The sequence below is a fragment of the Gordonia sp. UBA5067 genome (genome assembly GCF_002414845.1).
GTDB lineage: Bacteria > Actinomycetota > Actinomycetes > Mycobacteriales > Mycobacteriaceae > Gordonia > Gordonia defluvii.
Genome location: NZ_DIAX01000027.1, coordinates 12,852 through 65,000, shown reverse-complemented (window position 1 = coordinate 65,000; position 52,149 = coordinate 12,852). Strand labels below are relative to the sequence as shown.

Sequence of the window (52,149 nt, the reverse complement as noted above, 5' to 3'; positions counted from 1 at the left end):
GAGCGCGTCTTCGCGATCATGGGCATCGATTCCGCGGAGGCCCAGGAGAAGTTCGGCTTCCTGCTCGACGCATTCGCCTTCGGCGCACCGCCGCACGGCGGGATCGCCTTCGGCTGGGACCGCATCACAGCGTTGCTCGCCGGCGAGTCGTCGATCCGCGAAGTCATCGCATTCCCGAAGTCCGGCGGCGGGGTGGATCCCCTGACGGCCGCGCCGGCGCCGATCACGGCCGCCCAGCGCAAGGAGTCGGGCATCGACGCCAAACCGAAGGCATCGGGGCCGGCGGCGACAGACAAGTGACGGGCATCGCATTGTTCGGTAGGTTGGAATGATCATGACGGCCACCGTTGAGTCTCCGATTGAGGGCGCGTTGAGCACCGCGGAAGCCGTCTTGTCGGGACGTGCGGGGACTGCGGTGTCGCTGACTGATCCAGAGGACTTGGGCGGAAGCGGGCGGACCGTCGTCGCCCGGGTGCGAGTCTCGCGCAATCTCGTCTCCACACACCGAACTCTCGTCATCAAAGCGCTTGGCGCCGACGACAACCCGGAGGCGTTCCACCGGGAGGTCGCGGCGTATCAGTACGCCACTGCGCTGCCCAGCGAGAGTCGGCCCGGTCCACAGCTCATCGCCCACGACCCCGGGAAACGAGTCATCGTCCTGTCCGACCTCGGCACCGGGCGGGCGATGACCGATCTTCTCGCCAGTCCCGACGTCGAAGAAGTCTCCCGTGCGGTGAGTGCTTGGGGACAGGCGTTGGGCCGCATGCATGCGGCGACCGTCGGCGGCGAGGGGGACTTTGATGCGCTGGTCCGCCGTTCGCGGGCGCGCATCGCTCGAAGTGCGCCCACTCGGTTGTCCCGGCGGGTGGTCGCCGAATTGCCGGCGGTGGCCGATTCTCTCGGCGTGGCGGTGCCGGACTCGGTCCTCGCCCGACTCGGCGACGCCGTCCGTCTATTCACCGACGGCGACTTCCGCGCCTTCAGTCCTGCCGACGTCGGGCCCGAGAACATCCTCATCAACTCTGATGGTGTTCGGTTCATGGACTACGAATGGGGCGGGTTCCGCGACGCCACGCTGGACGTCGCCTACGGGCTGGCCACCTTTCCCGAGCATCTCGGGGCGCGAGCCACATCGGTGCGCGCGGACCTCGAGACCGCTCTGGTCGACGCATGGCGTGCTGAGGCGCAGACGATGTGGCCGGCGTTGGCCGACGAGCGTGCGGTCGCCGACCTCATCGCGTCGGCGCGACTGCTGTGGGTGTGGCTGTCGACCGTGGTGCTCGTCGGGGTCGGCGACGGCCCGCTCGACGGAGCCGAAGAGATGTTGCTGGCCCACGACTGGGCGATCATGACGACCGATGTCGTCGTCGCGTGCAACCGGTGGCAGGCAATCGCCGATGCGGCCAACCGGGCGGCCGAGAGCACTCAAGGACTCGCCGAACTGGGTGGCTTCTGCGAATCCTTCGCCGCCGCACTGCGGCGGAACTGGTTGTCCTAGCCGCCGCACATGGACAGCCTGTTCGAGCCCGGTAGCACGCCGGATCGGCCCGCGCCCGATCATCGCGGCGGAGCCAACCGGTCGGCGCCGCTCGCAGTTCGGATGCGTCCCCAGCGGCTCGGCGACGTCGTCGGTCAGGATCACCTACTCAAACCGGGGTCACCGCTGAACCGCCTCGTCGAGGGAGCCGGGGCGGCCTCGGTGCTGCTCTACGGGCCGCCCGGTACGGGAAAAACCACGATGGCGTCGTTGATCTCGCAGGCGACGGGCGGGCGGTTCGAGGCGCTGTCGGCGCTGTCGGCCGGTGTGAAGGAGGTCCGCGCCGTCATCGACCTCGCTCGTCGTCGGCTGATCGCCGGCGAGCAGACCGTCTTGTTCATCGACGAGGTGCACCGGTTCTCCAAGAATCAGCAGGACGCGCTACTCGACGCCGTCGAGAACCGCATCGTATTGCTGGTGGCGGCAACAACGGAGAATCCGTCGTTCTCGGTCGTCGCGCCGCTGCTATCCCGGTCGCTGGTGCTGGCGCTACATCCGCTGTCCGACGCCGACATCGGCGCGGTGCTCGATCGGGCGGTCAGCGCCGAGAGCGGACTGGCCGGCACCGTCCGGCTCACCGCCGGGGCCCGTGACCACCTGATCGCCGTAGCCGGCGGTGATGCCCGCCGTGCGCTGACCGCGCTCGAGGCGGCCGCCGCGGGCGCCGACGATCGCCGGCCCGAAGTCGGACCGGCGGAACTGTCGGTCGCGGACGTCGAAGCGGCGATCGATCAGGCGGCGGTGCGGTACGACCGCAACGGCGACCAGCACTATGACGTGATCAGCGCGTACATCAAGTCAATCCGGGGGTCGGACGTCGATGCCGCGCTGCACTACCTGGCCCGGATGATCAGTGCGGGGGAGGATCCGAGGTTCATTGCGCGGCGGCTGATGGTCCACGCGAGCGAGGACATCGGGATGGCGGACCCGACCGCACTGACGACTGCGGTGAACGCCGCGCAGGTGGTGGCGCTGGTGGGCCTGCCCGAGGCGAAACTGGCCTTGGCCCAGGCGACCATCCACCTCGCGACCGCCCCCAAGTCCGACGGTGTGGTGGCGGCGATCGGCGGGGCCATGGCCGATATCGCCGCCGGCCGGATCGGCGCCGTACCAACGCATTTGCGCGATGGACACTATGCGGGGGCGGCGGCGCTGGGAAGTGCCGTCGGCTACCGCTACCCGCACGCCGATCCCGACGGCATCGTCGCGCAGCAGTATCCGCCAGACGAATTGGTCGGTGTCGACTACTACACGCCGACTGAGCGCGGCGCCGAGCGCGAGGTCGCTAGCCGGCTTCCCCGGCTGCGCGCCATCATCCGCCGTCTCCGCCGCTGACCGACGCCGGTAGAATCGGACGCCGGTGCGCCGACCGTCGCGCCCGTCACGTTTTCCCGCCGACAAAGGACAGCCACGCAGTGCAGACGCACGAGATCCGCAAGCGATTCCTGGACCACTTCATCGCCTCGGGCCACATCGAGGTCCCGAGTGCGCCGCTGATCCTCGACGACCCGAACCTGATGTTCGTCAATGCGGGGATGGTTCCGTTCAAGCCGTACTTCCTCGGTGATCAGACGCCACCGTTTCGGCGTGCGACGAGTGTGCAGAAGTGCGTGCGAACCCTCGACATCGAGGAAGTCGGCATCACGACCCGGCACAACACGTTCTTCCAGATGGCGGGGAACTTCTCCTTCGGCGACTATTTCAAGCGCGAGGCCATCACCTTCGCCTGGTCACTGCTGACCAATCCGGTCGCCGACGGCGGCTACGGCATCGACCCGAGCAGACTGTGGCCGACGGTCTATCTCGACGATGACGAGGCGGAGACGATCTGGCGCCAGGAGATCGGCGTCCCCGCCGAACGGATTCAGCGCCGCGGGATGAAGGACAACTACTGGTCGATGGGGGTGCCGGGGCCCTGTGGTCCGTGTTCGGAGATCTTCTACGACCGCGGACCCGACTACGGCGACGAGGGTGGGCCGGAGGTCGACGAGGACCGGTACATCGAGATCTGGAATCTCGTGTTCATGCAGAACGAGCGCGGCGCGGGCGGCGCCAAGTCGGACTACGAGATCCTCGGGCCACTGCCGGAGCGCAACATCGACACCGGGATGGGCATCGAACGCGTCGCCTGCATCCTGCAGGGCGTCGACAACGTCTACGAGACCGATCTGCTTAAACCGACGATCGATGAGGCGGTCTCGCTGACCGGCCGGGCCTACGGCGCCGGGGGATCGGCGGGGGCCGCCGACGACGTGAAGTTCCGGGTCATCGCCGATCACACCCGCACTGCGGCTATGCTCATCGCCGACGGTGTGGCGCCCGGAAATGAGGGCCGCGGGTACGTTTTGCGCCGGCTCCTGCGCCGCATTGTGCGGTCGGCGCGCCTGCTCGGCGCGACGGGCCCGACAATGGCCGCGCTTGTTTCGACGGCCATCGACGTGATGGCCCCGTCGTATCCGGAACTGGCCGCCGAACGGGACCGCATCCTCACCGTCGCCGTGGGTGAAGAGGGCACCTTTGCCAAGACGCTGTCGGCGGGATCGGCGTTGTTCGCCGATGCCGCGGCCGAGACGAAAGCCGCCGGCCGCGACCGGATCAGCGGTGACGCCGCCTTCGCGCTGCACGACACCTACGGGTTTCCGATCGACTTAACGCTCGAGATGGCCGCCGAGGCGGGACTGTCGGTAGATGCCGACGGTTTCGCCGCACTCATGTCCGAGCAGCGCAAGCGTGCCAAGGATGACGCGAATGCGCGCAAGAGCGGTCACGCGGACCTGAGCGTGTACCGGGAGTTCATCGACGCCCATCCGACCGAGTTCCTCGGATTCGGGGAACTCGTCAGCGAGGCCCGGGTGCTAGCCGTCGTCAGTGCTGGCCGCCGGCTGGGTGCCGCCGGGCCGGGCACCGAGGTCGACATCATCATGGACCGCACACCGCTCTACGCCGAGGGCGGCGGCCAGCTGGCCGACGTCGGTACGATCACCACGAGTTCGGGTGTTCGGGTGGTCGTCTCCGATGTCCAGAAGGTCGGGAAAGCCGTGTGGCTGCACCGAGGGGTGGTCGAGGCGGGTGAGATCGCCGAGGGCGACGATGTCATCGCCTCGGTCGACCCGGTGTGGCGCCACGGCGCCACCCAGGGGCATTCGGGCACGCATCTCGTCCACGCCGCGCTGCGCCAAGTCCTTGGTCCGACGGCGACGCAGGCCGGATCGCTGAACAAGCCCGGATATCTGCGCTTCGACTTCCACGCAAACGGCCCGCTCACCGAAGCACAGCGGGGCGAGATCGAGGAGATCTCCAACACCGCGGTTGAGGCAAACTATCCGGTGCACACTTTTGAGACCGGGTTCGACGAGGCCAAGGCGATGGGTGCGATGGCCCTGTTCGGCGAGAACTACGGTGACGTCGTCCGTGTCGTCGAGATCGGCGGGCCGTTCTCGATGGAGCTCTGCGGCGGGACACATGTCGCCGCGTCGTCGCAAATCGGTCCGATCACGGTGATTGGCGAGTCCTCGGTCGGGTCGGGCATTCGGCGCGTCGAGGCGTTCGTCGGGATGGACTCGTTCCGCCATCTGTCGACCGAGCGCGCGCTACTCGCCGGCCTGGCTTCGTCGCTGAAGGTGCCCAGCTCGGAGGTGCCCGGCCGAGTCGAGCAGTTGGTGACCCGACTCCGCGACGCCGAACGCGAGGTGGCGCGCCTGCGAGCCGATCAGGCCCGCGCTGCTGCTGCCGATCTTGTCGAATCCGCCGAACGGGTGGGTGAGGTGGACATCGTCGGCGGTCGGGTGGCCGACGGCCTCGAGCCGAAGGAGCTGCGCGAACTGGCAGCTGATCTGCGCAATCGGGCTCGCGCCGACAAGACGGTGGTCGTCTTGTTCTCGGCGACCACCATCGACGGGGCAACAAAAGTCCCGTTCGTCGTCGCCACGACAGCGGGTGCGCGGGATGCCGGAATCGCGGCCGGTGCGGTCGTCAAGGAGGTGTCGGCGCTGGTCGCCGGTCGCGGCGGCGGCAAGCCCGATCTGGCCCAAGGGGCCGGGACCGATCCAGCCGGCATTCCGGCAGCCATGGCCCGGGTCGCGCAACTAGTCGAGGGCGACTAGGTGTTGCAGCCGCGCGGCCGCCGACTCGCCGTCGATGTGGGATCGGTACGGATCGGTGTCGCGGTGTGCGATCCCGACGGGATTCTGGCGACCCCGGTGGAAACCGTCTCGAGGGCAGGCGGCGACGACGACGCGCTGGCGCGGCTGGCCGAACTGGTCGCCGAGCACGAGGCGCTGGCGGTCATCGTCGGGCTGCCGCGCGATCTTCGGGGTGACGAGTCGTTTGCCGCCCGGGCGGTGCGGGACTTCGCCGAACGCTTCGGGCAGATGATCGCGCCGATCCCGATGATCTTCGTCGACGAGCGGATGACGACGGTCACGGCGGCTCGGGCACTACGGGAGGCCGGCCGAGACTCGCGCAGCTCGCGTGGAGTGATTGATCAGGCCGCAGCGGTCGCTATTCTGCAAGGGTGGTTGGATAGCGGTCGGCGGTAGGTGGCGATTCGGCGCGCGGGGCACTGATGTCCTGTCCGTCTGGCGATTGAGTCGGGAAAGCTCGGCGAATCGGACATTTGACGAAGGGACGACGTGCGTGACTGACGACGCAGAGGCTTCGAACGGCTCCGCCGAACCCGACGGCCGTCGGGACGGCGCAACGCATCACCGGACCCGGCGCGGGCGTTCGGCCGATCTGTCCGGGGCCCCGGCCTGGATGACCGGTGAGCTGCCCCGCGTCGCCGGCGAGGTGGCGCCGGATCGATCTCGATCAGGTTCGGGACGCCGAGCGGTTGCCGCGAAACGGACTGCGCCCAGCGTCGCGCCGAACATCGTTCGCCACGTCGATGGGCCGGCATCCGGCGACGCGCCGGACGAACCGCCGGCCACCGGCACCGATGGGCAAGACGAGTCGGCGACCCCGAGGGTGCCGGCTTGGCACGACGATCTCGACGAGGAGCGCGAAGCCGCGCGGGCCGCGAACCCAGCCGGCCACCCCGACCAGATGCCGCGCCGCCGGCGCCGCTGGGCGCTCATCGCCACCGCGGTGGTGACTGTGCTGGCCCTCGCCGCGGGCGGCTACCTCGTCGCCGACCGGTTGGGTCTGTTGAACTCGGACAAGGACTATGCCGGCACGACCGGTGCCGCCGACGTGTTGGTCACGATCCCGAATGATTCGACTCTGACCGACTTCGGGGACATCCTGACCGCGGCCGGCGTGGTCGGCTCTCCGCTGGCCTTTGTCCACGCCGCTGACGGACAGCCACTCTCCGGCGGCGTCTACAAAATGCGCACCCGCATCTCGGCCGCCACCGCGGTGTCGATGATGTCAGATTCGACGCACCGCGTCGGACGCCTCTTGGTACCCGAGGGAGTCCAATTGGAGGCGAAGCGCGGCGTCGACGGAAAGACCATTCCCGGTGTCTTCGCGCTCATCGCCGAAGCGACTGAGGTGACCGTGAACGGCCGGAAGGTCGGGGTCTCGGTCGAAGATCTGGAGACGGCGGCGAAGACCGCGTCGGCCAGCGAGTTGGGCGTGCCGCCGTGGGCGCGGGACGCGGTCGGCAAACTGCCCGGCGACTACCGCCGGATCGAGGGACTCGTCGCGCCGGGCACCTGGGAGGCGATTGACCCAGAGGCCACCGCCGTCCAGATCCTCAACACCTTGATCAAGGACAGTGCGCGCCGCTACGAGTCGTGGGGACTGCTCACCGGCAACCGAAGCGGGCTGACCCCGTACGAGGTGCTGGTGGCGGCTTCGGTCGCCGAGCGCGAGGTCCGCGATGTCGACGACCTGCCCAAGGTGGCCCGGGTCATTCTCAACCGGCTGGCCAAGAATCAGCGCCTCGAGATGGACTCGACGACGAACTACACCGCCGCCGAGACGAATATCGACGTCCATGGCGACAACTACAAGGCCGATACCCGCTGGAACACCTATCGCGTCAGCGGCCTACCGCCCACGCCGATCGCCACGGTCGGCGAAAAGGCACTCAATGCCATGCTCGACCCGCCCAAGGGAGACTGGCTGTACTTCATCACGGTGGACCAGCAGGGCACGACGAAGTTCTCGGCCACCTTCGAGGAGCACCTGCGCAACCGCAAGATCGCCTGTGACAACAAGTTCCTCACCACCGGCTGCTGAGATTGGCCGCGACTCCGGTCGAAAGGCCGCCGTCCTCGGCTACCCCATCGAGCATTCGCGCTCGCCAGATCTGCATCGGGCGGCATATCGGGCGCTTGGCCTGCGCGGCTGGTCCTATGAGCGAATCGAATGCCGTGCGGGGCAGTTGGCCAACCTCGTCGCCGGACTCGATGACGCCTACGTCGGCCTTTCGGTCACGATGCCCGGGAAGGCTGAAGCGCTGGCGTATGCCGGGGAGGTGACTGAGCGGGCGCGTCTCGTCGGCTCGGCCAACACCCTGGTCCGCCGCCCGACCGGCTGGTTTGCCGACTGCACCGACATCGACGGCGTCACCGGTGCTCTTGCCGCGGTCGGGGCAGATTTCTCCGCCGGTGGTGAAGCGGTCGTCCTGGGCGCCGGCGGTACGGCGCGCCCTGCGCTGGCAGCCCTGGCCGCGGCCGGCGCGCAGGAGGTTGTCATCGTCGCGCGCGACTCGGGGCGTGCGGCGGGGGCCCTCGAACTGGCGGGGGAGTTGTCCTTGTCGTCCCGTGTGGTGACCTTCGACGCCGTCGGCGCGGTCCGCGAGGCGCTCGCCCGGGCGAACGCCGTTGTCTCAACTGTGCCCGCCGACGCCGCGGCAGGGCTGGCGGCAGCCGTGGACGGACCGATCCGGCTGGTCGACGCCATCTACGATCCCTGGCCGACACCGTTTGCGGCGCGGGTGACCGCGGCCGGCGGAACAGTCGTCGGTGGTCTCGTGATGCTACTGAACCAGGCCTACCGGCAGGTCGAACTCTTCACCGGCAGTCCGGCACCGCGGGCCGCGATGGCTGCTGCGCTGGACTGATCGCCGACGGTTGCCCGGCGGCCGCGGTCTACCGCCGGCTCGCGTGCACTGTTGTCCACAGCCGGGCGCCGTCCCCAGTCCACCCCGGGTGGTGGCCGAGCCGACGGCCCGGGCGCCGCGACGTCCGGAATCGTGGGTGAATGAGTCTGATCATCGTGTTGTGGCTGCTCACCCTCGGCGAGGGTGATCACCGCACCTGCCGGATCCCCACCGTGAAGCTTTGGCCGGGTATCGTCGCGGTCGTCACAGTCGGGGTGACGCACCCGGCGGCCATCGGCGCCGCGCTGATTGCCGCGGTGCCCTATTTGGCGGCGCATGCGCTCGGTCAGGCCGGCGGCGGCGATGTGAAACTCGCCTTCGTCCTGGGCGGATTGCTGGCCGATCCGGCGAGCGCCACCGTCGTTGTCGGGCTCGCCCAAGTCGTCGCCCTCGCCGGGTTCTGGACTGATCGCCTGGCCCGCCGACCCCATGGTCCGGCGCTGGCCGGGGTTGCGGCCGTGCTGGTCATCGGCGCGTGACTATGACCGCCGGCCCCGAGCGGTCGGCCCGATTCGGATCGATGTGGTGCGCATGGAAGAATTGGGAACCGTGTTGCGCTGGATCACTGCAGGAGAATCGCACGGACGCGCCTTAGTGGCGCTCGTGGAGGGAATGGTTGCCGGAGTCGAGGTGACCTCAGCAGAGATCGCCGAACAGCTGGCCCGCCGCCGGCTGGGCTACGGCCGCGGTGCGCGGATGAAGTTCGAGGCCGATGAGGTCACCGTTCTCGCCGGTCTGCGACACGGCGTTACCCTCGGCGGCCCGATCGCCATCGAGATCGGCAACAGCGAATGGCCCAAGTGGGAACAGGTGATGGCCCCTGACCCCGTCGACGACGCCGACTTGGAGGCCAGTGCGCGCAATGCGCCGTTGACCCGGCCGCGTCCCGGTCACGCCGATTTCGCCGGCATGCTCAAGTACGGCTTCGACGATGCCCGACCGATCCTGGAGCGCGCGAGTGCCCGCGAGACAGCGGCACGGGTCGCGGCGGGCACGGTCGCGCGCCAGTTCCTGCGGCAGGTCGCCGGGATCGAAATCGTGTCGCACGTGATCTCGATCGGGGCGAGTGAGCCCTACGAGGGTCCTCCGCCCCAGCCCGCCGACCTCGCAGCGATCGACGCGAGTCCGGTCCGGGCGTTCGGTGCGGCGGCCGAGACATCGATGATCACCGAGATTGAGGCCGCCAAGCGGGACGGTGACACTCTCGGCGGTGTGGTTGAGGTCGTCGCCAGCGGTGTGCCGATCGGTCTGGGATCCCACGTCAGCGGTGAAACCCGCCTCGACGCCCGGCTGGCCGGTGCCCTGATGGGCATCCAGGCGATCAAGGGAGTCGAAGTCGGGGACGGGTTCGAAACAGCTCGGCGCCGCGGGAGTCTGGCCCACGACGAGATGGTGCCGGGCCCGGATGGCGTCGAGCGCTCCACCAATCGCGCCGGCGGACTCGAAGGCGGGATGACCAATGGTCAGTCGGTTCGGGTGCGCGCGGCGATGAAGCCCATTTCGACGGTTCCGCGGGCGTTGGCAACCGTCGACATGGCCACCGGCGAGACGGCCAGCGCCATCCACCAGCGTTCCGACGTCTGCGCGGTCCCCGCGGCCGGCGTCGTCGCCGAAACCATGGTCGCCCTCGTCCTCGCACAGGCTCTGCTGGAGAAGTTCGGCGGCGACTCGATCGCCGAGACCGCCGCTAACCTGCAGGCCTACCTGGAGCGAATCGCGGCGCGTCCGCCCCGACCATGAGCACCGCGGTCCCGGCCGTCGTCCTAACCGGCTTCATGGGAGCGGGCAAGTCCGCGGTCGGACATGCTGTCGCGGCTCGGCTGGGGGTCGGCTTCCTCGATACCGATTCCGAGGTTGAGCGCACGACTGGACGCTCCGTCGCGGAGATCTTCGCCACCGACGGCGAGGCGGCGTTCCGTCAGCTTGAGTTCGCGACGGTAGCCCGGGTGCTGCGTGAGTTCGACGGGGTGGTCGCGCTGGGCGGCGGATCGGTCACGGTGCCCGGGATCCGGGCTGCGCTCGACGGTCATCAGGTGGTCTACCTGAGAGTTTCACCCGAGGTCGGCTTTGCCAGAGTGATGGGTTCGGCACGCCCACTGCTGGCCGGAGACGACCCGCGGGGCACCTACGTGCGCCTGCTCGCACAGCGCTGCAAGGGGTACGACTCGGCCGCCACAGCCACCGTCGATGCCGATCAACCGTTGGCCGGGGTCGTGGCGGCGGTCCTCGCCGCCGTCGATGCCGATACCCGCGCCCGAAAGGACAACCCAGCATGAGCGAACCCGTCCGGATCGGCGTCAACGCCGCGTCACCCTATCGGGTCACCATTGGCCGGGGGCTCCTCAAGGAGGTGGCAGTCGCCGCCCGGGGAGCCGACACGGTGGCGATTCTTTATCAGCCGCCGCTGCAGGCCACCGCCGAGCAGGTTCGCCAATTCCTCGCGGAGGAGGGTTTCGATGCTCATCGGGTGGAGATTCCCGACGCCGAAGCGGGTAAGGACCTGCAAGTCGCCGCATTCTGCTGGGACGTGTGCGGTCGGATCGGTCTGAAGCGCAACGACAAGATCATCAGCCTCGGCGGCGGTGCTGCAACCGATTTGGCCGGTTTCGTCGCGGCGACCTGGATGCGGGGCATCGGCGTCATTCACATCCCCACGACCTTGCTCGCGATGGTTGATGCCGCTGTGGGCGGGAAGACCGGAATCAACACCGATGCCGGCAAGAACCTGGTCGGCTCGTTCCACGAGCCCGATGCGGTTCTAATCGACATTGCCACCCTCGAGACCGTCCCGCGCAACGAGGTGGTCGCGGGGATGGCCGAGGTCATCAAGACCGGGTTCATCGCGGATCCGGCAATTCTCGACCTGATCGAGGCAGACCCCGAGGGTGCGCTGGACACGCGCGGCGAGTTGTTGCCCGAACTGATCCGGCGCTCGGTACAGGTGAAGGCCGATGTCGTGTCCGCGGATCTCAAGGAGTCTTCGCTGCGCGAGATCCTCAACTACGGACACACCCTCGGCCATGCCATCGAGCGGCGTGAGCGGTACAACTGGCGCCATGGGGCGGCGGTGTCGGTGGGACTGGTGTTCGCCGCGGAACTTGCGCGATTGGCGGGGCGACTCGATGACGAGACAGCCGATCGCCACCGCAGCATTCTTGAGTTGATCGGCCTGCCGACGACCTACGACGCGGACGCGCTCGGAGATCTCATGACGGGCATGGCCGGCGATAAGAAGAACCGGTCGGGGGTGCTCCGATTCGTCGTTCTCGACGGACTGGCCAAACCAGGGCGGCTCGAGGGTCCCGACCCGACACTCATCGCCGCTGCCTACTCGGCGGTGGCGGCGCAGTAGCGCCGACCCGCTCCGGCCGCGGGAGGTGCGGCGAATCGGATCAGGCGGTGGTGACTGCTTCCTCGTTCGCCGGGGTCTCCTCGGCGGCTTGCGCCGCCTTGCGCTCCTCGCGGCGGATCAACCAGCGGCCGATACTCACGCCGATGAAGGCCGGCACGTAGACGAGCAGGGTCAGGAACGAAATGCCCGCCGTGATCGCGACCATCAGCCCCGGCGGACGCATCTCCGGGACGAGCGTCATGCCGGCGATCCAGCCGATAACGACGGCGATCGCCGCGGACAGGAAGCCGGCTTTGAGCCACACCATGGTGAGGTCGGCGTAGTCATCGGGATCGGGGTTGGCGCGCGCGTCGCGGATGCCGTCGTACCCGCCCCAGACGATCGAGGTCAACACGATCAAGGCCAGGGCGATAATCGACCAGGCGCTGCCGACCGTTGCCGCCACACGCATCAGAATCCCAACCAGGACCCAGGCCACCGTCACCAGTGCGCCCATCGACAGACCGCGCAGTATCCACGAACTCATGAGCCCTAGATTAGCGGTCGCCGATAGTGAAGCCAATCACAGGGTGCATTAGCGTGGCGGCATGCCCTCTGTCATGGCCCGATTCGATGCCACCGCGACCCGTCGGGACCGCCTGCGCGCCGCCTTGATCGACGCGGTTCCCGGTGCTGACGCGGTTCTGGTCACCGATGCGGTGAATGTGCGGTACCTGTCCGGCTTCACCGGGTCCAACGGCGCGGTGCTCGTCTGGGCCGACCCGGACGCGGCGGGTCACGACGACGCGATCAGCACCGATGGGCGATACACCGTCCAGGTGGGGGAGCAGGCCGCGGATCTGATGCTGGTCGGCGCCCGCGAGGTGGCCAAGGCCCTGCTGGAGTCCGCGGGGCGAGCCGGCGCCCGCCGGGTGGGCTTCGAGGCAGACAGTGTGACCGTCGCCGGGCACGCGGCGCTTGCCGGCGCGGTCGCCGGGGTCGATCTGGTCGCGACGTCGGGACTCGTCGAGGGGTTGCGCGAGGTCAAGGATGCCGGTGAGATCGGAGCGATCGCCCGTGCCTGCGGCGTCGCGGACACGGCGTTGGCCCAGATCATCGATGACGGGATGATTGCCCCGGGGCGCAGCGAGCGAGCGGTGGCCCGGGCCCTGGAGTGGGCGATGTATCGCCACGGTGCGGCCGGAATCGCATTCGAGACCATCGTCGCGGCGGGGGCGAATTCGGCGGTTCCGCACCATCGGCCCACCGACGCGGTGTTGGGCGCCGGCGACTTCGTGAAGATCGACTTCGGCGCCGTCGTCGACGGCTATCACTCGGATATGACGCGCACCTACGTGTTGGTCGCCGCCCAGCCGTGGCAACGAGAGGTCTACGAACTGGTGGCGGCGGCCGCGACCGCAGGCCGGCGGGCGGCCCGCGCCGGGACTGGCGCCGGCGCGGTCGACGGCGCGGCGCGCGCGGTGATCGACGCAGCCGGTCGCGGTGCAGAATTCGTACACGGGCTCGGCCACGGCGTCGGGTTGCAGATCCACGAAGCCCCGTCGGTGGGTTCTGGGGCGACGGGTACACTGCTTGACGGCGCAGTGGTGACGGTGGAACCCGGGGTCTACCTGCCCGGACGCGGCGGTGTCCGCATCGAGGACACAGTTGTCGTGTCCGACGGGCCCTGCCAGATCCTCACTGCGACCGACCGGACTTTCACCGTCCTGGACTGATCGACATCGGACTGATGGGCAATTCGGACTGATTGACATCGGTCTGGGAGTTATCGAACTAGCGCATTACAGAAAGGCACGCCCATGGCGACGACTGCGGATTTCAAGAACGGCCTCGTGCTGAAGATGGATAACCAGCTGTGGCAGATCTTGGAGTTTCAGCACGTCAAACCGGGCAAGGGGCCGGCTTTTGTGCGTACGAAGCTGAAGAACATCCTGTCCGGCAAGATCGTGGACAAGACGTTCAACGCTGGCGTCAAGGTGGAGACGGCGACCGTCGACCGCAGGGACATGACCTTCCTCTACAACGATGGCACCGACTTCGTCTTCATGGACACCGCGGATTACGAACAGTTCGCGATTCCGCCGGCCACCGTCGGCGACGGCGCGCGTTTCCTGTTGGAGAACATGACCGTCCAGGTATCCCTCAACGAAGGGGTGCCGCTGTTCATCGAGTTGCCGGTCACCGTCGAGATGGTGGTGACCCACACCGACCCGGGTCTGCAGGGCGATCGCTCCACCGGGGGCACCAAGCCGGCGACCATGGAGAGCGGCGCGGAGATCCAGGTGCCACTGTTCATCAACACCGGTGACAAGCTGAAGGTCGACTCGCGCGACGGCGGCTACCTCGGTCGCGTCAACTCCTGACGCGAAGCACTGATTCCGACGTGAAGCATTCCGGCACCCGGCACAAGGCGCGCAACCGCGCGGTCGACCTTCTCTTCGAGGCGGAGGCCAAGGGCGTTTCCCCGATGGATTTGATCGCTGAGCGCCGCAAGATCTTCGTACTCGACGACAGTGTGGGCTCCATTCATGACTACACGGCAGTCGCCGTTGCCGGCGTGGCCGGCGACCAGGCGCAAGTCGACGCCGTCATCGCCTCGCACCTGGACAAGTGGCAACTCGATCGCCTGCCCGCCGTCGATCGGGCCATCTTGCGATTGGCCACCTGGGAGCTGTTCAACGCCGTTGACGTTGACCCCGTCGTGATTGTCGACGAGGCCGTCCAGTTGGCGAAGGAGCTGTCCACCGACAATTCGCCGGCTTTCGTCAACGGCGTGCTGGCGAAGATCGCCGAGCTCGCACCCCAGGTGCGGGCCGCGGCAGCGGCCGCGCCGCCGCCCGACAGCGGCGATCGGGCTCCGGGCGGTCACGAGTAGTCGGTCACCGTGTAATCTCGTAGCCGATAGACATCCTTTAACGATCCGTCCCGTGAGGCGGAGAAGGAGGTCGGCCGCTGTGACCAGCGCTGCCCAAAGGATCTTGCTCGATAGTGCCGATGTGAATCGGACGATCGCGCGTATCGCGCACCAGATCATCGAGAAGACCGCACTTGACGACATCGGCGACCGCCACGTGATGCTGCTGGGCATTCCCACCCGCGGACCGGTGCTGGCCAAGCGCTTCGCCGCGCGGATCGCCGAGTACTCCGGCATCGAGATCCCCACCGGCTTCCTCGACATCACACTCTATCGCGATGATTTGCGGGCGCAGCCGCACCGGCCGTTGGAGCGCACCGCGGTCCCCGCGGGCGGCATCGACAACGCGCACGTGATCCTCGTCGACGATGTGCTGTACTCCGGGCGCACGGTCCGCGCCGCCCTCGACGGTTTGCGAGATCTGGGCCGGCCCGCGATAGTGCAGCTCGCGGTGCTGGTCGACCGCGGCCACCGCGAGCTCCCGATCCGGGCCGACTACGTCGGGAAGAACCTGCCGACGGCGCGCGACGAGGACGTCGCGGTCCATTTCACCGAGACCGACGGCATCGACGAGGTGGTGCTCGGGCCCCGTGGCCCCGCCGTCGGGGGAAGTGTCTGACATGCGTCACCTGCTTTCCACCGCCGACCTGAGCCGCGACGACGCGACGGGGATCCTCGACGACGCCGACGGCTTTGCCCAGGCACTGCTCGGCCGGGAGATCCGCAAACTGCCGACACTGCGCGGACGCACGGTGATGACTGTCTTCTACGAGAACTCGACCCGGACCCGGGTGTCCTTCGAAGTGGCCGGGAAGTGGATGAGTGCCGACGTCATCAACGTCAGCGCCACCGGGTCGTCGGCGGGCAAGGGCGAGTCGTTGCGCGACACGGCCAAGACGTTGTATGCCGCCGGTGCCGACGCCCTGATCGTTCGCCACCCCAGTTCGGGGGCGGCTCAGCAGATCGCGCAGTGGACTTCGCACACCGATGCGGGCGGGAAGCCGGCCGGTCCGGCGGTCATCAACGCCGGCGACGGCACCCACGAACATCCCACCCAGGCCCTGCTCGACGCTTTAACCCTGCGCCAGCGGCTCGGGGACATCGAGGGGCGCCGTGTGGTCATCGTCGGCGACATCGTGCACTCGCGGGTCGCGCGCTCCAACGCCCACCTGCTCACCACCCTCGGCGCCGAGGTGGTGCTGGTGGCTCCGCCCACGCTTCTGCCCGCCGGCGTCGACACCTGGCCGGTGACCATCGCCCATGACCTCGATGCCGAGCTGCCCGCGGCGGACGCGGTCATGATGCTGCGGGTGCAGGCCGAGCGGATGAATGGGGGGTTCTTCCCGAGTCCCCGCGAGTACTCGGTGCGCTACGGGCTGAACGATGACCGGTTGCGGCTGCTGGGTGACGACGCGGTGGTATTGCACCCGGGCCCCATGCTGCGCGGAATGGAGATCGGCTATTCGGTTGCCGACGCACCGCAGGCGACGGTCCTCGAACAGGTCCGCAACGGCGTGCATGTGCGGATGGCCGTGCTGCTGAGGCTGCTTGTCGGCAATGATTCAGATCAACAGCGAGGAGACCACAAGGTGGAGGCGGGTTCGTGAGCGAGGCGGTGGGCGGGGTGCTGTTGCGCCGCGTCCGGCCCTATGGCGAGGCTGAGACCGACATCAGGATCGTCGGCGAGGAGATTGCCGAGATCGGCACGGATCTCCCGGTGCCCGCCGGTGCCGAGGTCATCGAGGGTGGCGGCGCAGTGGTGTTGCCCGGCTTCGTCGATCTGCACACCCACCTGCGCGAGCCCGGCCGGGAGGACACCGAGACCATTGCGACCGGGTCGGCCGCGGCCGCCCGGGGTGGCTACACCGCGGTATTCGCGATGGCCAACACCGATCCCGTCGCCGACAATGCGACGGTCACCGACAACGTCTACCGCACCGGGCGGGAGGTCGGCCTCGTCGACGTGCACCCGGTCGGCGCGGTCACCGTCGGCCTGCAGGGCCGGCAACTCGCCGAGATGGGCATGATGGCGGCCGGTGCGGGCCGGGTGCGGCTGTTCAGCGACGACGGCAACTGTGTCGACGATCCGCTGGTCATGCGCCGTGCCCTGGAGTACGCCACCGGCCTGGGCGTCCTCATCGCCCAGCACGCGGAGGAGCCCCGACTGACCGTTGGCGCGGTCGCGCACGAGGGGCCCACCGCCACACGGCTGGGTCTGGCCGGCTGGCCGCGCGCGGCCGAGGAGTCCATCGTCGCCCGTGACGCACTGCTGGCCCGTGATGCCGGGGCGCGCATCCACATCTGCCACGCCTCGACCGCCGGCACGGTCGAACTCATCAGATGGGCGAAGGCCCAGGGGATTTCGATCACCGCCGAGGTCACCCCGCATCATCTGCTGCTGACCGACGAACGGTTGAGCACCTACGACGGGCTCAACCGGGTCAACCCGCCGCTGCGGGAAGCGAGTGACACCGAGGCGCTCCGCTCGGCACTGGCCGACGGTGTGCTCGACTGTGTCGCCACCGACCACGCGCCGCATGCCATGCAGGACAAGTGCTGCGAGTTCGCCGCCGCCCGACCCGGCATGCTCGGCCTGGAGACGGCCTTGCCGATCGTCGTCGCCACCCTGGTGGCGCCGGGGCTGCTGGATTGGCGCGGGGTGGCGCGAGTGATGAGCGAGCGGCCCGCCGCGATCGTCGGTCTGCCCGACCAGGGGCGGCCGATTGCCGTCGGCGAACCGGCCAACCTGACGCTGGTCGACCCCGATCGCACCTGGGAAGTCGTCCCGGAAGACCTGGCCAGCCGGTCGCGCAACACCCCTTACACAGGCATGACGATGCCGGCCGGCATTACTGCGACGCTGCTGCGCGGACGAGTCACCCAATTGGGCGGCGAGGTGCGCTGGTGAGTGCTGGAACCCTCGTCGTCAACATCGTCTTCCTGGTCTGCGTTGCTGCTTTCCTGCTCTTCATCGGCTGGTTGTTCTGGGTGTTCTTCACCGGACGCAGCCGTCGTGGCCGGGAACAGGCCGCGGTCCTCGGCGCGTTTCCCGCGCCCCCCGAGAACCCGGGCGAGGTGATCGTGGGCCCCACCTCGGGGCTCTATGTCGGCACCACGCCCACGCAGAACTGGGTGGACCGGGTGCAGGTCGATGACATCGGTGACCGGGCGCAGGCCGCCGCGGTGGGCTACACCCACGGCGTGGCCATCCAGCGGCGCGGTGCGTCGACGATCTGGATCCCGCGCGACGCGCTGATCGGGGTGCGCACCACCAACCGTGCCGCGGGCAAAGTGATGCACGCCGGCGGCTTGCTGGCCTTCGACTGGTCCCTGCCCTCGGGGGCGGACCTGACCAGCGCCCTGCGCGCCGACGACAAGGACGACTACTCGCGGTGGCTGGTCGCCTTCCCCGGCCCCACCGAAACCACCGACCCGAATGCAGCGGAGTGAGCACGCAGATGAACAGCACGGCAAAACTGGTACTGGAAAACGGTCAGGTGTTCACCGGTACCGAGTTCGGCGCGGTCGGACAGACCCTGGGGGAGGCGGTGTTCTGCACCGCGATGACCGGCTATCAGGAGTCGCTCACCGACCCGAGCTATCACCGGCAGATCCTGGTGGCCACCGCCCCGCAAATCGGCAACACCGGTTGGAACGACGAGGACGGGGAGAGCCGGCTGCGCGACGGGGACGGCCCTGACCCGGGGCGGATCTGGGTGGCCGGGTACGCCGTGCGCAATCCGACCCGCCGGGTCTCCAACTGGCGCGCCTCTGGCACGCTCGAGGATCAGCTGCGCGAGCAGGGCATCGTCGGTATCGGCGGCATCGATACCCGAGCGGTGACCCGCGTGCTGCGCGATCACGGATCGATGCGGGCGGGGGTGTTTTCCGGCGGCGCACTGGCCGCCGACGATGAGTTGCTGGCGCGGGTCACCGCCCAGCCGGCCATGGCCGGCGCCAGCTTGTCGGCCGAGGTCAGCACCGCTGAGCCCTACGTGGTGCGGCCCGACGGTCCGGTGCGCTTCCGGGTTGCCGCACTCGACCTCGGCATCAAGGCCAACACGCCCCGGATGCTGGCGCAGCGCGGCATCGAGGTGCACGTGCTGCCTGTCTCCGCGGGCTTGGACATGATCACCGACCTCAAGCCGGACGGGGTGTTCCTGTCCAATGGGCCGGGAGACCCCGCCACCGCAGACGCCGCGGTCGCGTTGACCCGCGCGGTGATCGGGGCCGGTTACCCCCTGTTCGGCATCTGCTTCGGCAACCAGATTCTCGGCCGCGCACTGGGGCGGGGCACCTACAAAATGCGGTTCGGCCACCGTGGCATCAACATCCCGGTCATCGACCTGGCCACCGGACGGGCCGCCATCACCTCGCAGAACCACGGATTCGCCCTCGAAGGCGAGGCCGGCGAGGAGTTCGACACCGACTTCGGCCGTGCCCGCGTCAGCCACGTCTGCGCCAATGACGGAACGGTGGAAGGCGTCGAGTTGCTCGACGGACGTGCGTTCTCCGTCCAATACCACCCCGAGGCGGCGGCCGGACCGCATGACGCGGCCGACCTCTTCGACAGATTCGCGACCGCGATGGAAGGGAAGCGCTCCTAATGCCACGCCGCTCTGATCTCAACCACGTCCTGGTGATCGGGTCCGGTCCGATCGTCATCGGTCAGGCCTGTGAATTCGACTATTCGGGCACTCAGGCATGTCGTGTTCTCAAGGCCGAAGGACTGCGCGTCTCGCTGATCAACTCCAATCCGGCGACGATCATGACCGACCCGGAGTTCGCCGACGCCACCTACGTCGAGCCGATCACCGCCGAGTTCGTCGAGAAGGTCATCGAGGCCGAGCGCGACGCCGGGCATCCGATTGACGCCGTGCTCGCCACGCTCGGCGGTCAGACGGCACTGAACACCGCCGTCGCGCTGCATGACCGTGGCTCGCTGGAGAAGTACGACATCGAGCTGATCGGCGCCGATTTCGATGCCATTCAGCGTGGTGAGGATCGGCAGATGTTCAAGGACATCGTGGCCACCGTCGGCGGGGAAAGCGCGCGGTCACGCGTGTGCCACACCATGGACGAGGTCCACGACACGGTGACCGAACTCGGCTACCCGGTCGTTGTTCGTCCGTCGTTCACCATGGGTGGACTCGGCTCCGGGATGGCCTACAACGAGAAGGATCTCAATCGGATCGCCGGGGATGGCCTGGCGGCCTCGCCGACGGCCAATGTGCTCATCGAAGAGTCGATTCTGGGCTGGAAGGAGTACGAGCTCGAGTTGATGCGCGACCATCGCGACAACGTTGTGGTGGTCTGCTCCATCGAGAACGTGGATCCGGTCGGCGTGCACACCGGTGATTCGGTGACCGTCGCACCGGCGATGACGCTGACCGACCGGGAGTATCAGCAGATGCGCGACTTGTCGATCGCGATCCTGCGTGCAGTGGGGGTCGACACCGGCGGGTGCAACATTCAGTTCGCCCAGGACCCGCGCGACGGCCGCCTCGTCGTCATCGAGATGAATCCGCGCGTCTCCCGATCATCGGCACTCGCGTCGAAGGCCACCGGTTTCCCGATCGCCAAGATCGCCGCGAAACTGGCCATCGGGTACAGCCTTGACGAGATCGTCAACGACATCACCAAGGAGACTCCGGCCTGCTTCGAGCCGACGCTGGACTACGTCGTCGTCAAGGTGCCNNCTCGAAGGCGACCGGCTTTCCCATTGCCAAGGTCGCGGCCAAGCTCGCCGTCGGCTACACGCTCGACGAACTCAAGAACGACATCACCGGCACCAGCGCTGCGTTCGAGCCGGTCATCGACTACGTCGTCGTCAAGTGCCCCCGGTTCGCCTTCGAGAAGTTTCCCGGCGCCGACGACACGTTGACGACGACGATGAAGTCGGTCGGCGAGGCGATGAGCCTGGGCCGCAGTTTCGCGGAGGCCTTCGGCAAGGTGCTGCGCTCGCTGGAGACCAAGGCGGCCGGGTTCTGGACCGAACCCGATCGTCCTGACCCTGCCGGGGTGGATGTGCCGGCGCTGCTGGAGAAGGTGCGTACACCCAAGGACGGCCGGTTCTACGACCTTATGCTGGCACTGGAGGCCGGTGCGAGCATCGAGCAGCTCTATGCGGCGACCGCCATCGATCCGTGGTTTCTCGCCGAGATCGGCTGGATCGGCGAGGTCGGGAACCGGGTCCGCGACGCCGACGACATCGACGAGCCACTGCTGCGGCTGGCGAAGTCGACCGGGCTGTCGGACCGCCAGATCGGCGCACTGCGCGCCGGGCGCGGGGATCAGGAGCTGGGGTCGGAGACGGCCGTGGCCGCACTGCGGGAGCGGCTCGACGTCCATCCCGTCTACAAGACGGTTGACACCTGTGCCGCCGAATTCGAGGCGCGGACGCCGTACCACTATTCGACGTACGAACTTGATCCGGCGGCGACCAGCGAGGTCGCGCCGCAGACCGAGCGCCCGAAGGTACTGATCCTCGGTTCAGGTCCCAACCGGATCGGACAGGGCATCGAATTCGACTACTCGTGCGTCCACGCCGCGATGACGCTGTCGCAGGCCGGCTACGAGACGGTGATGGTGAACTGCAACCCCGAGACGGTGTCCACCGATTACGACACCGCCGATCGCCTCTACTTCGAACCGTTGACCTTTGAGGATGTGTTGGAGGTGTACCGGGCCGAGGCGCAGTCGGGCACTGTCGCCGGTGTCATCGTGCAACTCGGCGGACAGACGCCCCTGGGCCTCGCGCACCGGCTCGCCGATGCCGGGGTGCCCATCGTCGGCACGTCCCCGACGGCCATCGACCTGGCCGAGGACCGCGGCGAGTTCGGCAAGGTGCTGACCGAGGCAGGTTTGCCCGCCCCGGCTTTCGGGACCGCCACCAGCGTCGACGAAGCGCGCGTGGTCGCCGACCGCATCGGCTACCCCGTGCTGGTGCGCCCGTCCTACGTCTTGGGTGGGCGGGGCATGGAAATCGTGTACGACGAGGAGTCGCTGCGCGATTACATCTCCCGGGCGACCGAGCTCACCCCTGACCATCCGGTACTGGTGGACCGCTTCCTCGAAGATGCGGTGGAGATCGACGTCGATGCCTTGTGCGACGGCACGGAGGTCTATCTCGGCGGAATCATGGAGCACATCGAGGAGGCCGGTATTCACTCTGGGGACTCGGCGTGCGCGCTGCCGCCGGTGACTCTCGGTCGTGCCGATCTCGACGCGGTGCGGTCGGCGACCGAGGCACTGGCCCGCGGCATCGGGGTGCGCGGGCTGATGAACGTCCAGTACGCGCTCAAGGACGACGTCCTTTACGTGCTGGAGGCGAACCCGCGGGCAAGCCGAACCGTACCCTTCGTCTCCAAGGCGACCGCGGTGCCGCTGGCGAAGGCGTGTGCCCGCGTGATGCTGGGCGAGTCGATCGCCGAGTTGCGCACTGCGCAAATCCTCCCGGCCACCGGCGACGGCGGGAACACCCCGGTCGACGCGCCCATCGCGGTGAAGGAGGCGGTACTGCCGTTCCACCGGTTCCGGCGGGCCGACGGCACCGGGGTCGATTCGCTGCTGAGTCCGGAGATGAAGTCGACCGGGGAGGTCATGGGTATCGACGCCGACTTCGGCCGCGCGTTCGCGAAGTCGCAGACTGCCGCGTACGGGTCGCTGCCGAAGGACGGGGCGGTGTTCGTGTCGGTGGCCAACAAGGACAAACGCGCACTGCTGTTCCCGGTCAAGCGCCTGGCCGACCTCGGGTTCGACATCCTCGCCACCGAGGGGACCGCCGACATGTTGCAGCGCAACGGGATTACCTGCACCCGGGTGCGCAAGCACTCCGACCCGGAGGTGGCTGCGGGGGAGCGGTCGATCGTCGACCAGATCCGTGACGGCGAAGTCGCGATGGTGATCAACACCCCGTTCGGCAACGCTGGACCCCGCGTCGACGGCTACGAGATCCGTACCGCCGCGGTGAGCGCCACCATCCCGTGCATCACCACCGTCCAGGGCGCGAGCGCCGCAGTGCAGGGGATCGAGGCCCTGCTCACCGGCGAACTTGGCGTGAACTCGTTACAGAATCTCCATGCCGCCCTGGTCAACAGCCCACGGACCGGAGCGCGGTGACCCCGGCGGCGGGGTTCGCCTCCCGCTATCGTGCGGCGGTCGCCGACCGTGGCCGGCTCTGCGTCGGGATCGATCCCCACCGCGACCTGCTGGTGCAGTGGGGGTTGCCGGAGTCGGCCGACGGACTGGCGCGATTCGGCGACATTTGCGTCGAGGCGCTCGGTCCGACGGCGGCGGTGATCAAGCCCCAGGTCGCCTTCTTCGAGTCCTACGGTTCGGCCGGCTTCGCTGCGCTGGAACGGGTGATCACCGGTTGCCGCGACGCGGGTGCACTGGTCCTGGCCGATGCGAAGCGGGGCGATATCGGCTCGACGATGGCGGCCTACGCCCGTGCCTGGCTGGCGGACGACTCACCACTGTGCGCCGACGCGGTGACCGCGTCACCCTACCTCGGGTTCGGCTCCCTGCAGCCCGCGGTCAGCGAGGCGCGGGACCTCTCGCGGGCGGTGATCGTGCTGGCGCGCACCTCGAACCCCGAGGGGGCGGCGCTGCAGTCGGCCCAGGCCGCGGGCCGGACGGTGGCCCAGTCGATCGTCGACGATGCCGCCGCGATCAACGCCGACGGCCGCGCGACGGTGGGCGTGGTCGTCGGAGCCACGCGCGCGCACGGACTCGACCTGCAGGGGTTGAGGGGCGTCATTCTCGCACCCGGATTGGGTGCTCAGGGGGCCACGGCCGCCGAGTTGCCGGAGCTGTTCGCCGCAGCCGATCAGCAGTGGCTGCTGCCCGCGAGTTCGCGCGGAATACTGGGCGCCGGCCCCAGCGGCTCAGCGCTGCGCGCGGCTTGTGAAGCCGCGCGCGACGAGGTGGAAGCAGCGCTACGGGCGCCGTGACCTGTGCGACACGCGCAGGTGGCAGCGCGCTGGTGAGGGACCTTTACCCGTTGGCCGTCGGTTGTACCTGCTGCAGGCAAAGCGGGTCCGGTACCTCAAAGCTCCCGGCCCTGCTGCGCATAAATAGTCTTGACCAGCGAGTATGACGAGCGGGAAAGGAAACCGCCAAGACTTTGGGGGCCTGTCGCCGTCGGCACGCTACATCAGCTGCTTCCTGGTCGTTTAGCGGGGGGCCTTCGCTTGTCCGGATGCCGTTGGGTAGCGTCGACCCAGTGCCGTGACCCGGTGTAGGGTCGCAGCCGAACGAGTCGTACGACTCGGACAGACCCTGATCAAGCACTATTTTGGAGGATCTCGTGGCCCTTCCCCAGTTGACCGATGAGCAGCGCAAGGCAGCGCTGGCAAAGGCTGCGGCCGCCCGCAAGGCCCGCGCCGAGCTCAAGGAGCGCCTGAAGCGCGGCGGCACCGACCTCAAGCAGGTCCTCACCGATGCCGAGAGCGACGAGATCCTCGGCAAGATGAAGGTTTCGGCTCTGCTCGAGGCCCTGCCCAAGGTTGGCAAGGTGAAGGCCGCCGAGATCATGGAGGAGCTTGAGATTGCTCCGACGCGCCGCGTGCGCGGGCTGGGCGACCGTCAGCGCAAGGCCCTGTTGGAGAAGTTTGACCTTGCCTGATCGCTCTGATGAGCTTTCGCCGCCGAGGGGCCGACTGGTTGTACTGGTCGGCCCCTCGGCTGTCGGAAAGTCCACCGTCGTCAACGCCGTCCGGGAACGACTGCCCCAGTTGTTCTTCAGTGTGTCGGCGACAACGCGCGGTCCTCGTCCCGGCGAGGTCGACGGCCGCGACTACCACTTCGTCAGCTCCGCGCGATTCGACGAGATGATCGCCGACGGCGAGTTGCTCGAGTGGGCCGAGATCCACGGCGGGCTGCAACGTTCGGGTACGCCGGCAGCGCCCGTAATCACCGCGCTGCGGGCCGGGGTCCCGGTATTGATCGAGGTCGACATCCAGGGCGCGGAGAGCTTGACCGAACGGTTGCCCGAAGCCCAGACCGTGTTCCTCGCGCCGCCTTCGTGGGACGAACTGGTGGCGCGACTGACCGGTCGCGGCACCGAATCAGCGGACGTCGTGGCACGTCGGCTGGAGACCGCACGGGCCGAGATGGACCTCGCCGACACGTACGACCACCGGTTGGTGAACCACGAAGTCGACTCAACCGCCAATGAGTTGGTATCCTTGCTGGTCGGACCCAGTTGACCAGCCCGACTATCAGACCAGCTCGACTATCAGACCAGCTCGATTGTCAGACCAGAACCGAGCATGTGAAGCAGGAGTTTGCGTGAGCACCCAGAACCTTGATGTCATCGAGATCGTCGACGCGCCGGCGTACGACACCCCGCTGGGCATCACCAATCCGCCGATCGACGATCTACTCGACCGGGTGTCGTCGAAGTACGCACTGGTGATCTTCGCCGCCAAGCGCGCCCGGCAGATCAACGACTACTACAACCAGCTGGGCGACGGCATCCTCGAGTTCGTCGGACCATTGGTCGAACCCGGCATGCACGAGAAGCCGCTGTCCATCGCCATGCGCGAGATTCACGCCGACCTGCTCGAGCACACCGAGGGCGAATAGCGGCCCGGGCGGTCATGACCTCGTCGGCGCGCAAGCGCGTTCTCGTCGGTGTGGGTGGGGGAATCGCCGCCTACAAGGCGTGCTCAGTCATCCGCCACTTCACCGAAGCGGGACACGACGTCCACGTCATCCCGACCGCGGCCGCCCTCCGGTTCGTCGGCGCCGCCACGTTTGAGGCGCTTTCCGGTCACCCGGTGTCGACGTCGGTGTTCGACAACGTCGACGAGGTCGCCCACGTACGTCTCGGACAGAACGCCGATCTCGTCGTCGTCGCGCCCGCCACCGCGGACCTGCTGGCCCGGACGGCGGCGGGCCGAGCCGACGACCTGCTGACCGCCTCGTTGCTGACTGCGCGGTGTCCGGTGCTCTTCGTGCCGGCGATGCATACCGAAATGTGGGAGCACCCCGCGACGCAGCACAACGTCGCGACGTTGCGTGACCGGGGCGCGACTGTCATGCCGCCGGACTCCGGGCGGCTGACCGGCCGCGACAGTGGAGCCGGGCGGCTGCCCGACCCGGGCGAAATCGGCCTACTCGGCGACTTGCTGCTCGACGCCCCCGGGGCGCTCCCGTTCGACCTGGCCGGCGTACGCATCCTGATCAGCGCAGGTGGCACCCGTGAACCGCTGGACCCGGTCCGCTACCTCGGCAACCACAGCTCCGGAAAGCAGGGCTTCGCGCTCGCGCGGGCCGCCGCGGCTCGCGGTGCCGAGGTCACCGTTGTCGCCGGCTCGACATCGGGGGCGGGGGAGCCGGCCGGGGTGCAGCGCATACCGATTTCAAGCGCTATGGAGCTATCGGACGAGATGGCCGAACGGGCGGTTACGGCGGACGTCATCATCATGGCCGCTGCGGTCGCCGACTTTCGGCCGGTGGTGATCGCCGATGCGAAGATCAAGAAGGGCACGAGCGGTCCGGCCCCGATCGAGTTGGAGACGAACCCCGACATCCTGGCCGGGCTGGTGCAGTCGCGAAAACGCGGCGAGATCGCCGCGGAGACCGTCATCGTGGGCTTTGCCGCGGAGACCGGCGACGACACCGGGGGCGTGTTGGACCACGGCCGGGCGAAATTCGCGCGGAAGGGCTGCGATCTGCTCGTCGTGAATCCCGTCGGCGCCGGCAAGGCGTTCGGCACCGAGGACAATACCGGCTGGTTGCTCAGTACCGCCGGCACCGAGACAGCGCTGCCGCTGACGTCGAAGACCCTGCTGGCGAGTCGAATCCTCGACGCACTCGCACCGCTGCTGCCGCAGCGCTGAGCACGGACCGGCACCCGGGCGTGTGGATCCCGGTGTGTAGGTTGGAATCTGATTTCGAGTCGACCGGCAGGCGGTCGGCTCAGTGATGTTTGAGAGGGACCCGATGACAATCTCGTCGCGACTGTTCACCAGTGAATCCGTCACGGAAGGGCACCCCGACAAGATTTGTGACGCGATCAGCGACTCCATCCTCGATGCCCTGCTCGGACAGGACGCCCATGCCAAGGTGGCCGTCGAGACACTGGTGACCACCGGTCAGGTCCACGTCGCCGGCGAGGTCAATACGACCGCGTACGCCGACATCCCGTCGATTGTCCGCGAGCGCATCTTGCAGATCGGCTATGACTCGTCGACGATGGGCTTCGATGGCGCCTCCTGCGGCGTCAACGTCGCGATTGGCGCGCAATCGCCGGAGATCAACAAGGGACTCACCAAGTCACACGAGAAGCAGACCGGTGCGGACGGCGATGACCTCGATAGCCAGGGGGCCGGCGACCAGGGTCTGATGTTCGGCTACGCCACCGACGAGACCCCCGAGTACATGCCGGTTCCGATCGCCCTGGCACACCGGTTGTCCCGGCGGCTGGCGGAGGTGCGCAAGAGCGGCGAGCTGAACTACTTGCGGCCGGATGGGAAGACCCAGGTCACCATCGAATACGCCGGAGACAAGCCGGTACGACTGGACACCGTGGTGATCTCCACCCAGCACGCGGAGGGGATCGACCGCGATGCCGCACTGACGCCCGCCCTCGTCGACGCCGTTCTCAAACCGGTGCTCGCCGAATTCGCGGTCAACGGGCTCGATACCTCCAGCCCACGCCTGCTCGTCAACCCGACGGGCAGTTTCGTCCTCGGTGGGCCGATGGGCGACGCCGGCCTGACCGGGCGAAAGATCATCGTCGACACCTACGGCGGCATGGCCCGCCACGGTGGCGGCGCGTTCTCGGGCAAGGATCCGTCGAAGGTGGATCGCAGCGCCGCCTACGCGATGCGGTGGGTTGCGAAGAATGCCGTCGCAGCGGGATTGGCCCGCCGGATCGAGGTGCAGGTCGCGTACGCCATCGGCAAGGCGGCGCCGGTGGGCCTGTTCGTCGAGACCTTCGGCACCGAGACCGTCGATCCAGACCTGATTCAGAAGGCGATCGCCAACGTATTCGACCTGCGTCCGGGCGCCATCATTCGTGATCTGGATCTGCTGCACACCACCTACGCGCCGACGGCGGCCTACGGGCATTTCGGGCGCACCGATATCGATTTGCCGTGGGAGCACACCAACAAGGCTGCCGAGTTGAAAGCGGCGGCCGGTGCCTGACCGGCCCGCTCGCCGCGCTGTCGGGTAGCCACCCCGGTGAGCACGGGAAAGCGTGAACCGGCACGGCGCGCACCTGTCGCCCAAGTGCTGCCCATGCTGGGGCTCGCGCACCTGGACCGGCCGTTCGACTACCTCGTCGATACCGAGCAGGATGCCGCCGCCGTGCCGGGCGCGCGTCTGCGGGTGCGATTCGCCGGTCGGCTGGTCGACGCCTTCGTGCTGGCGCGCCTGGATGTGAGCGAGCACGACGGGCGGCTCGGCTGGATCGATCGGGTGGTTTCACCCGAACCGGTGCTGACTCCGGAGATCGCCACCCTATGCCGGTCGGTGGCCGACCGGTACGCCGGAACCATGTCCGATGTGGTGCGACTGGCGGTTCCGCCGCGACACGCGCGCACCGAGAACGAAGAACAACCGCGGCCGGCGCCGCAGCTTCCGTCCGGTCCCGACCTGGCCGGGTGGGCCGACTATCGTGGCGGACCGGCGTTCGCCGCGGCGGTGTGCGAGTATCGCGCTCCCCGGGCCGTGTGGCAGGCGCTTCCGGGGGCCGATTGGCCGGCGCGGTTGGCCGAATTGATCGGCCACACCGTCGCCGCCGGGCGCGGTGTGATCGCCGTCGTTCCCGACCAGCGCGATCTCGACCGTCTCGCACAAGCGTGTGCTGAGCTCGGCGACCGCTGTGTGACCCTCGCGGCGAGCCTGGGACCGACCGCGCGCTATCGGCGCTGGCTCGCCGCGCTGCGCGGCACGGCTCGGGTCGTCCTGGGCACGCGTAGCGCGGTCTTCGCCCCGGTGCACGATTTGGGTCTGGTGATCGTTTGGGACGACGGGGATCCGAGCCTCGACGAGCCGCGCGCCCCGTACCCGCACCCCCGCGAGGTGGCCGTGCTGCGCAGTCATCAACAGCAGTGCGGACTGCTGATCGGCGGCTACTCCCGTACCGCCGAGGCCCAGGCGCTCGTCGCGGCGGACTGGGCCCACGACCTGGTGGCCGACCGTGCGGTGGTGCGCCGTCGCGGACCGCGCGTCCAGGCGCTCGCCGAGGAAAACCGGTCAGTCGGAAACGATCCGCTGGTACGGATGGCCCGAGTACCCGAGTTCGCCTTCCGGCTGGCCCGTTCCGCACTGGACGCGGATCGCCCCGTGCTCATCAGCGTGCCCCGACGCGGCTACCTGCCATCACTGTCGTGCGCGAAATGCCGCAGCCACGCGCGGTGCCGATCCTGCCACGGACCGCTGGCCATGGCACGCGACCATACGGTGTCCTGCCGGTGGTGCGGGCGCGTCGACCCGGCACCGCGCTGCGCAGCCTGCGGATCAACGGAGATTCGGGCCCGCACCGTCGGCTCGGCGCGGACTGCGGAGGAGCTGGGCCGCGCCTTTCGTGGGGTACCGGTGGTGACCAGCGACGGTTCCCACCGGGTCGACGAGATTCCCGACGAGGCCCGCCTGGTCGTCGCCACCCCCGGGGCCGAACCGATCGTCCGCTGCGCCGGGGACCGGTCGCCGACGATGGCGGGGTACGGCACCGTCATCGCCGTAGACACCTGGGCGCACCTCGATCGTGAGGACTTGCGGGCGGACGAAGACGCGGCCCGGCACTGGTTCGCCATCGCCGCCCTGGCGCGCCCGGCAGCTGACGGTGGCACTGTCGTGCTGCTCGCCGACAACGACCTGCCGGTCGTACAGGCGCTCGTCCGCTGGGACCCGGCCGGATTCGCGGCCGACGAGTTGTCGCAGCGGGCCGAACTTGGCTTCCCGCCCGCCGTCACCATGGCCTCGGTCGACGGGACGCCCGCGGCGGTGCGGACCTTTGTCGACCTGGTGGAACTGCCGGCGGGGGCCGACGTACTCGGGCCGGTCCCGCTTCCGCCGGGGGTGCGCGGCCCGGCCGGCGGGCGAACCGACCCGATGCCGCCCGGCGACGCCTACGAGCGCCTGCTGATCCGGGTTGATCGTCGCCACGGTCGTGATCTGGCCCGGGCGCTCAGCAGCGCCCAGGCACGCCGTGTCGGGGGCAACGATGCGGGCCCGCTCAGGGTTCAGGTAGACCCGCCTACTATTGGCTGAATGCGCGTCATCTTCGCCGGTACCCCCGAGGTCGCGGTGCCCTCGCTGAACGCCCTGCACGACTCGGATGAGCACCAGGTCGTCGGAGTCCTGTCGCGGCCCGACGCTGTGTCCGGCCGCGGCCGCAAAGTCAGCCGGAGCGAGGTCGCCCACCGGGCCGATGAACTCGGGATCGACGTGTTCACGCCCGAACGGCTGCACCAGGGCGGTGCGGTCGACCCCCAGGTGCTCGCGGTCCTGAACCGCTGGGCGCCCGACTGTGCCGCCGTGGTCGCCTACGGCGCGTTGATCCCCCCGGCCCTGCTCGCCCTGCCGACCCGCGGATGGGTGAACCTGCATTTCTCGCTCCTACCGGCCTGGCGCGGCGCGGCCCCCGTCCAAGCGGCGATTGCCGCCGGCGACACCGTGACGGGCGCGAGTACGTTCCAACTCGAGGCGGGTCTGGACACCGGCCCGGTGTACGGCACCCTCACCACCGACATCACGCCGAGCGAGACGAGCGGCCATCTGTTGGGCCGCCTTGCCGAGTCCGGCGCACGGCTCCTCGTCGCAACGCTCGACGGGATTGAAGCGGGCGAATTGTCACCGGTGGCCCAGCAGGAGCACGATGTGTCGTTCGCGCCGAAGATCACCGTTGACGACGCCCACGTCCAATGGGCCCGCCCAGCACACATCGTGGACCGGTTGATCCGCGCGCACACGCCCGATCCCGGCGCCTGGACCATCGTCGACGCGAACGGGGTCGCGGTGCGGCTGCGGATCGGGCCGGTACGGCGCGGCGCCGCCGGTGCGGCGGGTGCGCCCGATTCCCTCGCGCCCGGCGAACTGGCCGTCGCGAAGCAGGCCGTCTACGTCGGCACGGCAGACGAAGTTGTGGCCCTCACCTGGGTGGTGCCGCCGGGCAAGAAGCAGATGCCCGCGGCGGACTGGGCGCGCGGCGCCCGAGTGGCGGCCGGGACGGTAGCGCGATGAGCGCGATGAGCGGGCCGACGGGACGGGGGCCGGTCGGCGCTGGTGGCCGATCAGGCGGATCGAAGTTCCGCGACAAGGCGGTCGACCCGGTGCGGGCGGTGGCCCGGGACGTGTTGCGAGCGGTGCGGGAGCGCGACGCATATGCGAACCTGCTGCTGCCGGCGTTGCTGCGCGAGCGTGGCATCAGTGGGCGCGATGCCGCCCTGGCCACCGAACTCACCTATGGCACCGCCCGCGCGCAGGGGACGCTCGATGCGGTCATCGCAGCCGCGGCGGGCCGGCCGATTGCCGAGATCGACGGCAGCCTGCTCGATGTCCTGCGGCTGGGCGCCTACCAGTTGCTGCGCACCAGGATCGGTGCCCACGCGGCGGTGTCCACCTCGGTGGACCTGGTGCGAGCCGAGGCCGGCCAGGGCCTGGCCGGGTTCGTCAACGCCGTGCTGCGTAAGATTTCGCAGCGCGACGAAGACCTCTGGGTGGAGGAACTTGCGCCGTCGATCGTCGATGACCCAGTGGGCAACCTGGCGTTCACCTATGCCCACCCGAGGTGGATCGCCGAGGTGTTCGCCGACGCGCTCGACGGTTCGGTCGGCTCGCTGCAGGCCGCACTCGCCGCTGACGACGCCCGCCCGCCGGTACATCTCGTCGCACGGCCCGGTCAGATCACCGCCACCGAGTTGGCGCTCATGTCCGGGGGTGCGGAGGGCAGATTGTCGCCGTACTGCGTGTACCTCCCCGGCGGCGATCCGGGACGTCTCGACGTCGTGCGCGATGGGCTCGCCGGGGTGCAGGACGAGGGCAGCCAGGTCGTGGCACTCGCCCTGACCCGCGCACCGCTCGATGGTCCCGACGGCGGCCGGTGGCTCGATCTGTGTGCCGGGCCGGGAGGCAAGGCCGCCCTGCTCGGCTCGCTCGCCGAGTTGAGCGGTGCGCACCTCGATGCCGTCGAAATCTCCGAGCACCGCGCCGACCTCATCGACTCGATCACCGCTGGTCTGCCAGTCACCGTCGTGGTGGCCGACGGCCGCGATCCAGGACTCGCACCGGGTTACGATCGCGTCCTTGTCGACGCGCCGTGCAGCGGGCTGGGTTCACTGCGCCGGCGCCCCGAAGCGCGCTGGCGGCGCGTCCCGGGCGACGTCGACGAACTCGTCCCACTCCAGCGCGAGCTGTTGACGTCGGCGTTGCGGCTTGTCCGCCCGGGCGGGGTCGTTGTGTACTCGACCTGTTCGCCGCACCCGGCGGAGACCATCGGCGTCGTCGATGCCGTGTGCGCGGCCACCGGTGCCGAGCAGATCGATGCCCGGCCCTTCGTCGCGACCGACGGCATGGACTTCCCCGTGCCCGGTCCCGGCCCGCAGGTGCAGCTGTGGCCGCACCTGCACGGCACCGACGCGATGTTCCTCGCGGTGCTGCGCCCGGCTCCGGCAGCCCCAACGGCACACATAGACTGAGCGACATGTGCCAGCGACCCCGCGCCCCGATGATCGCACCGTCCATCCTGTCGGCGGACTTCGCCGACCTGGGCGCGGAGGCGCGCGCGGTAGCGGGGTCGGATTGGCTGCACGTCGATGTGATGGACGCACACTTCGTCCCCAACCTGACGCTGGGACTTCCCGTCGTCGAGAGTCTGCTCGCGGCCACCGACATCCCGCTGGACTGCCACCTGATGATCGACGATCCCGGCCGCTGGGCGCCGCCCTACGCAGCGGCTGGAGCGCACAACGTCACCTTCCACGCCGAGGCAACCGATGATCCGCGAGCCGTGGCCCGCGACATCCGGGCCGCCGGAGCCAAGGCCGGCCTGGCCATCAAGCCGGGGACCGACCTGGAGCCCTACCTGGAGATCCTGCGCGACGTCGACACGCTGCTGGTGATGAGCGTGGAACCGGGTTTTGGCGGGCAGAGCTTCATCGCCGGCGTGTTGTCCAAGGTGCGGACCGTGCGCAATCTCGTCGACGCTGGGGAGTTGAGCGTTCTGGTGGAGATCGACGGGGGGATCAACGCCGACACGATCGAGCGGGCCGCCGAAGCCGGCGTCGACTGCTTTGTCGCCGGATCGGCGGTATACCGAGCGCAGGATCCGGGCCGGGCGGTGGCGGCATTGCGCGAACAGGCCGCCGCCTACTGGCCGGTCCCCGCCACGGAATTGCCCTAGGACCGCAGCACCGTGACGGCCGATGGACTCCTGCTCGACGCGATGGTCCGGGCGATCGTGGTGTCGCAGGCCGCCGCGGGAGTATCCACGCCGAACCCGCCGGTGGGCGCGGTGATCGTCGGCGCACACGGGGAGATCATTGCGGCCGGCCACACCCAGGCCGCCGGTGGGGCTCACGCCGAGGTCGTCGCACTCCGTGCTGCGGGGGCGGCCGCTCGCGGGGCGACCGCCGTCGTCACCCTGGAACCGTGCAATCACACCGGCCGTACCGGTCCATGCACCCGGGCACTCATCGACGCGGGAATCGCCCGGGTGGTGTACGCGGTCGGCGACCCCAACCCCCGGGCCGCCGGGGGAGCCGACGCACTACGGGCGGCGGGCGTCGAGGTGGTGTCGGGCATCGGGGCCGCCGAGGCGGCGGACGGGCCGCTGCGCGGGTGGCTGCACCGGCAGCGAACCGGCCGTCCCGTTGTCATTGCGAAGATCGCGGCCAGCCTCGATGGGCGGGTCGCCGCCCCCGACGGGACGAGTCGATGGATCACCGGCGCGGCCGCGCGGCAGGACGCGCACGCGCTACGGGGCGTCCTCGACGCGATCATCGTCGGCACCGGCACGGTCCTCACCGACGATCCGGCGCTGACGGCCCGCCATTCCGATGGTTCGCTGTTCGACCACCAGCCGACCCGAGTCGTGCTGGGTCGCCGGACCATTTCCGCATCGGCCACCGTCTGCGATGGTGCCGCTCCTACGCGAATAGTCGACTCTCGAGACCCGGCTGACGCATTGGCCGCGGTGCCCGATGCCCTGATGGTTCTGGTCGAGGGCGGCCCGACGCTGATCGGCGCGTTCCTCGCCGCCGGTCTCGTCGACGAGGTACACGCCTACCTTGCGCCGGTCTTCCTTGGCGCGGGCGCGAATGCGGTCGACGATCCCGCCGTCACCACCCTGGCGCAGGCGCACCGGTTTGCGGTTGCCGACGTCACCGCGCTCGGCGACGACGTGCGGTTGCGGCTGCGTCGCAGGTCAGCGGAATAGGACCTACTTGCGCCTGAGGAACAGGCCGACCAGCAAACCGAGCACGGCCGCGACACTCAGGGCCAGCCACAGGGCGACGGTCACGCGGAAGAAGAGGAAATTGACCTCGGCCTCAATGCGGTTGAGGGAGATGAAGGCGATCGCAATGATGGCCACTGCCAGCGGGAACCAGTGTTTCTTCACCAGGCTGAGCGCGGACTGTACGAAACTGGAGCTTTGCGCGTTGTTCGTCATGGGGGTCAGCATCGCACAGCCGTACCGGACTCACCGGACTCAGGTGAACTTCGGTTCGGGCTGATCGGAACGGATCGGCGACTGCGGGTCCGCCGATCTGCGTGCTATTTTCGTAAGGAGAGTTCTCGGGGCAGGGTGAGATTCCCTACCGGCGGTGATACCGATGTTTGGTCAGCCCGCGAGCGCCCGCCACGTCGGCGGGGTCAGCAGATCCGGTGTGAATCCGGAGCCGACGGTCATAGTCCGGATGTGAGAGAACACTGCGGCATCGCGCACGGCGCGGGCCGTCGTCGGCGCTCTCGCGCCCTGCCCCCTGATTCTGAGTCGTAGAACAGGAGAGGAGTCGATGTGTTCACCGGAATCGTCGAGGAGCGCGGGACCATTACCGCCAAAGAGGAATTGGCCGACGCTGCCCGGCTGACGGTCCGCGGGCCGACGGTCACCAGCGATGCCGCGTTCGGCGACTCGATCGCGGTGAACGGCGTCTGCCTCACCGTCACCGCATTGACCGGCGACGGCGAGTTCACCGTCGACGTGATGGCCGAAACCCTCCGCCGCAGCTCGCTCGCCGGCCTGGCGGCCGGTGCAACGGTGAACCTGGAGCGCGCGATGCGCGCCGACGGGCGGTTCGGTGGGCACATCGTGCAGGGTCATGTCGACGGCGTCGGAACAATTGTCGCAATCAGCCCCACGGAGAATTGGACGATCATCCGGATCGCCCTACCGCCGTCGCTGCGCCGCTATGTGGTGGCGAAGGGCTCGATCACCCTGGACGGTGTTTCGCTCACCGTGTCGGCGGTGGGCGACAGTGAGGCGGGGCCCTGGCTGGAGGTCTCGCTCATCCCGACCACCCTGACCCACACCAATCTGGGCCAGGCCCGGATCGGGAGTCAGGTGAACCTGGAAGCCGATGTGATCGCCAAATATGTGGAGCGGATGACATCGGGCCCGGCGACCGAATCGGAGGCCCGATCATGACAGCGAATAGCGAGCCGATCCGGTTCGACTCCGTGGAGCGCGCGATCGCCGACATCAAGGCGGGCAAAGCCGTCGTCGTCGTCGACGACGAGGACCGCGAAAACGAGGGCGATCTAATCTTCGCAGCCGAGATGGCCACCCCGGAGTTGGTGGCGTTCATGGTCCGTTACACCTCGGGCTATCTGTGTGTCCCGCTGGTCGGCGAGGACTGCGATCGCCTCGGACTGCCGCCGATGTATACGACCAATCAGGACAAGCACGGCACCGCCTACACCGTCACCGTCGACGCCCGCGAGGGCGTCGGAACCGGCATCAGCGCCGCTGATCGGGCGGCCACGATGCGGCTGCTGGCCGACCCGACCAGCAAGGCCGTCGATTTCACCCGGCCCGGGCACGTGGTGCCGCTGCGGGCCAAGGACGGCGGTGTTCTGCGCCGTCCGGGGCATACCGAAGCCGCCGTCGATCTGGCGACCCTCGCCGGGCTCGCGCCGGCGGGGGTGATCTGCGAGATCGTCAGCCAGAAGGACGAGGGGGCAATGGCTCAGGGCGAGGAGTTGCGCGTCTTCGCGGACGACCACGGACTCGCGCTGATCTCCATCGCCGACCTGATCTCCTGGCGGCGCCGCCACGAGAAGCACGTGGTGCGCGTCGCGGACGCCCGGATCCCCACCGACCACGGCACGTTCCGGGCGGTGGGCTACACGTCGCCGTTCGACGACGTGGAACACGTCGCACTGGTGATGGGCGACATCTCGGCCGGCCACGGCGAGGACGTTCTGGTCCGCGTTCATTCGGAGTGTCTGACGGGCGATGTCTTCGGATCGCTGCGGTGCGACTGCGGACCCCAGCTCGATGCGGCGATGCGGATGGTCGCCGCGGAAGGACGCGGAGTCGTCCTCTACATGCGCGGCCATGAGGGGCGCGGAATCGGCCTGCTACACAAGCTGCAGGCCTACCAGCTCCAAGATGCCGGCGAGGACACCGTCGACGCGAATCTGTCCTTGGGGCTGCCGGCCGATTCGAGGGACTACGGGATCGGCGCACAGATCCTCGTCGACCTGGGGGTGCGGTCGATGCGGTTGCTGACGAACAACCCGGCCAAACGGGTCGGCCTGGATGGATACGGTCTCGCGATCACCGAGCGCGTCCCGATGCCGGTGCGGGCCACCAAGGAGAACCTGCGGTACCTACGCACCAAGCGCGACCGGATGGGGCACGAATTGGAAGGGCTCGACGATTACGACCTGGACGTACCCGAAGGTCTGGAACCACCGGCACCGGCACCGGCGCCGATTGCCGAAGGAGGAGATCGCGCATGAGCGGCACCGGAGAACCCACGCTGGACCTGGCCAGCGCCGACGAGGTGCGGCTGGCGATCGTCGCGTCGCAATGGCACGAGACGATCTGCACCGCACTGCTGAACGGTGCGACCGGCGCGGCCACCGCGGCCGGCGTCGCGGACCTGACGATCATCCGCGTCGCCGGCGCGATTGAGTTGCCAGTCGTCGTGCAGGCGCTCGCCCGCACCCACGACGCGGTGGTGGCTCTGGGGGTGGTGATCCGCGGGGAGACACCGCACTTCGACTATGTTTGCGACGCGGTGACCGCCGGGCTGACCCGCGTTTCCCTCGACGAGTCGACGCCGGTCGGAAACGGTGTGCTCACCGTCGACACCGAGGCCCAGGCGCTGGCGCGGGCCGGCCTGCCCGAGTCCGGTGAGGACAAGGGCGCGCAGGCGGTCAACGCCGTACTTGCCTCCGCGCTCATCCTGCGGTCCCTGTGATGAGTCCCGACGAGCAGTGGGAGTTCGTCTACCGGCCCCACCGACTGGTGGTGTGGAGCGGAGTCGCCGCTGCCGTTGTCCTCCTCATCCACGCGATCTTCGGGTACCTGCTCACCAAATCCCAACTCGTGGTCTTCGGCCACACCTTCGTCTTCGGGGACAACGGTGTGCGCAACATCGGGTCGGCAGATCAGTGGGCGATCATGCTGATCGGGGTGATTGTTGCCGGCGCAATCCTGCTGCTGACCCGCCCGCGCGTGCGCGTCGGCCCGTCGGGGGTGGCGGTGCGGAACCTGATCGGGGAGCGGGCCTTCGGGTGGGGCGAGATCGACGGCATCAGCTATCCCGAACGCGGCTCGTCGGCCTGGCTGGAATTTCCGCACGACGAGCACATCCCCGTCTTGGCCATCCGTCTCGGCGACGGGGAACGGGCCGTCGAGGCGATGGAGCGGGTTCGCGAGCTCCAGGCGCGATACCGCACCGCGCCTCCGGTGCCCGCAGACGATTCGGATGTCGGATTACCGGAGTAGCCGGGGCGCGCGGCTCCTCCCGGACAGCCTGTCACGAGAACTCGAACAGCCGTCGCCGACGGTGGTGTCGTAGCCGACGACTAATCTGAATCACGTGCCAGATCCCTCCACGTACCGGCCCGCTCCCGGGTCGATCCCCACCGGGCCGGGGGTGTACAAGTTTCGGGATTCGCATGGGCGAGTCATCTACGTCGGCAAGGCAAAGAACCTGCGGTCGCGGTTGACGTCCTACTTCGCCGACGTTGCATCGCTGCATCCGCGCACCCAGCAGATGGTGACCACCGCCGCGGCGGTGGAGTGGACGGTGGTGACCACCGAGGTCGAGGCGCTGCAGCTCGAATACAACTGGATCAAAGAGTTCGACCCGCGCTTCAACGTCCGGTACCGCGACGACAAGTCCTATCCGATGCTGGCGGTGACCCTCAACGAGGAGTATCCGCGCCTGCACGTATACCGCGGGCCGCGCCGAAAAGGGGTGCGCTACTTCGGGCCGTACTCGCACGCCTGGGCGATCCGGGAGACTCTCGATCTGTTGACGAGGGTCTTTCCGGCGCGCACCTGTTCGGCCGGAGTCTTCAAGCGGCACAACCAAATCGGCCGTCCCTGCCTCCTCGGCTACATCGACAAGTGTGCGGCGCCGTGCGTCGGCCGCGTCACCGCCGGCGAACACCGCGAAATCGTCGACGACTTCTGCGACTTCCTGTCCGGCCGCACCGGCACGATGATTGCCGACGTCGAGCGCCGGATGCGTGACGCCGCCGACGACCTGGACTTCGAGCGGGCCGCCCGGCTGCGCGACGACTCGACCGCGCTCCGGCGGGCCATGGAGAAGCAGACCGTCGTGCTCGGGGACGGCACGGACGCCGACGTCGTGGCGATGGTCGGCGACGAACTCGAGACGTCGGTGCAGGTCTTCCAGGTGCGCGACGGCCGGGTCCGCGGGCAGCGGGGCTGGGTGGTCGAGCGACCCGACGACGACACGCTCGGCGCGCAGGTCGAACAATTCCTGACCCAGTTCTACGGGGCCGCGGCGGACCAGGACGCCACGGTGACCACGTCTGCGAATCGGGAGTCAGGGGAGTCGATACCGCGCGAGGTTCTGGTGCCCGAGCTCCCCGATGATGCCGTCGAACTCGCCGAGTGGCTTTCGATGCTGCGGGGATCGCGGGTCACGCTCCGGGTGCCGCAGCGCGGCGACAAGCGTGACCTGCTCGAGACGGTCGAACGCAATGCTGCCGAGTCGCTCGCCCTGCACAAGCTTCGCCGGGCCGGCGATCTCACGTCTCGCTCGGCGGCGCTCACGCAGATCCAGGAGGATCTGGGGATGGACTCGGCGCCGCTGCGGATCGAGTGCGTGGACATCTCCCATGTCCAGGGCACCGACGTGGTCGCCTCGCTCGTCGTCTTCGAGGACGGCCTGCCGCGCAAATCGGACTACCGGCACTACACGATCAAGGAGGCCGCCGGCGACGGCCGGTCCGACGACGTCGCGTCGATCGCCGAAGTGACGCGCCGCCGGTTCCTCCGGCATCGGGCCGATGCGCAGCAGTCGGAGCCGCTCGACCCGGAGACCGGCAAACCGCGCCGATTCGCCTACCCGCCCAACCTTTTCGTCGTCGACGGCGGTGCCCCGCAGACGCATGCGGCGGCGGCCGTGCTCGACGAACTCGGGATCACCGACGTCACCGTCGTCGGCCTTGCCAAGCGGATGGAGGAGATTTGGGCACCGGGTGACGATGAGCCGATCATCATGCCCCGCACCAGCGAGGGGCTGTTCCTGCTGCAGCGCGTGCGCGACGAGGCGCACCGCTTCGCGATTGCCTTCCACCGGAGCAAACGCAGCAAGCGGATGACGACGTCGGCGCTCGACGCGGTAGTGGGGCTGGGCCCGACGCGGCGCACGGCCTTGGTCACGGCCTTCGGCTCGGTGGCGAATCTGCGGGCCGCCACCATCGACGAGATTGCCGCGGTCCCCGGAATCGGTCCAACAACGGCAAAGACCGTTCACGACGCGCTGACAGTCGGTAGACAGGAGAATGATGACTGAGATCACGGTTGTCTTCATCGCGGGCATGTCGGGTGCCGGTCGCTCGGCGGCCGCCGATGTGTTCGAGGATGACGGCTGGTACGTCGCCGACAACGTCCCGGTTTCGCTGATCGGCAAGTTGGTCGAACTTGCCCGTACGGGCGGTGACCAGACGTCGCGGATCGCGATGGTCGTGCGCGGCGCCGACGAGAGCTTCAACGCCGAACTAGCCGCGCTGCGGGTGGATCTGGAAGCCGGCGGCACGTCGGTGTGGCAGATCTTCCTCGACGCAAGTGACGAGGTCCTGGTTCGCCGGTTCGAACAGGTGCGGCGGCGCCATCCGCTGCAGACCGACGACACCCTGGTCGAGGCCATTGCCCGGGAACGGGGGTACCTCGCGGGGGTCAAGGAGCAGTCGGACCTGGTGATCGACACCTCGGCGCTGTCGGTGGCGCGGCTGCGCGAGGTGCTCGCCAACGCCTCGGCGAATACCGCACAGACCACCAGCCTATCGGTCTCGATCCAGTCGTTCGGCTTCAAGTACGGGTTGCCGATCGACTCCGACCTGGTGGCCGACGTACGGTTCCTGCCGAATCCATATTGGATTCCCGAGTTGCGCAACCATGACGGCACCGAGGCCGAAGTGCGCGACTATGTCTTGCGTCAAGACGGGGCGGACGAGTTCGCCCGCCTCTATACCGACATCATCCGACTTGTCGCCGGCGGCTATCTGCGCGAGGGTAAGCGGTACATGAGTGTCGGAATCGGCTGCACCGGAGGCAAACACCGCAGTGTGGCGATGGCGCGAGAATTGGCGCGCCGGCTGTCGGGAGCGCAGGGCGAGGGTGGCCCGGCCTTCGACGTCCGCGTCATGCATCGCGATCTGGGGCGGGAATGACCGACGCGGCATCGACCCCGCAGATCGTTGCGCTCGGCGGCGGGCACGGCCTGTACGCGACCCTCACTGCGATGCGGTATCTCAGCCCGGCCCTCACTGCCGTCGTCACCGTGGCCGACGACGGCGGATCGTCCGGACGGCTGCGCGGCGAGCTGGACTTGATACCGCCGGGCGATCTGCGCATGGCACTCGCCGCGCTGCTCGTCGCCCCGGCCGCCCTTGCCGACAAGGAGGCCGACAACGCGCGGGACGCCCAGCTCTGGGGCCAGTTGCTTCAGCACCGATTCGGTGGGCACGGCGCGCTGGCCGGCCATCCCATCGGCAACTTGGTGCTGGTCGGACTCGCCGAGTTGCTCGGCGATCCGATTGCGGCCCTCGATCGGCTTGGCGAGTTGCTCGATGTGACCGGTCGGGTGCTGCCGATGTCAACGGTGCCGCTCACCATCGAGGCCGACGTGACCGGACTCGAGGCCGATCCGCGACTGAGTCGCGCCATCCTCGGCCAGGTTGCCGTGGCGACGACACCGGGGAAGGTGCGCCGCGTGCGCTTGCTGCCGGGGGCGCCGCCGGCGAGCCTCGACGCGTGTACGGCGATCACGAACGCCGACCTCGTCGTACTGGGACCCGGGTCGTGGTTCTCCAGCGTGATCCCGCACGTCCTGGTTCCCGACCAGCTGACCGCACTGACTTCGACAGCTGCACGTAAGATGCTGATCGTCAATCTAGCACCGGAGCCCGGGGAGACCCCCGGCTTCTCAGTCGAGCGGCACCTGCACGTGCTGCATGCGCACGCGGATAGGCTTGGCATCGATGATGTGATCGTTGACGAACGCTCGGTTCCGGCGGGCCGGGAGCGGGAGCACCTGGCCCGGGCGGCAGCGTTGTTCGGTGCCGAACTGCATGTTGGAGAACTTGCCGTGCCCGGCAAGCACGTCCACGATCCGGTGCGAGTCGCCGCGGTGGTGGCCGAGTTGGTCCACTTGGACCCGCCTCCGGCGACGGCGTTTCCGGGGCACCGGCACTTGCCATAGAGCGCGGGGGAAATTGTTGTGAATGGAGGATCATCAGCGGTGGCGATGACAGCGGCGGTCAAAGACGAGCTCAGCCGTCTTCCGGTGACCCAGACGAGTTGTCGTCGGGCCGAGGTGGCGGCGATGCTGCGGTTTGCCGGCGGCCTGCACATCGTCGCCGGCAAGGTCGTCGTCGAGGCTGAGTTGGACACCGGCAACGTCGCCCGGCGGCTGCGCCGCGAGATCCACGAACTCTACGGCTACTTGTCCGACGTCCACGTCCTGCGCAGCGGGGGGATCCGCAAGAGTGCCCGCTATATCGTCCGGGTCGTCAAGGACGGCGAGGCACTGGCCCGGCAGACCGGGCTTCTTGACCAGCGCGGCCGCCCCGTTCGAGGACTGCCCACCGTGGTGGTCGGGGGCAGTGTCGCCGACGCCGAGGCCGCCTGGCGGGGCGCCTTCCTGGCACACGGATCGTTGACGGAGCCGGGCCGATCATCGGCGCTGGAGATCAGCTGCCCCGGACCCGAGGCCGCGCTGGCGCTCGTCGGGGCCGCCCGACGGCTCGGGGTGTCGGCTAAGGCGCGCGAGGTGCGCGGTGCCGACCGGGTCGTGATTCGCGACGGTGAGGCCATCGGCGCGCTACTCACCAGAATGGGCGCCCAGGACACCCGCCTGGAATGGGAGGAGCGCCGCATGCGCCGTGAGGTGCGCGCGACCGCCAACCGGCTGGCCAACTTCGACGACGCGAACCTCCGGCGATCGGCCCGGGCCGCCGTCGCCGCGGCGGCGCGCGTGGAGCGGGCGCTGGAAATCCTGGGTGACGAGGTGCCCGATCACCTGATCTCGGCGGGTCAGCTACGGGTGACCCACCGACAGGCCTCACTGGAGGAACTGGGCAAGCTGGCCGATCCGCCGATGACCAAGGACGCAGTCGCCGGACGGATCCGCCGACTGCTCTCGATGGCCGACAAGAAGGCGCGCATCGAGGGGATTGCGGACACAGAGTCGGCGGTCACCGCGGATCTCCTCGACGACGCGTAGACCCGTCGCGCCGAGTCGGTGAGCACCGACTACGCTGAGACGCGAACCGTAGGTCCTGCCCAACCCGGCGCGCCCAATCGCATCGCGCCGCCCACAAAGGAGAATGCACGTGACTGTTCGCGTAGGCGTCAACGGATTCGGCCGGATCGGCCGCAACTTCTTCCGCGCCGTCGAGGCGCAGAAGGCCCTCGGCACCACCGACATCGAGATTGTCGCGGTCAACGACCTCACCGACAACGCCACGCTGGCCCACCTGCTGAAGTTCGACACCATCCTGGGGCGCCTGCCGGAGGACGTCAGCCTCGAAGGCGATGACACCATCGTCGTGGGCGACAAGAAGATTAAGGCGCTTGAGGTAAAGGAAGGCCCAGCGTCGATTCCGTGGGGCGACCTGGGCGTTGACGTCGTCGTCGAGTCCACCGGCATCTTCACCGCGCGCGACAAGGCCCAGGGCCACCTCGACGCCGGCGCGAAGAAGGTCATCATCTCCGCGCCCGCATCCGGCGAGGACATCACCATCGTGATGGGCGTCAACGACGACCAGTACGACGGTAGCCAGAACATCATCTCCAACGCATCGTGCACCACGAACTGTCTCGGCCCGATGGCCAAGGTCCTCAACGACGAGTTCGGCATCGTGCAGGGCCTGATGACCACCATTCACGCCTACACGCAGGACCAGAACCTGCAGGACGGCCCGCACAAAGACCTGCGCCGCGCCCGTGCCGCCGCCGTCAACATCGTGCCGACCGGTACCGGTGCGGCCAAGGCGATCGGCCTGGTGCTGCCCGAGCTGAAGGGCAAGCTCGACGGGTACGCACTGCGCGTCCCGATCCCCACCGGTTCGGTCACCGACCTGACCGCCGAGCTGAAGAAGACGGCCAGCGCCGCCGACATCAACGCGGCGATGAAAGCCGCAGCCGAGGGTCCGCTCAAGGGCATCCTCAAGTACTACGACGCACCGATCGTCTCCAGCGACATCGTGACCGACCCGCACAGTTCGCTGTTCGACTCGGGTCTGACCAAGGTCATCGGCAACCAGGCCAAGACGGTGTCCTGGTACGACAACGAGTGGGGCTACTCCAACCGCCTCGTCGATCTGATCGGCCTGGTTTCCAAGTCGCTTTCGGCGTAATCCGCTTCTCCCGCACTCCAAGGAGTTCCCGCATGGCCGTGCCCACCCTCGAAGACCTGCTGGCGACCGGGGTCGCCGGGCGCATCGTTCTGGTGCGCTCTGATCTCAATGTTCCGCTCGACGACGATGGAAACATCACCGATCCGGGCCGGATCGTGGCGTCGGCACCGACCATCGGCAAACTCGCGGACGCCGGTGCCGGCGTCATCGTCACCGCTCATCTGGGTCGGCCCAAGGGGATGGCGGACCGGAAGCTGTCGCTGGCTCCGGTGGCGGAGCGATTGGGTGCCGAGCTGGGCCGGAACGTGCAGCTCGCCACCGATGTCGTCGGTTCCGACGCCCTCGCCCGGGCCGAGGGGTTGACCGATGGGGACGTCCTGCTGCTGGAGAACATCCGCTTCGACCCGCGCGAAACCAGCAAAAACGAGGCGGAGCGCGAGGCATTGGCGCGGGCCCTGGTGGAACTGACCGGGTCAGACGGTGCGTTCGTCTCCGACGGGTTCGGGGTGGTACACCGCAAACAGGCCTCCGTCTACGACGTGGCCAAACTGCTGCCGCACTATGCCGGCGACCTGGTCGGTGCGGAAGTCGACGTGTTGTCGCGGCTCACCGACGATCCGGTTCGACCGTATGCGGTGGTCCTCGGCGGCTCGAAGGTATCGGACAAACTCGGCGTCATCGAGGCGCTCGCCCCCAAGGTGGACACCCTGGTGATCGGTGGCGGCATGGCGTTCACCTTCCTGGCGGCCCAGGGTGTGCCGGTGGGCGACTCGCTGCTGCAAGAAGACCAGATCGCGGTCTGCAAGGATCTGCTCGAGCGGTTCGCCGATGTCATCCGCCTGCCGGTCGATATCGTTGTCGCCGACAAGTTTGCCGCCGACGCAGAGTCGAAGACCGTTGCCGCCGACGCAATCCCCGACGGCTGGATGGGCCTGGACATCGGCCCAGAATCGGTCAAGCGCTTCGCGGCGGTGTTGTCCGGTGCGAAGACCATCTTCTGGAACGGTCCGTCCGGTGTGTTCGAGTTCGAGAAGTTCTCGGCCGGCACCAAGGGGGTCGCGGAGGTTATTGCCGGCACCACCGCCAACGGTGCGTTCACGGTCGTCGGTGGTGGCGACTCGGCGGCCGCAGTTCGTGCGCTGGGGATCCCAGATGAGGATTTTTCGCACATCTCGACCGGTGGGGGAGCCTCCCTGGAATACCTTGAAGGCAAGCAGTTGCCCGGACTCACCGTGTTGGAGGCGTGATCATGCCGAATAGTCGCAAGCCGTTGATTGCCGGCAACTGGAAGATGAATATGACGCACCTCGAGGCGATCGCTCTGGTGCAGAACATCGACTTCCGCCTGCCCAACAAGTATTTCGACAAGGTCGATGTGACGGTTATCCCGCCGTTCACCGACATCCGCAGCGTGCAGACGATTGTCGATGGCGACAAGCTGCTGCTCACCTACGGCGCGCAGGACCTGTCCGAGCACGACTCGGGCGCCTACACCGGTGAGATCAGCGGCGCATTCCTGGCCAAGCTCGGGTGTACCTACGCGATAGTCGGCCACTCCGAGCGGCGGACGTACCACAACGAGACCAACGAGGTTGTCGGGGCGAAGGCCCGGGCGGCGCTGCGGCACGAGTTGACCCCGATCGTCTGCATCGGCGAGGGCCTTGACATTCGGGAAGCCGGGAAGCACATCGCCTACAACACCGAGCAGCTCAAAGGCTCGCTCGCGGGGCTGACCGCTGAGCAGATCGCGAAGACCGTCATCGCCTATGAGCCGGTGTGGGCGATCGGCACCGGTCGGGTGGCCAGCTCCGACGACGCGCAGGAGGTGTGCGCCGCCGTTCGCTCGACGATCGCCGAACTGGCCGGTGACTCGGTCGCCGCGTCGATCCGCATCCTCTACGGCGGATCGGTCAGCGCCCAGAACATCGGTGATCTGATCGCCCAGGCAGACGTCGACGGCGCGCTCGTCGGCGGTGCTTCGCTCAAGGCGGAGGAGTTCGCCACCCTGTCGGCGATCGCCGCGGGTGGACCGCTGCCGTAGCGGGACCCCGTCGTCGCGTACACTCTCTGATGGCCGTCACCAGTTGAAAGCAAGGATCTGACCACCGTGAAACTCGCACTCGAGATCGGAATCGTCGTCACCAGCGTGTTGCTGGTGGTGCTCGTGCTGCTGCATCGCGGCAAAGGTGGCGGGTTGTCTTCGCTATTCGGCGGCGGTGTCCAGTCCAGCCTGTCCGGCTCGAGTGTGGTGGAGCGCAACCTCGACCGCATGACGATCGTCGTCGGTGTGCTGTGGGTCATTCTGATCATCGCGATGGAACTGCACATCAAACTCAACGCCAAGGCGTAGCCAGTCGCACACCTGCCTTTCGGGTCGCCCGCCAGTCCCTCGTCGGGGATACTCGGTAGATGGGTGATCCAGGATCTGCCTCAGGGGTACCTGTCCGCTCGGCCGCCTGGCGGCCGGACCGTACGATTGTGAGCCACCTGGAGGTGGACCAATCCGATCGTGCGCTGACCGAGCCGCTGCGTGAGGACATCCGGCTGCTCGGCGGAATTCTCGGCGACGTTATTCGCGAACATTCGGGAACCAATGCGTTCAACCTGGTCGAGGGGTCTCGCCAGGCAGCTTTCGACATCCGGGAGAACGACCTGGACCGCGACGATCTCGCGGTGCGGTTTGCGGCGGAACCGGCGACGGACTTGCTTCCCGTCGCCCGGGCGTTTTCGTTGTTCGCCCTCCTCGCGAATCTGGCCGAGGACCTGCACCGTGAACGGCGGCGCTCGATTCACCTGCGGGCCGGCGACACCCCGCAGAACAGCAGCCTGGCGGCGACCTACGCCAAATTGGCCGCTGCCGGTCTCTCCGACGAGTGGGTGGGCGCGCTGCTTGCCGACATCACGGTGGTGCCGGTGATCACCGCGCACCCGACGGAGACCCGCCGGCGCACGATCTTCGACTCGCAGAACCGCATCACCGAGCTCATGCGACTGCGCCGCCGGACCGAGCTCACGCCCGCCGAAGAAGCGGCGGCACTCGGTGCCATCCGTCGGCAAATTCTCACCATGTGGCAAACGGCCCTGATCCGTCTGGAGCGGCTCACCATCGTTGACGAGATCGCGGCGGGGCTGCGCTACTACAGCGCCACCTTCTTCGACGTGGTGCCGCGGATCAATACCGAGACCCGTGCCGCCCTCTGCGCGGCCTACCCCAATGCCGGACTCGATCGTGCACCGATGATCCGCATGGGCTCGTGGATCGGCGGCGACCGCGACGGCAATCCGTATGTGACCGGTGACGTCGTCGCCACCGCAACCTCCTCGGCAGCGCGACTTGCCTTCGCCCACCACCTCGAACAACTCGAGCTTCTCACCCGAGAGCTGAGTATGTCGGCGCGCTTGATCACGGTGCCGGCGGCTTTGGCCGAGCTTGCCGCACAGTCGCCGGCGACCTCCTCCGACGAGCCGTTCCGCGGTGCACTGAAGGCGATCCGCGCCCGGCTTTCGGCCACCGCGCTCGCCCGGCTGGACGCCTCGGCATCGACGCTGCCCCATTTGATGCGAACCCCCGCCACCGGGCTCGCGGCCCAGCCGTACGCCGACAAGGAAGCACTGCGCGCCGACCTGGATGTGCTCGACGCCGCGCTGCGCGACAACGTCGACGCCGCGATCGCCGACGACCGACTGCTGCGCGTCCGGGAAGGTGCACTGACTTTCGGATTCAATCTCTCTGGCCTGGATATGCGGCAGAACTCGGAGGTCCACGAGACGGTAGTCGCCGAATTGTTGGCTTGGGCGGGCGTGCACGACGACTATCTGACTCTGTCCGAACCGCAGCGCGTTGCCGTGCTGACTGCCGAACTGGCGTCGCGGCGCCCGCTGACCGGCCCGGCAGCGCAGCTCAGCGAACTGGCGGCCAAGGAACTGGCGATCGTCCGCGCCGCCGCGACGGCCGTGGCGACTTTCGGGGCCGAGGCCGTGCCGAACTATGTGATCAGCATGTGCACGTCGGTCAGCGACATGCTCGAAGCCCTGATTCTGCTCAAGGAGGCCGGGCTCTATGACTCGGGCACCGACGGCCACGGCGCGCGCTGCCAATTGCGCGTCGTGCCCCTGTTCGAGACGATCGAGGATCTTCAGCAGGGTGCGGCCACGATTCTCGCGGCGCTGGATGTAGCACTGTACCGCCAGGTGGTGGTCGGGCAGCACAACATGCAGGAGGTCATGCTCGGCTACTCGGACTCGAACAAGGACGGCGGGTATCTCGCCGCCAACTGGGCGCTGTACCGGGCTGAACTGGACTTGGTCGAGGCCGCCGGCCGCGCGGGCATCCGGTTGCGCCTGTTCCACGGCCGCGGCGGCACCGTCGGGCGGGGCGGCGGGCCGAGCTACGAGGCAATTCTGGCGCAGCCGCCCGGTGCGGTGCAGGGCTCGTTGCGGATCACCGAGCAAGGCGAGATCATTGCCGCCAAGTACGCCGAACCGGTTTCCGCGCACCGCAATCTCGAGACGATCCTCGCTGCGACGATTGAGTCGTCGCTGCTCGACGTCGAAGGCCTGGGCGATGACCCCGAGCAGGCATATGCGGTCCTCGATGAGCTCGCCGCCCGCGGCCGACGCGCGTACAGCGAACTCGTCCACGAGACCGATGGCTTCGTCGAGTACTTCACCACGTCGACCCCGCTCTCGGAGATCGGCGAACTCAACATCGGCAGCCGGCCCGCATCGCGCAAACAGACGAAGGCGATATCGGATCTGCGTGCGATCCCGTGGGTGCTGTCGTGGAGTCAGTCACGGGTGATGTTGCCCGGCTGGTACGGGACGGGATCGGCATTCGCCGGCTGGATCGGTGACGATGCGGAATCAGCCGATCGCCTTGCGGTGCTGCGCGACTACAACCAGCGCTGGCCGTTTTTTGCGAGCGTCATGTCGAATATGGCGCAGGTGCTGGCCAAGTCGGATATGGGGGTGGCCCACCGGTATTCGCAGCTGGTACCCGACGAGCAGTTGCGCGAGCGCGTGTTCGGCAAGATCGTCGCCGAGCATGGGCTCACCCTCGCCATGCATGCTGCGATCACCGACAATGATGACCTGCTCGCGGACAATCCGGCGCTCAAGCGATCGGTGTACAACCGGTATCCCTACCTGGAGCCGCTGAATCTGCTGCAGGTCGAATTCTTGCGCCGCTATCGAGCCGGCGATGACAGCCGGGAAGTTCGGCGCGGCATTCTATTGACCATGAATGGTTTGGCGACGGCGCTGCGCAACAGCGGGTAGGGCCTCGCGGGGTCGGAGGGACACCCGCAGCGGCGGACTCGATATGCTCGCAGCCATGGCACCCCAGCGAACGGCACTGGTCACCGGAGCAACCTCGGGCATCGGCTTAGAGGTCGCGCGCGAACTCGTGAACCGCGGCTATCGGGTGATCGGATCCGGCCGGAACCCGGAGCGGCTCGCCGACGATGAGCGCCTGCCCGGTGTCGAATACGTCGCCCTCGACCTCGCCGACCGCGATTCCATCCACGCCTGCACCACGGCGATCGGGGACGTCGACATCGTCGTGCACAACGCGGGCGAGAGCCAGTCCGGTCCGGTGGAGGAGTTGCCCGACGAGGCCGTCGACCGCCTCTTCCAGACCAACGTGTTCGGCCCGGTGCAGCTGACCCAACGCCTCTTGCCGCACATGCGCGGGCAGGGATACGGCCGGGTGGTCACCGTCGGGTCCATGCTAGCGAGCTTCCCGCTGGCCCATCGCGGCTCGTACTGTGCAGCGAAAGCGGCGCTGAAGGGCTTCGCGCTGTCGGCCCGGCAGGAACTGTCCCCGTTCGGCGTGTGGGTGAGCCACGTCGAACCGGGATCGATTGCGACCGGTATCGGGACACGGCGTACGCACTACATCGCCGAGGGTTCGCCCTACCAGGCCGACTACGACACGATGATCACCCATCTCGACGCCAACGAGCAGTCGGGGATTTCGCCGGCCACGGTCGCGAAGACGATCGTGAAGGCGATCGAAGCTGATCCGCCGCGCGAGTTCTATGCCGTCGGTTCGAACGCACCACTGGTCTTCGCGCTACGACGGCTCGTACCGCGGAGCGTGGTCACCTCGCTGGTGGCGCGCCGACACGGCCTCAAGCGCTAGTCTTCGCCGGTGCTGCCCTTGGTGGCCGTCGTCGCCGACACGGACCCGGCAACCCGGTTGCCGAGGTCGGTGAGCAGGCTCGCGATATCGAGTCCGGTGGTGCCGCGGATCACTTCCAGGCCACTGACCAGGCCAGCGCCAGCACCCCGGGTGAGGGGGTCGACGGAGTCGCCGACGAGAGTGATGTTGGCTTCGCCCAGCGGCTCAGCAGTCGCTCGCACGATATCGGGCAGCTTGGACAGCACCAGTTCGAGCTGCCCGACCTGATCGAGCTTGCCCAGGGCCTCGGCGCGCATCTCCAGTGCCTGTGCCTCCGCCTCGCCGGTGATGCGGATGCTCTCGGCGCGCGCCTGGGCCTCGGCGGTAATCTCCGCCTTCTTGGCCTCGGCGCGCTGCTGCGCGGCATACAGCTCGGCCTCCGCAGGCCGGCGCACCTCGGCGTCGAGCTGGGTATCGCGTAGCCGGGCCTGCTGCTCGGCGACCTCGTTGTCCTTCTCGACTTGGACACGCCGGCGTTCGGCCTCCACGAGCGGACGCACGGCGTCGGCCTCGGCAGCGGCGCGGTCGGTCGCCTGCCGCGCCGTTTCGCGCTCGATGTCGAGCTCACGCTGCTGTTCGATGATGGCCTGCTCGTTGGCGATGCGGCTCTCCTCGGCGACCCGGTGGGCGACGGCCCGGGACTGGGCCGCGATCGCCGACTGGTCCGAGCGCTCCTTGGCCGCCAGGTCGCTGAAGTACTGTCCGTCCGAATCCTGGACGTCGTTGATCGAGAAGCTGTCGAGCACCAGTCCCTGATTGCCCAGGATCTCCTTGATCGACTGGGCAACCTGGTCGACGAGCTGCTGACGGTCGACGAGGATGCTCTTGGCCGTCATGGTGCCGACGATGGAGCGGAGTTCGCCGGAGAGCTGTTCAGTGACGAGTGCGTTGACGCGCGCGAGGTCATCGCCGAATCGCGGGCCGGCCTTGAGGATGTCCTCGGGGGTGTCACCGACTTTGACCACGGCCACGCCGCGCACCTTCAGTTCGATGCCATCGTTGGCGGGCGTGGAGGTGTCGAGGTCGGCCTTGACCGAGGAGAGCTGGACGCGGGTGGCGCGCTGGACGACGGGCAGCACGAACGTGCCGGTACCGCGGTACACCTTGCCCTGGTGGCCCTTGCCGGTGCCGGTCACGATGAATGCCTCCTCCGCGCCGGGCACCCGGTAGCGAGACAGCAGCAGCAGGATGAACAGGATGAGCAGGACTGCGGCGGCCCCGAGAGCGGGGATCAGCGTCGACATGGCAGGTGGTTCCCTTCTTAGGAAAGCTGGTCGTAGGGCAGTTGTTGTACGTGGTAGATGTTGCGCCCATCGAGTTTGGAGGTGACTCGGACAAACTCACCCAGCGCATAGTCCGCATCGGCGGTGATCGAGATCTGCCGTGCCCCCGTTTCGGTCTGTACCTCGCCGGTGCCGAGATGAGTGGGCCCGACGGGTTCGACGACGCGCACCCGGGTACCGATCAGGTCGATACTGGGCAGTTCGGTTCCCGACTTCAGCAGGTAGCGGAGGAGGAGTCCCGCAACGGCGGCGAGGACGACCCCGGTCAGGGCCCCCGCACCCAGGGCTGGGCCCGTCGGGACGTCGCGAAACGTCATCAGCCCGCCTGCGAGGAGACCGAAACCGGTGACGAACGGGGTCAGCAGCGAGAGGAGTCCGACGCCGGAGTCGCCCAGGTCGAAGCCGAGGTCGACGGCGCTGTCGATTTCGAGACCGACGAGGGAGAGGACGGTCAGGACCAAGCCGATGATGCCGATTGTCAGTAGGACGATGCCCAGCACGTGCTACCTCCCCGCCGCGTTGTGTCCGATTCCCCCAACCTATCGGACGTAGGCGGCCAGGTGTCGGGCGGTCAACGTAGTCGAGTTCTCGACCATGGACTGCGGGGTGCCCTCGAAAACGAGTCGACCACCGTCGTGGCCGGCACCGGGGCCGAGGTCGATGATCCAGTCGGCGTGTGCCATGACGGCCTGATGGTGCTCGATGACGACGACGGACTTTCCGGAGTCGACGATCCGGTCGAGGAGCCCGAGCAGGTTCGCCACGTCGGCCAGGTGGAGACCGGTGGTCGGCTCGTCGAG

General features: G+C 68.2%; 48 protein-coding genes, 3 pseudogenes and 1 riboswitch. Of the genes and pseudogenes, 46 read left to right on the top strand and 5 right to left on the bottom strand.

Features of this window, described 5'->3' with window-relative positions; genetic code table 11:
• From B4M62_RS04035 to aroB, 11 genes are all read left to right on the top strand, one after another.
• A partial coding sequence (locus tag B4M62_RS04035) for an amino acid--tRNA ligase-related protein (RefSeq protein ID WP_290705499.1) occupies positions 1-300 on the top strand: 300 nt, incomplete at its 5' end.
• Between the two features lie 34 nt (positions 301-334).
• Positions 335-1,498 (top strand): phosphotransferase, encoded by a 1,164-nt coding sequence (locus B4M62_RS04030; protein ID WP_290705496.1) that lies wholly within the window; start codon positions 335-337, stop codon positions 1,496-1,498.
• Positions 1,499-1,507: 9 nt separating this feature from the next.
• Positions 1,508-2,872 (top strand): replication-associated recombination protein A, encoded by a 1,365-nt coding sequence (locus B4M62_RS04025; protein WP_290705493.1) that lies wholly within the window; start codon positions 1,508-1,510, stop codon positions 2,870-2,872.
• An 80-nt stretch (positions 2,873-2,952) separates the two neighbouring features.
• The gene (alaS, locus tag B4M62_RS04020) at positions 2,953-5,640 is read left to right on the top strand and encodes an alanine--tRNA ligase (protein WP_290705490.1); all 2,688 of its coding nucleotides are present in this window, start codon (positions 2,953-2,955) and stop codon (positions 5,638-5,640) included.
• Positions 5,641-6,075 (top strand): Holliday junction resolvase RuvX, encoded by a 435-nt coding sequence (gene ruvX, locus B4M62_RS04015; RefSeq protein ID WP_290705487.1) that lies wholly within the window; start codon positions 5,641-5,643, stop codon positions 6,073-6,075. It abuts the gene before it with no gap.
• 97 nt (positions 6,076-6,172) lie between these two features.
• Positions 6,173-7,720 carry an endolytic transglycosylase MltG gene (gene mltG / locus B4M62_RS04010; protein ID WP_290705484.1) on the top strand — a complete coding sequence of 516 codons (1,548 nt, stop codon included), beginning with the start codon at positions 6,173-6,175 and terminating at the stop codon, positions 7,718-7,720.
• Positions 7,689-8,546: a shikimate dehydrogenase gene (locus tag B4M62_RS04005; protein ID WP_290705482.1), complete on the top strand. Its 858-nt coding sequence runs from the start codon at positions 7,689-7,691 to the stop codon at positions 8,544-8,546. Before mltG ends, B4M62_RS04005 begins: the two co-directional genes overlap by 32 nt.
• A gap of 140 nt (positions 8,547-8,686) precedes the next feature.
• Entirely contained in the window at positions 8,687-9,064 is a 378-nt protein-coding gene (locus B4M62_RS04000; RefSeq protein ID WP_290705479.1) for a prepilin peptidase, read from the top strand.
• 52 nt (positions 9,065-9,116) lie between these two features.
• Entirely contained in the window at positions 9,117-10,325 is a 1,209-nt protein-coding gene (aroC, locus tag B4M62_RS03995; protein ID WP_290705476.1) for a chorismate synthase, read from the top strand.
• Positions 10,322-10,861 carry a shikimate kinase gene (locus B4M62_RS03990; protein ID WP_290705473.1) on the top strand — a complete coding sequence of 180 codons (540 nt, stop codon included), beginning with the start codon at positions 10,322-10,324 and terminating at the stop codon, positions 10,859-10,861. Before aroC ends, B4M62_RS03990 begins: the two co-directional genes overlap by 4 nt.
• Positions 10,858-11,937: a 3-dehydroquinate synthase gene (gene aroB, locus B4M62_RS03985; protein WP_290705470.1), complete on the top strand. Its 1,080-nt coding sequence runs from the start codon at positions 10,858-10,860 to the stop codon at positions 11,935-11,937. The genes B4M62_RS03990 and aroB overlap by 4 nt, the downstream gene beginning before the upstream one ends.
• A 40-nt stretch (positions 11,938-11,977) precedes the next feature.
• Here aroB and B4M62_RS03980 read toward each other — a convergent pair whose 3' ends face one another.
• Positions 11,978-12,463, bottom strand: a complete 486-nt coding sequence (locus B4M62_RS03980) for a B-4DMT family transporter (RefSeq protein WP_290705469.1) — start codon at positions 12,461-12,463, stop codon at positions 11,978-11,980.
• A 61-nt stretch (positions 12,464-12,524) separates the two neighbouring features.
• Here B4M62_RS03980 and B4M62_RS03975 point away from each other — a divergent pair, with 61 nt between their 5' ends.
• The 21 genes and pseudogenes from B4M62_RS03975 to ribD all read left to right on the top strand — a co-directional run bounded on the left by B4M62_RS03975 (position 12,525) and on the right by ribD (position 34,247).
• Positions 12,525-13,652: a M24 family metallopeptidase gene (locus tag B4M62_RS03975; RefSeq protein ID WP_290705466.1), complete on the top strand. Its 1,128-nt coding sequence runs from the start codon at positions 12,525-12,527 to the stop codon at positions 13,650-13,652.
• A gap of 84 nt (positions 13,653-13,736) precedes the next feature.
• Positions 13,737-14,300, top strand: coding sequence for an elongation factor P (gene efp / locus B4M62_RS03970; RefSeq protein ID WP_290705463.1), 564 nt, complete (start codon positions 13,737-13,739; stop codon positions 14,298-14,300).
• Between the two features lie 20 nt (positions 14,301-14,320).
• Entirely contained in the window at positions 14,321-14,812 is a 492-nt protein-coding gene (gene nusB, locus B4M62_RS03965) for a transcription antitermination factor NusB (RefSeq protein ID WP_290705461.1), read from the top strand.
• A gap of 79 nt (positions 14,813-14,891) precedes the next feature.
• Complete coding sequence (pyrR, locus tag B4M62_RS03960; RefSeq protein ID WP_290705458.1) at positions 14,892-15,470, top strand: bifunctional pyr operon transcriptional regulator/uracil phosphoribosyltransferase PyrR; 579 nt, start codon at positions 14,892-14,894, stop codon at positions 15,468-15,470.
• Between the two features lies 1 nt (position 15,471).
• The gene (locus B4M62_RS03955; RefSeq protein WP_290705455.1) at positions 15,472-16,458 is read left to right on the top strand and encodes an aspartate carbamoyltransferase catalytic subunit; all 987 of its coding nucleotides are present in this window, start codon (positions 15,472-15,474) and stop codon (positions 16,456-16,458) included.
• The gene (locus B4M62_RS03950; RefSeq protein WP_290705453.1) at positions 16,455-17,759 is read left to right on the top strand and encodes a dihydroorotase; all 1,305 of its coding nucleotides are present in this window, start codon (positions 16,455-16,457) and stop codon (positions 17,757-17,759) included. Before B4M62_RS03955 ends, B4M62_RS03950 begins: the two co-directional genes overlap by 4 nt.
• Entirely contained in the window at positions 17,756-18,301 is a 546-nt protein-coding gene (locus tag B4M62_RS03945; RefSeq protein WP_290705450.1) for a transporter, read from the top strand. Before B4M62_RS03950 ends, B4M62_RS03945 begins: the two co-directional genes overlap by 4 nt.
• Before the next feature lie 8 nt (positions 18,302-18,309).
• Entirely contained in the window at positions 18,310-19,458 is a 1,149-nt protein-coding gene (gene carA / locus B4M62_RS03940) for a glutamine-hydrolyzing carbamoyl-phosphate synthase small subunit (protein ID WP_290705447.1), read from the top strand.
• Positions 19,458-20,548 (top strand): annotated as a pseudogene (carB, locus tag B4M62_RS03935) (carbamoyl-phosphate synthase large subunit); the annotation flags it as partial. The gene carA and the pseudogene carB (B4M62_RS03935), both read left to right, overlap by 1 nt.
• Before the next feature lie 2 nt (positions 20,549-20,550).
• Positions 20,551-22,972: pseudogene (gene carB, locus B4M62_RS03930) on the top strand (carbamoyl-phosphate synthase large subunit); the annotation flags it as partial.
• A complete protein-coding gene (gene pyrF / locus B4M62_RS03925; protein WP_290705445.1) occupies positions 22,969-23,805 on the top strand; it encodes an orotidine-5'-phosphate decarboxylase in 837 nt (278 codons plus the stop codon). The pseudogene carB (B4M62_RS03930) and the gene pyrF, both read left to right, overlap by 4 nt.
• Positions 23,806-24,161: 356 nt before the next feature.
• Entirely contained in the window at positions 24,162-24,479 is a 318-nt protein-coding gene (mihF, locus tag B4M62_RS03920; RefSeq protein WP_290705442.1) for an integration host factor, actinobacterial type, read from the top strand.
• A complete protein-coding gene (gmk, locus tag B4M62_RS03915) occupies positions 24,472-25,062 on the top strand; it encodes a guanylate kinase (RefSeq protein ID WP_290705439.1) in 591 nt (196 codons plus the stop codon). The genes mihF and gmk overlap by 8 nt, the downstream gene beginning before the upstream one ends.
• An 82-nt stretch (positions 25,063-25,144) precedes the next feature.
• Positions 25,145-25,441 (top strand): DNA-directed RNA polymerase subunit omega, encoded by a 297-nt coding sequence (rpoZ, locus tag B4M62_RS03910; protein WP_290705436.1) that lies wholly within the window; start codon positions 25,145-25,147, stop codon positions 25,439-25,441.
• Positions 25,442-25,455: 14 nt separating this feature from the next.
• Entirely contained in the window at positions 25,456-26,700 is a 1,245-nt protein-coding gene (gene coaBC / locus B4M62_RS03905; RefSeq protein ID WP_290705434.1) for a bifunctional phosphopantothenoylcysteine decarboxylase/phosphopantothenate--cysteine ligase CoaBC, read from the top strand.
• A 103-nt stretch (positions 26,701-26,803) separates the two neighbouring features.
• A complete protein-coding gene (gene metK, locus B4M62_RS03900) occupies positions 26,804-28,012 on the top strand; it encodes a methionine adenosyltransferase (RefSeq protein WP_290705432.1) in 1,209 nt (402 codons plus the stop codon).
• A 93-nt stretch (positions 28,013-28,105) separates the two neighbouring features.
• Entirely contained in the window at positions 28,106-30,082 is a 1,977-nt protein-coding gene (locus B4M62_RS03895; protein ID WP_290705510.1) for a primosomal protein N', read from the top strand.
• Complete coding sequence (fmt, locus tag B4M62_RS03890) at positions 30,083-31,054, top strand: methionyl-tRNA formyltransferase (RefSeq protein ID WP_290705430.1); 972 nt, start codon at positions 30,083-30,085, stop codon at positions 31,052-31,054. It begins immediately after the preceding gene.
• 5 nt (positions 31,055-31,059) lie between these two features.
• A complete protein-coding gene (locus tag B4M62_RS03885) occupies positions 31,060-32,508 on the top strand; it encodes an RsmB/NOP family class I SAM-dependent RNA methyltransferase (protein WP_290705507.1) in 1,449 nt (482 codons plus the stop codon).
• Positions 32,509-32,513: 5 nt separating this feature from the next.
• Positions 32,514-33,212, top strand: a complete 699-nt coding sequence (gene rpe / locus B4M62_RS03880) for a ribulose-phosphate 3-epimerase (protein ID WP_290705428.1) — start codon at positions 32,514-32,516, stop codon at positions 33,210-33,212.
• Between the two features lie 42 nt (positions 33,213-33,254).
• Positions 33,255-34,247, top strand: a complete 993-nt coding sequence (gene ribD / locus B4M62_RS03875) for a bifunctional diaminohydroxyphosphoribosylaminopyrimidine deaminase/5-amino-6-(5-phosphoribosylamino)uracil reductase RibD (protein WP_290705504.1) — start codon at positions 33,255-33,257, stop codon at positions 34,245-34,247.
• 3 nt (positions 34,248-34,250) lie between these two features.
• On the opposite strand, the gene B4M62_RS03870 is transcribed toward ribD, so the two are convergent.
• Positions 34,251-34,481, bottom strand: a complete 231-nt coding sequence (locus B4M62_RS03870) for a DUF1049 domain-containing protein (protein WP_290705426.1) — start codon at positions 34,479-34,481, stop codon at positions 34,251-34,253.
• Positions 34,482-34,598: 117 nt separating this feature from the next.
• A riboswitch (FMN riboswitch) is annotated at positions 34,599-34,744 on the top strand.
• A gap of 85 nt (positions 34,745-34,829) precedes the next feature.
• Here B4M62_RS03870 and B4M62_RS03865 point away from each other — a divergent pair.
• The 14 genes from B4M62_RS03865 (at position 34,830) to B4M62_RS03800 (ending at position 50,027) form a co-directional block, all read left to right on the top strand.
• Positions 34,830-35,459: a riboflavin synthase gene (locus B4M62_RS03865; RefSeq protein ID WP_290705424.1), complete on the top strand. Its 630-nt coding sequence runs from the start codon at positions 34,830-34,832 to the stop codon at positions 35,457-35,459.
• The gene (locus B4M62_RS03860; protein WP_290705422.1) at positions 35,456-36,778 is read left to right on the top strand and encodes a bifunctional 3,4-dihydroxy-2-butanone-4-phosphate synthase/GTP cyclohydrolase II; all 1,323 of its coding nucleotides are present in this window, start codon (positions 35,456-35,458) and stop codon (positions 36,776-36,778) included. The genes B4M62_RS03865 and B4M62_RS03860 overlap by 4 nt, the downstream gene beginning before the upstream one ends.
• Positions 36,775-37,242, top strand: coding sequence for a 6,7-dimethyl-8-ribityllumazine synthase (ribH, locus tag B4M62_RS03855; protein ID WP_290705420.1), 468 nt, complete (start codon positions 36,775-36,777; stop codon positions 37,240-37,242). Before B4M62_RS03860 ends, ribH begins: the two co-directional genes overlap by 4 nt.
• A complete protein-coding gene (locus B4M62_RS03850; RefSeq protein WP_290705418.1) occupies positions 37,242-37,772 on the top strand; it encodes a PH domain-containing protein in 531 nt (176 codons plus the stop codon). Before ribH ends, B4M62_RS03850 begins: the two co-directional genes overlap by 1 nt.
• 94 nt (positions 37,773-37,866) lie before the next feature.
• On the top strand, positions 37,867-39,819 hold the full coding sequence (uvrC, locus tag B4M62_RS03845) for an excinuclease ABC subunit UvrC (RefSeq protein ID WP_290705416.1): 1,953 nt from the start codon (positions 37,867-37,869) through the stop codon (positions 39,817-39,819).
• Positions 39,812-40,696, top strand: a complete 885-nt coding sequence (rapZ, locus tag B4M62_RS03840) for an RNase adapter RapZ (RefSeq protein WP_290705414.1) — start codon at positions 39,812-39,814, stop codon at positions 40,694-40,696. The genes uvrC and rapZ overlap by 8 nt, the downstream gene beginning before the upstream one ends.
• Positions 40,693-41,727 (top strand): gluconeogenesis factor YvcK family protein, encoded by a 1,035-nt coding sequence (locus B4M62_RS03835; RefSeq protein ID WP_290705412.1) that lies wholly within the window; start codon positions 40,693-40,695, stop codon positions 41,725-41,727. The genes rapZ and B4M62_RS03835 overlap by 4 nt, the downstream gene beginning before the upstream one ends.
• A 45-nt stretch (positions 41,728-41,772) precedes the next feature.
• The gene (gene whiA / locus B4M62_RS03830) at positions 41,773-42,750 is read left to right on the top strand and encodes a DNA-binding protein WhiA (RefSeq protein WP_290705501.1); all 978 of its coding nucleotides are present in this window, start codon (positions 41,773-41,775) and stop codon (positions 42,748-42,750) included.
• 109 nt (positions 42,751-42,859) lie between these two features.
• On the top strand, positions 42,860-43,885 hold the full coding sequence (gene gap, locus B4M62_RS03825) for a type I glyceraldehyde-3-phosphate dehydrogenase (protein ID WP_290705410.1): 1,026 nt from the start codon (positions 42,860-42,862) through the stop codon (positions 43,883-43,885).
• 32 nt (positions 43,886-43,917) lie between these two features.
• Positions 43,918-45,132, top strand: a complete 1,215-nt coding sequence (locus tag B4M62_RS03820; RefSeq protein WP_290705408.1) for a phosphoglycerate kinase — start codon at positions 43,918-43,920, stop codon at positions 45,130-45,132.
• Between the two features lie 2 nt (positions 45,133-45,134).
• Complete coding sequence (gene tpiA, locus B4M62_RS03815) at positions 45,135-45,926, top strand: triose-phosphate isomerase (RefSeq protein WP_290705405.1); 792 nt, start codon at positions 45,135-45,137, stop codon at positions 45,924-45,926.
• Positions 45,927-45,992: 66 nt separating this feature from the next.
• The gene (gene secG / locus B4M62_RS03810) at positions 45,993-46,235 is read left to right on the top strand and encodes a preprotein translocase subunit SecG (protein ID WP_290705402.1); all 243 of its coding nucleotides are present in this window, start codon (positions 45,993-45,995) and stop codon (positions 46,233-46,235) included.
• A 59-nt stretch (positions 46,236-46,294) separates the two neighbouring features.
• Positions 46,295-49,162 (top strand): phosphoenolpyruvate carboxylase, encoded by a 2,868-nt coding sequence (ppc, locus tag B4M62_RS03805; RefSeq protein ID WP_290705399.1) that lies wholly within the window; start codon positions 46,295-46,297, stop codon positions 49,160-49,162.
• Positions 49,163-49,217: 55 nt separating this feature from the next.
• Positions 49,218-50,027 carry an SDR family oxidoreductase gene (locus tag B4M62_RS03800; protein WP_290705396.1) on the top strand — a complete coding sequence of 270 codons (810 nt, stop codon included), beginning with the start codon at positions 49,218-49,220 and terminating at the stop codon, positions 50,025-50,027.
• Here B4M62_RS03800 and B4M62_RS03795 read toward each other — a convergent pair.
• The 3 genes and pseudogenes from B4M62_RS03795 to B4M62_RS03785 all read right to left on the bottom strand — a co-directional run.
• On the bottom strand, positions 50,024-51,310 hold the full coding sequence (locus tag B4M62_RS03795) for a flotillin family protein (protein WP_290705394.1): 1,287 nt from the start codon (positions 51,308-51,310) through the stop codon (positions 50,024-50,026). The genes B4M62_RS03800 and B4M62_RS03795 overlap by 4 nt on opposite strands.
• A 17-nt stretch (positions 51,311-51,327) precedes the next feature.
• Complete coding sequence (locus B4M62_RS03790) at positions 51,328-51,849, bottom strand: hypothetical protein (RefSeq protein WP_290705391.1); 522 nt, start codon at positions 51,847-51,849, stop codon at positions 51,328-51,330.
• A 39-nt stretch (positions 51,850-51,888) separates the two neighbouring features.
• Positions 51,889-52,149 (bottom strand): annotated as a pseudogene (locus B4M62_RS03785) (excinuclease ABC subunit UvrA); the annotation flags it as partial.

Bases quoted from the DNA above. Each gene is read 5' to 3' on its own strand.
- B4M62_RS04030 (WP_290705496.1), top strand. From the start codon at position 335: ATGACGGCCACCGTTGAGTCTCCGATTGAGGGCGCGTTGAGCACCGCG.
- B4M62_RS04025 (WP_290705493.1), top strand. From the start codon at position 1,508: ATGGACAGCCTGTTCGAGCCCGGTAGCACGCCGGATCGGCCCGCGCCC.
- B4M62_RS04000 (WP_290705479.1), top strand. From the start codon at position 8,687: ATGAGTCTGATCATCGTGTTGTGGCTGCTCACCCTCGGCGAGGGTGAT.
- aroC (WP_290705476.1), top strand. From the start codon at position 9,117: ATGGAAGAATTGGGAACCGTGTTGCGCTGGATCACTGCAGGAGAATCG.
- B4M62_RS03990 (WP_290705473.1), top strand. From the start codon at position 10,322: ATGAGCACCGCGGTCCCGGCCGTCGTCCTAACCGGCTTCATGGGAGCG.
- aroB (WP_290705470.1), top strand. From the start codon at position 10,858: ATGAGCGAACCCGTCCGGATCGGCGTCAACGCCGCGTCACCCTATCGG.
- B4M62_RS03980 (WP_290705469.1), bottom strand. From the start codon at position 12,463: ATGAGTTCGTGGATACTGCGCGGTCTGTCGATGGGCGCACTGGTGACG.
- B4M62_RS03975 (WP_290705466.1), top strand. From the start codon at position 12,525: ATGCCCTCTGTCATGGCCCGATTCGATGCCACCGCGACCCGTCGGGAC.
- efp (WP_290705463.1), top strand. From the start codon at position 13,737: ATGGCGACGACTGCGGATTTCAAGAACGGCCTCGTGCTGAAGATGGAT.
- B4M62_RS03955 (WP_290705455.1), top strand. From the start codon at position 15,472: ATGCGTCACCTGCTTTCCACCGCCGACCTGAGCCGCGACGACGCGACG.
- carA (WP_290705447.1), top strand. From the start codon at position 18,310: ATGAACAGCACGGCAAAACTGGTACTGGAAAACGGTCAGGTGTTCACC.
- coaBC (WP_290705434.1), top strand. From the start codon at position 25,456: ATGACCTCGTCGGCGCGCAAGCGCGTTCTCGTCGGTGTGGGTGGGGGA.
- metK (WP_290705432.1), top strand. From the start codon at position 26,804: ATGACAATCTCGTCGCGACTGTTCACCAGTGAATCCGTCACGGAAGGG.
- B4M62_RS03895 (WP_290705510.1), top strand. From the start codon at position 28,106: ATGCTGGGGCTCGCGCACCTGGACCGGCCGTTCGACTACCTCGTCGAT.
- fmt (WP_290705430.1), top strand. From the start codon at position 30,083: ATGCGCGTCATCTTCGCCGGTACCCCCGAGGTCGCGGTGCCCTCGCTG.
- B4M62_RS03885 (WP_290705507.1), top strand. From the start codon at position 31,060: ATGAGCGGGCCGACGGGACGGGGGCCGGTCGGCGCTGGTGGCCGATCA.
- rpe (WP_290705428.1), top strand. From the start codon at position 32,514: ATGTGCCAGCGACCCCGCGCCCCGATGATCGCACCGTCCATCCTGTCG.
- ribD (WP_290705504.1), top strand. From the start codon at position 33,255: ATGGTCCGGGCGATCGTGGTGTCGCAGGCCGCCGCGGGAGTATCCACG.
- B4M62_RS03870 (WP_290705426.1), bottom strand. From the start codon at position 34,481: ATGACGAACAACGCGCAAAGCTCCAGTTTCGTACAGTCCGCGCTCAGC.
- B4M62_RS03860 (WP_290705422.1), top strand. From the start codon at position 35,456: ATGACAGCGAATAGCGAGCCGATCCGGTTCGACTCCGTGGAGCGCGCG.
- ribH (WP_290705420.1), top strand. From the start codon at position 36,775: ATGAGCGGCACCGGAGAACCCACGCTGGACCTGGCCAGCGCCGACGAG.
- B4M62_RS03850 (WP_290705418.1), top strand. From the start codon at position 37,242: ATGAGTCCCGACGAGCAGTGGGAGTTCGTCTACCGGCCCCACCGACTG.
- rapZ (WP_290705414.1), top strand. From the start codon at position 39,812: ATGACTGAGATCACGGTTGTCTTCATCGCGGGCATGTCGGGTGCCGGT.
- B4M62_RS03835 (WP_290705412.1), top strand. From the start codon at position 40,693: ATGACCGACGCGGCATCGACCCCGCAGATCGTTGCGCTCGGCGGCGGG.
- whiA (WP_290705501.1), top strand. From the start codon at position 41,773: ATGACAGCGGCGGTCAAAGACGAGCTCAGCCGTCTTCCGGTGACCCAG.
- B4M62_RS03820 (WP_290705408.1), top strand. From the start codon at position 43,918: ATGGCCGTGCCCACCCTCGAAGACCTGCTGGCGACCGGGGTCGCCGGG.
- tpiA (WP_290705405.1), top strand. From the start codon at position 45,135: ATGCCGAATAGTCGCAAGCCGTTGATTGCCGGCAACTGGAAGATGAAT.
- ppc (WP_290705399.1), top strand. From the start codon at position 46,295: ATGGGTGATCCAGGATCTGCCTCAGGGGTACCTGTCCGCTCGGCCGCC.
- B4M62_RS03800 (WP_290705396.1), top strand. From the start codon at position 49,218: ATGGCACCCCAGCGAACGGCACTGGTCACCGGAGCAACCTCGGGCATC.
- B4M62_RS03795 (WP_290705394.1), bottom strand. From the start codon at position 51,310: ATGTCGACGCTGATCCCCGCTCTCGGGGCCGCCGCAGTCCTGCTCATC.